The sequence below is a fragment of the Clostridium beijerinckii genome (genome assembly GCF_036699995.1).
In the GTDB taxonomy this organism is placed as follows: domain Bacteria; phylum Bacillota; class Clostridia; order Clostridiales; family Clostridiaceae; genus Clostridium; species Clostridium helianthi.
Genome location: NZ_CP144906.1, coordinates 5,087,741 through 5,145,411, shown reverse-complemented (window position 1 = coordinate 5,145,411; position 57,671 = coordinate 5,087,741). Strand labels below are relative to the sequence as shown.

Annotated in this window: 43 protein-coding genes (2 of these 43 running past the window's edge); 34 read left to right on the top strand and 9 right to left on the bottom strand. The window is 29.3% G+C overall.

The genetic code is table 11. The features are described from left to right. Window positions 1–17, top strand: the final stretch of a protein-coding gene (locus PZA12_RS23170; RefSeq protein WP_103698805.1) for a methyl-accepting chemotaxis protein. It extends 2,101 nt beyond the left edge of the window; 17 of the gene's 2,118 nt are visible here — the last part of the coding sequence; its start codon lies off the left edge, out of view; the stop codon is at window positions 15–17. 217 nt (window positions 18–234) lie between these two features. Further along, window positions 235–1,095, top strand: a complete 861-nt coding sequence (locus tag PZA12_RS23165) for a YitT family protein (protein WP_012060924.1) — start codon at window positions 235–237, stop codon at window positions 1,093–1,095. Window positions 1,096–1,277: 182 nt separating this feature from the next. Here PZA12_RS23165 and PZA12_RS23160 read toward each other — a convergent pair whose 3' ends face one another. The 4 genes from PZA12_RS23160 to PZA12_RS23145 form a co-directional block, all read right to left on the bottom strand. Further along, a complete protein-coding gene (locus PZA12_RS23160; protein WP_103698806.1) occupies window positions 1,278–1,544 on the bottom strand; it encodes a hypothetical protein in 267 nt (88 codons plus the stop codon). 44 nt (window positions 1,545–1,588) lie between these two features. Then, the gene (locus tag PZA12_RS23155) at window positions 1,589–1,840 is read right to left on the bottom strand and encodes a hypothetical protein (protein ID WP_039773673.1); all 252 of its coding nucleotides are present in this window, start codon (window positions 1,838–1,840) and stop codon (window positions 1,589–1,591) included. A 225-nt stretch (window positions 1,841–2,065) separates the two neighbouring features. Next, window positions 2,066–2,287 carry a hypothetical protein gene (locus tag PZA12_RS23150; protein ID WP_023974352.1) on the bottom strand — a complete coding sequence of 74 codons (222 nt, stop codon included), beginning with the start codon at window positions 2,285–2,287 and terminating at the stop codon, window positions 2,066–2,068. 20 nt (window positions 2,288–2,307) lie between these two features. After that, window positions 2,308–2,565 carry a hypothetical protein gene (locus tag PZA12_RS23145; protein ID WP_103699408.1) on the bottom strand — a complete coding sequence of 86 codons (258 nt, stop codon included), beginning with the start codon at window positions 2,563–2,565 and terminating at the stop codon, window positions 2,308–2,310. 233 nt (window positions 2,566–2,798) lie between these two features. On the opposite strand from PZA12_RS23145, the gene PZA12_RS23140 reads away from it, so the two are divergent. The 7 genes from PZA12_RS23140 to PZA12_RS23110 all read left to right on the top strand — a co-directional run bounded on the left by PZA12_RS23140 (window position 2,799) and on the right by PZA12_RS23110 (window position 15,067). Next, complete coding sequence (locus tag PZA12_RS23140; RefSeq protein ID WP_103699407.1) at window positions 2,799–4,526, top strand: N-acetylmuramoyl-L-alanine amidase family protein; 1,728 nt, start codon at window positions 2,799–2,801, stop codon at window positions 4,524–4,526. Window positions 4,527–5,247: 721 nt separating this feature from the next. Beyond that, the gene (locus PZA12_RS23135) at window positions 5,248–6,549 is read left to right on the top strand and encodes an N-acetylmuramoyl-L-alanine amidase family protein (RefSeq protein ID WP_103699334.1); all 1,302 of its coding nucleotides are present in this window, start codon (window positions 5,248–5,250) and stop codon (window positions 6,547–6,549) included. Between the two features lie 164 nt (window positions 6,550–6,713). Further along, entirely contained in the window at window positions 6,714–7,988 is a 1,275-nt protein-coding gene (locus PZA12_RS23130) for an N-acetylmuramoyl-L-alanine amidase family protein (protein ID WP_103699335.1), read from the top strand. Window positions 7,989–8,218: 230 nt separating this feature from the next. Continuing rightward, the gene (locus PZA12_RS23125) at window positions 8,219–9,766 is read left to right on the top strand and encodes an N-acetylmuramoyl-L-alanine amidase family protein (RefSeq protein ID WP_103699336.1); all 1,548 of its coding nucleotides are present in this window, start codon (window positions 8,219–8,221) and stop codon (window positions 9,764–9,766) included. A gap of 50 nt (window positions 9,767–9,816) precedes the next feature. Next, window positions 9,817–11,061: an N-acetylmuramoyl-L-alanine amidase family protein gene (locus PZA12_RS23120; protein ID WP_103699337.1), complete on the top strand. Its 1,245-nt coding sequence runs from the start codon at window positions 9,817–9,819 to the stop codon at window positions 11,059–11,061. A 144-nt stretch (window positions 11,062–11,205) separates the two neighbouring features. Beyond that, on the top strand, window positions 11,206–12,420 hold the full coding sequence (locus tag PZA12_RS23115) for an N-acetylmuramoyl-L-alanine amidase family protein (RefSeq protein WP_103699338.1): 1,215 nt from the start codon (window positions 11,206–11,208) through the stop codon (window positions 12,418–12,420). Window positions 12,421–13,264: 844 nt separating this feature from the next. Further along, on the top strand, window positions 13,265–15,067 hold the full coding sequence (locus PZA12_RS23110; RefSeq protein ID WP_206490863.1) for an N-acetylmuramoyl-L-alanine amidase family protein: 1,803 nt from the start codon (window positions 13,265–13,267) through the stop codon (window positions 15,065–15,067). A 1,135-nt stretch (window positions 15,068–16,202) separates the two neighbouring features. On the opposite strand, the gene PZA12_RS23105 is transcribed toward PZA12_RS23110, so the two are convergent. From PZA12_RS23105 to PZA12_RS23095, 3 genes are all read right to left on the bottom strand, one after another. Then, window positions 16,203–18,035: an O-antigen ligase family protein gene (locus tag PZA12_RS23105; protein WP_103699031.1), complete on the bottom strand. Its 1,833-nt coding sequence runs from the start codon at window positions 18,033–18,035 to the stop codon at window positions 16,203–16,205. Window positions 18,036–18,241: 206 nt separating this feature from the next. Then, window positions 18,242–19,111: a glycosyltransferase family 2 protein gene (locus PZA12_RS23100; RefSeq protein WP_103699032.1), complete on the bottom strand. Its 870-nt coding sequence runs from the start codon at window positions 19,109–19,111 to the stop codon at window positions 18,242–18,244. A gap of 75 nt (window positions 19,112–19,186) precedes the next feature. Continuing rightward, complete coding sequence (locus tag PZA12_RS23095; protein ID WP_103699033.1) at window positions 19,187–20,605, bottom strand: undecaprenyl-phosphate glucose phosphotransferase; 1,419 nt, start codon at window positions 20,603–20,605, stop codon at window positions 19,187–19,189. Window positions 20,606–21,033: 428 nt separating this feature from the next. Between PZA12_RS23095 and rfbA the strand changes: the two genes are divergently transcribed. The 11 genes from rfbA (at window position 21,034) to PZA12_RS23040 (ending at window position 35,251) form a co-directional block, all read left to right on the top strand. Next, on the top strand, window positions 21,034–21,915 hold the full coding sequence (gene rfbA / locus PZA12_RS23090; RefSeq protein ID WP_103699034.1) for a glucose-1-phosphate thymidylyltransferase RfbA: 882 nt from the start codon (window positions 21,034–21,036) through the stop codon (window positions 21,913–21,915). Between the two features lie 34 nt (window positions 21,916–21,949). Then, window positions 21,950–22,501, top strand: coding sequence for a dTDP-4-dehydrorhamnose 3,5-epimerase (rfbC, locus tag PZA12_RS23085; protein WP_012060908.1), 552 nt, complete (start codon window positions 21,950–21,952; stop codon window positions 22,499–22,501). A gap of 165 nt (window positions 22,502–22,666) precedes the next feature. After that, window positions 22,667–23,686 (top strand): dTDP-glucose 4,6-dehydratase, encoded by a 1,020-nt coding sequence (gene rfbB, locus PZA12_RS23080; protein ID WP_103699035.1) that lies wholly within the window; start codon window positions 22,667–22,669, stop codon window positions 23,684–23,686. Continuing rightward, window positions 23,661–24,641 (top strand): glycosyltransferase family 2 protein, encoded by a 981-nt coding sequence (locus tag PZA12_RS23075; RefSeq protein ID WP_242984875.1) that lies wholly within the window; start codon window positions 23,661–23,663, stop codon window positions 24,639–24,641. The genes rfbB and PZA12_RS23075 overlap by 26 nt, the downstream gene beginning before the upstream one ends. Window positions 24,642–24,655: 14 nt before the next feature. Next, complete coding sequence (rfbD, locus tag PZA12_RS23070; protein WP_103699036.1) at window positions 24,656–25,495, top strand: dTDP-4-dehydrorhamnose reductase; 840 nt, start codon at window positions 24,656–24,658, stop codon at window positions 25,493–25,495. Window positions 25,496–25,510: 15 nt separating this feature from the next. Next, window positions 25,511–26,887, top strand: coding sequence for an ABC transporter permease (locus tag PZA12_RS23065; RefSeq protein ID WP_103699037.1), 1,377 nt, complete (start codon window positions 25,511–25,513; stop codon window positions 26,885–26,887). Window positions 26,888–26,899: 12 nt separating this feature from the next. Next, window positions 26,900–28,162: an ABC transporter ATP-binding protein gene (locus tag PZA12_RS23060; RefSeq protein ID WP_012060903.1), complete on the top strand. Its 1,263-nt coding sequence runs from the start codon at window positions 26,900–26,902 to the stop codon at window positions 28,160–28,162. A gap of 18 nt (window positions 28,163–28,180) precedes the next feature. Beyond that, a complete protein-coding gene (locus PZA12_RS23055) occupies window positions 28,181–29,107 on the top strand; it encodes a class I SAM-dependent methyltransferase (protein ID WP_103699038.1) in 927 nt (308 codons plus the stop codon). 3 nt (window positions 29,108–29,110) lie between these two features. After that, window positions 29,111–30,538, top strand: a complete 1,428-nt coding sequence (locus tag PZA12_RS23050; RefSeq protein ID WP_103699039.1) for a hypothetical protein — start codon at window positions 29,111–29,113, stop codon at window positions 30,536–30,538. 65 nt (window positions 30,539–30,603) lie between these two features. Next, window positions 30,604–34,692 (top strand): glycosyltransferase, encoded by a 4,089-nt coding sequence (locus tag PZA12_RS23045; RefSeq protein ID WP_103699040.1) that lies wholly within the window; start codon window positions 30,604–30,606, stop codon window positions 34,690–34,692. Next, window positions 34,682–35,251: a class II D-tagatose-bisphosphate aldolase non-catalytic subunit gene (locus PZA12_RS23040; protein WP_103699041.1), complete on the top strand. Its 570-nt coding sequence runs from the start codon at window positions 34,682–34,684 to the stop codon at window positions 35,249–35,251. The genes PZA12_RS23045 and PZA12_RS23040 overlap by 11 nt, the downstream gene beginning before the upstream one ends. 76 nt (window positions 35,252–35,327) lie before the next feature. Here the strand turns inward: PZA12_RS23040 and PZA12_RS23035 are convergent, their stop codons facing one another. Together PZA12_RS23035 and PZA12_RS23030 are read right to left on the bottom strand one after the other, a co-directional pair. After that, window positions 35,328–36,461: a cadherin-like beta sandwich domain-containing protein gene (locus PZA12_RS23035; RefSeq protein WP_103699042.1), complete on the bottom strand. Its 1,134-nt coding sequence runs from the start codon at window positions 36,459–36,461 to the stop codon at window positions 35,328–35,330. A gap of 407 nt (window positions 36,462–36,868) precedes the next feature. Beyond that, the gene (locus tag PZA12_RS23030; protein ID WP_103699043.1) at window positions 36,869–37,873 is read right to left on the bottom strand and encodes an NlpC/P60 family protein; all 1,005 of its coding nucleotides are present in this window, start codon (window positions 37,871–37,873) and stop codon (window positions 36,869–36,871) included. Window positions 37,874–38,138: 265 nt separating this feature from the next. Here PZA12_RS23030 and PZA12_RS23025 point away from each other — a divergent pair, with 265 nt between their 5' ends. The 14 genes from PZA12_RS23025 to PZA12_RS22960 form a co-directional block, all read left to right on the top strand. Beyond that, window positions 38,139–39,230: an AI-2E family transporter gene (locus PZA12_RS23025; protein ID WP_103699044.1), complete on the top strand. Its 1,092-nt coding sequence runs from the start codon at window positions 38,139–38,141 to the stop codon at window positions 39,228–39,230. Between the two features lie 212 nt (window positions 39,231–39,442). Next, window positions 39,443–40,135 carry a YveK family protein gene (locus tag PZA12_RS23020; RefSeq protein ID WP_103699045.1) on the top strand — a complete coding sequence of 231 codons (693 nt, stop codon included), beginning with the start codon at window positions 39,443–39,445 and terminating at the stop codon, window positions 40,133–40,135. A 280-nt stretch (window positions 40,136–40,415) separates the two neighbouring features. Continuing rightward, on the top strand, window positions 40,416–41,138 hold the full coding sequence (locus PZA12_RS23015; RefSeq protein ID WP_103699049.1) for a CpsD/CapB family tyrosine-protein kinase: 723 nt from the start codon (window positions 40,416–40,418) through the stop codon (window positions 41,136–41,138). Continuing rightward, window positions 41,125–41,415, top strand: coding sequence for a CpsB/CapC family capsule biosynthesis tyrosine phosphatase (locus PZA12_RS23010; protein WP_181006033.1), 291 nt, complete (start codon window positions 41,125–41,127; stop codon window positions 41,413–41,415). Before PZA12_RS23015 ends, PZA12_RS23010 begins: the two co-directional genes overlap by 14 nt. 253 nt (window positions 41,416–41,668) lie before the next feature. Then, window positions 41,669–43,195: a response regulator transcription factor gene (locus tag PZA12_RS23005; RefSeq protein ID WP_103699046.1), complete on the top strand. Its 1,527-nt coding sequence runs from the start codon at window positions 41,669–41,671 to the stop codon at window positions 43,193–43,195. Continuing rightward, window positions 43,188–44,918: a sensor histidine kinase gene (locus PZA12_RS23000; RefSeq protein WP_103699047.1), complete on the top strand. Its 1,731-nt coding sequence runs from the start codon at window positions 43,188–43,190 to the stop codon at window positions 44,916–44,918. Before PZA12_RS23005 ends, PZA12_RS23000 begins: the two co-directional genes overlap by 8 nt. A gap of 218 nt (window positions 44,919–45,136) precedes the next feature. Continuing rightward, on the top strand, window positions 45,137–46,813 hold the full coding sequence (locus tag PZA12_RS22995; RefSeq protein ID WP_077867932.1) for an extracellular solute-binding protein: 1,677 nt from the start codon (window positions 45,137–45,139) through the stop codon (window positions 46,811–46,813). 98 nt (window positions 46,814–46,911) lie between these two features. Then, window positions 46,912–47,802 (top strand): ABC transporter permease, encoded by an 891-nt coding sequence (locus PZA12_RS22990; RefSeq protein ID WP_077867931.1) that lies wholly within the window; start codon window positions 46,912–46,914, stop codon window positions 47,800–47,802. A gap of 12 nt (window positions 47,803–47,814) precedes the next feature. Continuing rightward, window positions 47,815–48,696, top strand: a complete 882-nt coding sequence (locus PZA12_RS22985) for a carbohydrate ABC transporter permease (RefSeq protein ID WP_077829293.1) — start codon at window positions 47,815–47,817, stop codon at window positions 48,694–48,696. A 367-nt stretch (window positions 48,697–49,063) separates the two neighbouring features. After that, window positions 49,064–50,707 carry a glycoside hydrolase family 13 protein gene (locus PZA12_RS22980; protein ID WP_206490865.1) on the top strand — a complete coding sequence of 548 codons (1,644 nt, stop codon included), beginning with the start codon at window positions 49,064–49,066 and terminating at the stop codon, window positions 50,705–50,707. Window positions 50,708–50,782: 75 nt separating this feature from the next. Further along, window positions 50,783–51,724, top strand: a complete 942-nt coding sequence (locus PZA12_RS22975) for an ROK family glucokinase (RefSeq protein ID WP_103698831.1) — start codon at window positions 50,783–50,785, stop codon at window positions 51,722–51,724. 95 nt (window positions 51,725–51,819) lie between these two features. After that, window positions 51,820–53,922, top strand: coding sequence for a methyl-accepting chemotaxis protein (locus tag PZA12_RS22970; RefSeq protein ID WP_103698830.1), 2,103 nt, complete (start codon window positions 51,820–51,822; stop codon window positions 53,920–53,922). A 100-nt stretch (window positions 53,923–54,022) separates the two neighbouring features. After that, window positions 54,023–56,971, top strand: coding sequence for an N-acetylmuramoyl-L-alanine amidase family protein (locus tag PZA12_RS22965; RefSeq protein WP_103698829.1), 2,949 nt, complete (start codon window positions 54,023–54,025; stop codon window positions 56,969–56,971). A 15-nt stretch (window positions 56,972–56,986) separates the two neighbouring features. Beyond that, a protein-coding gene (locus tag PZA12_RS22960; RefSeq protein ID WP_103698828.1) for a glycoside hydrolase family 66 protein crosses the window boundary here: on the top strand, window positions 56,987–57,671 show its 5' end (the start). The gene runs 2,162 nt beyond the window's last position; only the first 685 of its 2,847 coding nucleotides appear in the window; its start codon is at window positions 56,987–56,989; the stop codon falls past the right edge of the window.

Sequence of the window (57,671 nt, the reverse complement as noted above, 5' to 3'; positions counted from 1 at the left end):
ATAAGTTCAAAATTTAATAAATTCTCAATGTAAATAGATATCATGTTACTATTCTGGTAGTAATATTGATATTTATTTGCTATATCACATGAATTATTAATAATTACTTGATAAATAGTAAAAACTTTTTGTAGAAACTGTAAAAAATCTGTTGAAAATACTAAAGATTGAATATAGAATAATATCTGAAAAATGAAATGAAACCCAAATAACCATTTTGCAAGGAGTATACAAATGAGTTTATATTATAAGTTGAAGCATAATATAGTTGATGTGTTTTTCATATTTTTAGGCTGCATGATTGCATCGTTAGGGGTAAATCTATTTTTAGTACATGCAAAACTTTTAAGTGGTGGTGCCACTGGTATTGCACTGATTTTAGAGTACACTCTTAAAGTTCCATCTGGAGTAGTAATCTTAATAATTAATTTACCACTACTTGTATTGAGTTATAAAAAACTCGATAGATCATTTACGATTTATACAACAATAGGGATGCTTAGTCTTTCAGCTTCTCTGCTTATAACAAAACCACTTTCACGCCTAATTGATATGAATGGTGATTTACTTATCTTTTGTATATATGGTGGGGTTTTATGTGGTATTGGCTATGGAATGGTATTTTTAAGACATGGTTCCACAGGAGGAACAGATATTATAACCATGCTTATTAGAAAAAAATATTCGAATTTTAATATAGGAAGTTTGGGATTTTCTCTAAACTTGATAATAGTTATTATAGGAGCATTAATATTTGGTATTCCACAAGCATTGTATACTCTTATTTCTTTGTTTATTCAAAGTACAGTTCTTGACAGAGTATTAAAAGGATTTAGCAGTAAAAAACTTCTTCTGATTCTAACAAGAAAAGAAAAAGAAATTATTGATTATGTAATAAAAGATCTTAACCGTGGAGTTACATCTTTGTTCGCGGAAGGTGAGTATACTCATGATAAAAAGAAAATGCTTTACTGTATTGTAAGCTCACACCAAATGGTTGAACTAAAAAGTATTGTGCATCAGATAGATCCAGGAGCTTTTATAACAATTATTGATATATCTGAGGTTAGAGGTAAGGGCTTTTTGACAATTTAAAATAGGTTAAAAATATAAAAGTCCACCATAAAAATTTAATTTATGGTGGACTTTTTGGAAATAAGCACTAAATTAAAATGATAAACTTTAGTGCCTGAGTATTATGGGGTACGAATATTATTCTTACCAACAGCGGGAAAATTATTCAAAAATATATTGAATTTTTTGCAGTCCTTATATAACTAATCATCTCCATCTATTTCATAATTATCGGGAGAAAGCATATCTTGTGTGTAATCAAATTCTTGACTAGCTATATTATTTACAACAATAGGGTCAACTGCTGGATTAGGCATATTTACAGGAAAATCCACGCCAGTTGCACTTTCAACATCATCTCTGCTTGGATGATAATTAGTTCTCATTTTTGGCAAGTAGGAATTAGTAAAGTCTTTTTTACTACCATCTCTCACCTCGGAAGTATGAGATACTTTCTTTTCTTTACTCATATAAAATCACTCCTAATTTTATTAAATTATTTTTATTAAGCTCTTCATATTAAATCACTATATTTAGATTCATCAGAGTCGCCGTCAGCATTTAGATCAATAAGCTCTGTATCTAGATTAGTTCTAGATATATTTGCATTATTTAAACTTTTAGCATTTCTTTCACCTGAATCAGCAGTCTTTCGTACATTTTTAGAATCAGAAGCCCTTGATTTTGATGAATTTTCCTTACTATACTCTTCCATTGGATAATCATCGCCAGGGTTTATACTAAATGGAATTTTTGATTGACTCATAAAAATCACTCCTATCTTTTGCTCAATATTATTTACAATATAAATATAGATTTAGAACAGATTTTGACTTGTTATAGATAAGCCAATTATAAGCTGGATTTATACTATGAAATATATCCCAACTAGAAACTGGAACAAAAGTATATTATTCATTTCGGCGAGTTATATGCATAAGTTCAGGTCTTAGTTGGGTTATCTATATAGATAAAGTTATATTCATGCTATTTATATTAGTGATTTTGGTTTGACTGGCTCAGGATGCTCCAATCCATTAGCATCTTCAATGCTTTTTTCACTTGGAGCATGGTCAGCTTTCGAATCTGGAAGATACATACTTTTTATTTTTTTTAGTTCAGAATCATTTGGGTCTGATGGATGTGAATCAGTTAATTCTTCTCCAGAATAATATTTTTCATTTTCATTAGATGACATTTTTTCTTTACTCATTAATAATCACTCCTAACTTCTCAAATATTATGATTTTTATATTCAAAAGCATCTTCATGATTCATAGCAACAGGTCCTGTTACTGGATGGGGTTTAGAAGATGTTGAACTCGTTATATTTTTATTAGGGCCGTCAGTCGAAAGGGGATTTAAACTTCTAGTTGGTGCAATGTTATCTCGTCCTTCTTGCCTATTAGAAGATTCGGGTCTTGTACCAGATAACTTCTCAACATCATAATCTCCTGGAGTAGGATTATATGGTGTTCTTTCTTTGCTCATTGTAATCACTCCTCACATATTAATTTTTGAAATTTATTTATAGTACATAATATCTAAAATTTTGCGATAACTAAAGTAAATAAAACTTAGTTATATCTTATTATCTGAAAAAAGAGTCGTATTAATGCTAGAAATATTTAGATTTTATATAAAAAACATGGTAAAATTATGTTAAGTGATTTTTTTTTGTTATTTTTAAAAAATTCACTTTATAATGGATGGGGAGGAATTTTATGAATAAAAATATAAAAAGAATAATTGCGATCACAGTTGCTGTCAATACAATTTCAACAATTTCACCTACGACATTAAATACATATTTTGTAGGAGCAAAACCTGTTTATGCATCTTCATATTCTCCAGATGATGAACAATTAAAAACTCTAAAGATAAAATCTTTAGATGGAGAAACTCTTGATTTGCGTGATGGATATAATGGAGATACAGTAAAATTAAGTGATGAAACAGAATACTATACAAAGCTTACTGATGATAGTGATGGAATTAAGATAACGGCTGACGCTGAAGGTGATGACTATGTAGTTAAGATTTTTACATCTGATGCAGAAAATGCTACAGCTTATGATCCAGGGGACGAAATCTTACTTGGAAAAGGTGATACAACTTTATATATAAGAACTTATAAGTCTAAATCAGAATTTAATAAAGTAAAGAATAATGTATCAAATTGTAAAGAAGAATATACGCTAAATGTAAGAAAGACTAAAGAAAGTTCTTATGAGGATGATTCTCAAGATTCGATATATTTAGATAATATTGACTTAAGCAAAGGAGATATAGATTTCATAAAAGGAAAAACAAGCTATGATATAAAGGTTGATGAAAATGTTGAGAGCATGTGGATTAAAGCAATTCCTGAGAGTAATAGCGACAGAGTCAGAGTAGATGGATCTTTAGTAGATTCTAGCGATAATTATAAAAAAACTGTATCTTTAGATAAAGGTAAAAATGAGATTAAAATAAAAGTTACAGATAGTAAGGATAATCAAAGAACATATACATTAAATGTTACTAGAGGAGACGATTCTGATAACGAAGATGATATATATTTAGATCATATAACTTTAAGTGAAGGCGATATTGACTTTTCTAAAGATGATAATTCATACAATGTTGATTTAGATGAGTCTGTAAGTAAAATAACTATAGGTGCAGAGCCAGAAGATAGCGATTATTCAGTTACAATTGATGGAGATGAAGTAAGATCAAGTGATGACTATGAAAAAAAAGTATCATTAGATAAAGGAAAAAATGTCATAAAGGTAAATGTTGAAGATGAGTTAAATGATAAAAAGAGAACTTATACTTTGACTATAAATAGAGGTAAGGAAGCAGATGATAGCAAGGACAATAATACTGAGGATACATCAGATAAGAAATCTCAATGGGTTCAAACTAATGATGGTTGGAAGTATTATGATGAAAATGGAAAAGTATTAAAAAGTTCATGGCTTTATGATAAAGATCAAAAAGTATACTGTTACTTAGATAAAGATGGTTTAAGAGTTACAGGCTGGCATAAAGATAATGAAAAATGGTACTTGTTAGATAGTAAAGGTGCAATGCTTACAGGTTGGCAAAAAGATAATGAAAAGTGGTATTTATTGGGGTCGGATGGAGCAATGGTTACAGGCTGGCATAAAGAAACAGTAGATGATCAAAATAAGAACACTGATGCATCAACTAATTCAGGAGATAATGATACTAAAAAAGTTGACAATTGGTATTATTTAAATCAAGATGGCTCAATGAGGACAGGCTGGTTATCAGATGGTGGAAAGTGGTACTTCTTTAATGCAGATGGAACAATGCAAAAAGGATGGTTAATTGACTATAATTCAAAATACTATTTAACTGAAGATGGTAGCATGGCAACTGGAACAAGAACTATTAATGGAAAAGAGTATAAATTCAATAATAGTGGAGCTTTAATACTTTAGGAAAATATTATGAACATTAATTTAATTGTACATTTAATTTAGTTTTTAGATTAAGTTACTAATAATGAAACAAGAACTCGCTTTATTCTTATAAGTGAGTTCTTGTTTTAATCAATCAAATGATTACTAATCAGGAGATAAAATTAAGTTTTCAATCACTAACACATATATTGCAAAAATAATTCTTCATCATAATTCTAAAAATATTGCAATGATTATAGCTGGAATTGTGCATTATGAATTTCAACAATATTGTAGATTATTAATTATAGATTGTTCATGCGAAATAACTACATATATTATGATATAAAAATTATTTTATATCTTTTGATGATATGATATATACATTAAAAAACAATTCTTCATTATAATTCTAAAAATATTGCAATAATTTTAGTTAGAATTGTGAAATGTGCATTGTGAATTGGAACATATATATTATGGATTATTCATGTGAAATGTCTACATATTATACTATGAGATAAAAATTGCTTTGTATATTTTGATGATATGATAAATTAATTATTTATAAAAAATTAATATTTATATAATAGAATTTTTAGAACTATGTAGTACACTTGGAATAGTATAGGATTATAGTTCTATATTTATAATTAAATTAAGTTATGTTATTATAACTATATAATGTTTATTTATATAATAAGTAAGTTATGTAAAAGTAAATAGATTAATTTTATAAATAAAAGTAAGGAGGAAGTTTATGCATAAAAAAATTAAATATATAATTGCAGCAACTCTTGTGGTTGCAGCTGTTTCTGGATTTGCACCAAGCAACAATTTTCTATTAGGAAGCGTTGAAGCTTATGCATCAACATATAATGATGCTAGTAATGGAGAATTAAAATCGCTAGATTTGACTTGGGGTAGCGGAAGCAAAATTAAATTGCTTGATAGTTATTCTGGAGATGAAGTAGATTTATCAAGCGATACTGACTATTATGTACAGCTTAAAGGTGTAAGTGACTTTAATATAGCTGCAGAAGTAAAAGGAAGCGGATATGTAGTTAAGATGTTTACTTCATCAAGCAGATCTGAAAAAGGTGAAGATGTTGGACAAGATGTTAACATTGGCTCAGGCTATAAAGATATCTATCTAAGAACATATAAGAGCGAAGAAGCATATAAGGAAGCTTATAATAATGGAGATGTAAGTGATTGTGAAAAGACTTATATTATTCATGCAAGAAAAGAAAGTAGTACATCAGAAGCAGAAGAAGATAGAGAATATGCTTATTTAGATGGAATTAATTTAAGTGATGGAAGTGTTGATTTTTCAAAAAATAAAACTTCTTATGATGTTAATGTTGGTGAAGATGTTGAAAAATTAACTGTTAGAGCTAATCCTGACGATGATGATGATTATATAGAAATCAATGGAAACTCAGTATATAAAGATGATAATTTCGAAAAGACAGTTAATTTAGATAAAGGAAATAATACTATAACAATATATGTTGAGCATGAGGATGAAGATACAACTTATACTTTGAATGTATATAGGGGTAAATCAGCAAATAAAACTGATTCTTCAAACGGCCAAAACTTTGCAATTCAAACTCAAGAAGGCAGCCTTAATGCATGGCAAAGAGTAGATGGAAAATGGAGATATGTAGATGGTACAGGCTCAGTTTTAAAAAATAAGTGGTGGTTTGATAAGGATACTGGAAAGAATTATTATTTAGGACAAGATGGCTTTAGGACTACAGGATGGTTTAGTGATAATAACAACTGGTATTATTTCAACGAAAATGGTGAAATGCAGACAGGATGGGTAAATACAAATAAAAATTGGTATTATCTAAATAAAAGTGGAGCCATGCAAATGGGATGGTTAGAAGATTCAACTGGAAACTGGTACTACCTTGATGGTAGTGGAGCTATGGAGACAGGCTGGATTGAAGATTCAAGCGGGAAATGGTATTACTTAGATTCTACAGGTAAAATGATAAAAGATTCTGCAATAGGTGCATATAAATTAGGCACGGATGGAGAATTAGAATAATAATACTTCTGTAAATAAATTGTAAACTTAAATGTGTTAAGCGCACAATAATGAATTAAGTGGTAAAATAATTATAATATGTAATTAAAGCACAATCGAAAAATAATAGACCAGTATGCATACCTATTATTTATTTCGCATGCTTAAAGTGGAGGGAGAACATTATGAATAAAAATTTGAAAAAAATAGTTGCAATTGCATTAGCAATAGGAACTATCTCAGCAGTAGCGCCTGCAACAAATATAAATTTCTTAACTACAAAAGCTTATGCATCATCTGATGACGATTCAAATGATGAAACTGAACTTGAAAGCTTACAATTGCTTACTGAAAGTGGTAGTAAAATAAAGCTTTACGAAAGCAGTAGCTATGATAGTGATGATAAAGTTGATGCAGATCAGGTAGAGGCTGGCGAGAAATATTTTGCTAAGACTTCATCAGATACTATAAATATAGATATAGATGGACCAAGTTCAAAATATGTTAGAGTTTTTAAGGGAACTTCAGATTCTACTAAAGGTAAAAAAATAAGTAGTGATATAAGCTTAGACAAAGATTCAACTACTACTCTTACTGTAAGAGTATATGATGAAGAACCAGATGATGATGTAAGATTAGAAGATGACGATTATTCAAGTGAATATACAATAAAGGTTAAATGTACAGCTGATTCTTCGGATTCAGATGATGAAGATTCTGATGATAGTTCAGATGATTACGATGATATCTACCTAGATAGACTTAGTGTAGATGGTCAAACTATTAGTTTATCAAAATCAAAAGTTGAATATACTTATAATGTAAGTAGTGATACAGATGAAGTAACAATTAAAGCAACTCCAGATGAAGATGATTATGATGTTACAATCGATGGTGACAGTGTAGATGAAGATGATAAGTACAAATCAGATGTAGATTTGGATAAAGGTGAAAATAAAATCAAAATTGAACTTGAAGATGGTGATGATGAAAGAGTATATACATTAATTATAAACAGAGGCGGCACATCATCGACTACAGGAAGTACAACAAATACAGCTTCTGGTTCACCAAGCAGTGCAACTGATGTTGTAGCAACTGTTACAAATAAATGGGTACAAGTTGGCGGAAACTGGCAATATAAAGATGCAACAGGAAATACAGTGAAAAATACATGGGTTCAAAATTACTTTGTACAAGCTGATGGAAATATGGCTACTGGGTGGTTGAATTATAGTGGAAAGTGGTACTATCTAGGTTCTGATGGAGCAAGAAAAACAGGATGGCAACAAGCAGGTGGAAAATGGTACTACCTAGACTCAGAAGGTGCAATGCAAACTGGATGGGTTAGAGATTTAGGTAGTGGAAAGTATTACTATTTAAATAGCGATGGATCTATGGCTTATAATACAATGATTGGTAAATACAAGCTTGGATCAGATGGAGCTTGGATTAACTAAGAATATAAATAGTATAATAACTAAAAAAGCAAAAGAACGTTTATTTAATAGACGTTTCTTTTGCTTTAAATAAATATATTTAGAAGTTGCAAGTTTATTTACAATATTTTATATTGTTGGTAATATTACTAAAAAACTCAAAAAGTCTACTTTAATTGTTAATCCTGATATATAATTAATTAAGGATGTATTTACTAATTAAATATATAAGTAGAAACGGGGGAAATAAAATGAAGAAAAATATGATTAAAATAGTTTCAATAGCGTTAGCTCTTGGAATCGTTTCAGCAGCAGCGCCTGCTACAAATATAAATGTATTGACTATAAAAGCTTATGCAGCAAATGATAACGATGATGATTATTTGGATCGTCTAGAATTAAATGATGAAGATGGAAACAACATAAAACTATATAGTGATAGTGATTATGACAGCAAAGTAAATGCCAGTGATGTAGAAGAGGGAGAAACTTATTACGCAAAAACTTCATCAGATACTGTAAGTATTGATATTGATGGGCCTGATGAAAAATATGTTAGAGTATTTAATGGAACATCATCTTCTTCAAAAGGAAAAGAGGTAGGGGAGGACGTTGATTTATCAGATGATTCTTCAACTACTACTCTTACAATAAAGGTATATGGCAAAGAACCAGATGATGATATGAGATACAAAGATAATGATGATTATAATGTCTTAAGTACATATAGGATTAAAGTAGAGAACCCAGATTATAATCAAAATAAGGATAATGATAATATTTATTTAGAAAGGCTCAGTGTAAATAATAATAAGGTTCAGTTGTCAAAATCTGAATTAACGTATACTTATAATGTTGCCAGTGATGTAAAGAGAGTAACAATTAAAGCAACACCAGAAGATGACGATTATGATGTTACTATTGATAATAAAAATGTTCAAAGTGCAGATAACTATAAAAAAGAAGTAGATTTAGATGAAGGCACAAATGAGTTTGAAATAGAACTTGAAGATGGTGATAAAGATAGAGTATATACTTTGATAATAAATAGAGGAAATCCTTCATCAAATGGTACAAGCTCGCAAGATACAGCAGAACCAGAGCATCAAGATAGCATTTATCTAGATAAACTAAGCATTGATGGCAGACTTTTCTCATTATCACAATCACAAGTGAATTATAGTTCTAATGTCCCTAGCGATGTAAATAAAGTTACAATTAAAGCGGAACCAGAAAAAGATTTTTATACAGTTAAGGTTAACGGTGATGAAGTATTTGAAGATGATGATTATAAAACAACAGTTAATCTAAAAGATGGCGAGAATAAAATTAAAGTAGACGTTAAAAATGAAAATAGTGGTGAAGAAAGAGTTTACACTTTGACAGTGATCAGAGGAAGTGTCACTTCAACACAAAATAATACCACTGGAGGAGAAACTAATTATAATAAATGGGTACAAGTAAATGGATCATGGAAGTATAATGATGCATCAGGAAATTTTGTTAAGAATACTTGGGTAGGAAATTATTACTTACTTGACAGCGGAGATATGGCCACTGGATGGTTAAATTATAACGGAGGCTGGTACTATTTAGGCAGTGATGGAGCTAGAAAAACAGGATGGCAATCAGTAGATGGAGCTTGGTATTATCTAGATTCACAAGGTAAGATACAAACAGGATGGATTAAAGATTCAAATGGAAAGTATTATTACTTAAATAGCAATGGTGCCATGGCATATAATACAACAGTAGGCGGATATAAATTAGGGTATGATGGTGCTTGGATACAAAAATAGAAATCACCAGATTAGAATGAGAATGCATAATAAAAGTGGAGGGATAGACTATGAATAAAAATATAAAGAGAGTGATTGCAATTGTACTAGCTATAGGAACAATTTCAGCGGCAACACCAGTTTCGAAGATAAATCTATTAACTACAAGGGCTTATGCTTCGACTACTAATGATGAGAGTACATTGGATAGCTTATCATTAGATGATAGTGATGGTAATAATGTAAAACTTTATGATGATAATGATTATAAGAATAGAATTAAAGAAGAAGACGTTCATGAAGATGAAATATATTATGCTAAAACTTCCTCAAGAACTGTGAGTGTAGATATAAGCGGGCCAGATGATAGATTTGTCAGAGTATTTAGAGATAGTTCAGATTCTACTAAAGGTAAAGAAGTAGGAGATGATATTCAGTTAACAGATAAATCAGTCGTTACTGATCTTATTATAAAGGTATATGGGAAAGATCTAGATGGTGAGACTGTAAGAAATAATGAACATGATGACGATGAGTATGATCTGCTAAATACATATGAAGTAAAAGTAAGACATATAGACGAAGATGATTCAGATAAAACAGATTTTGATGACATTTATTTGGAGAGACTTAGCATAGCTGGAAGTACTATAAATTTATCAAACTCAATAACTAAGTATACTTATAATGTAGATAGTAATGTAAATACAGTGGTAATTAAAGCAACACCAGAAAATGATAATTACGATGTTACTATTGATGGTGAAGATGCTGATTATGATGATAATTATAAGAGAAATGTTAACTTGGAAAAAGGTCAAAATATCATAAAAGTAGAAATTGAACATAATAATAAAGATAGAGTATATACTTTAATTATAAATAGAGGAAATGTTTCTTCAAGTAATACAAACAATGGTTCAACTAATACTGATACAAATACAGGAAGTAAAGATGTTAAAGCTAATCAATGGGTACAAACAAATGGAATATGGCAGTATAATGATGCAGAAGGAAAAGTAGTAAAGAATAGTTGGATACAAAATTATTATTTAAACTCTGATGGAAATATGGTTACAGGATGGTTAAATCTTAATGGAAGCTGGTATTACTTTGGAACAGATGGAGCTAAGAAAGTTGGATGGCAACAATCAAGTGGGAAATGGTATTATCTAGATTCAGAAGGAAGAATGCAGACTGGATGGGTAAAAGATAGGAACGGAAAATATTATTATTTAAATAGTGATGGGTCTATGGCTTATAACACTAAAATTGGTGTATATAGATTAGGCGCTGATGGGGCTTGGATTAAATAAATTTAATTTTAATCAGGTTAAAAATAAAGAACGCTTATGAAATAGGCGTTCTTTGTATTATTTTATATAAGGCATAATAAAAAAATAACCATGGTATTTTGAACTTGTTATTTTATTTCATATGCCTAAAAGGAGAGAGAATATATGAACAAAAATTTGAAAAAAATAATAGCCATAATATTAGCTGTAAATACTGTTAGTACAATTGCACCAGTGGCTAATTTGGGTCTACTAACTACTAAAGCTTATGCAGCTAATAAAATAACTAATTTAACAGTAGAAGATTCAAACGGAGATAATATGTCTCTTTATAGTGAGAGTGATTGTACAGATAAGCATAGGGTAGACAGTGATGATGTACAACCTGGAAAGACTTACTATACTAGAAAGACTTCGGCAGATGAAATAAATATAGATGCAGATGGGGTGGATTCAGATAATATAAGGGTATTTGGAAAAACATCATCAGATACTGAAGGAAAAGATATTGGAGAGGATGTTGACTTATCATCTGGAACAAATGTTATTACTGTAAGAGTATATAACGGAGATCCGGGAACAGTAAAATATAGTGATAATTCTTATGTAAATGAATATAAGATTAGAGTAAAATATTCTGGATCAAATGATGATGACGATGAAGATTCAGATAATGTATACTTAAGCAGTATTACGTTAATGGGAGGGAATATAGACTTCTCAAAAAAAGTTTATAATTATGATGTGCAAGTTCCAGAAGATTTAAGTAAAATTACAATACGTGCAAGGCCTGATTGCGATAGCGGTAAATATGATGATTATAAGGTAAAAATAAATGGAGTGAAAGTTGATAAAGATGATAAATTTAAGGATGATGTATCATTAAATAAAGGGAAGAATGTAATAGATATAAAAGTTGAAGATGATGATGATAATGAAAGAGTATACACTTTAAATATTACTAGAGGTAAAGATAATTCAAATAATAATTCTAAAAGCAATGAACAAGCAGAAGTTAAAACAAGTCAATGGGTTCAAGTTAATGGGAAATGGCAATATAAAGATTCTACAGGTAACTCAGTAAAGAATACTTGGGTGCAAAACTATTTTGTACAAGCCGATGGGAATATGGCGACAGGTTGGCTGAATAATAATGGAAGTTGGTACTATCTAGGTGATGATGGAGCTAGAAAAACAGGGTGGCAGTTAGTAAATGGAAATTGGTACTACTTAGATTCACAAGGAACAATGCAGGTTGGATGGATTAAAGACATAAATAATGGAAAATATTATTATTTAAATAATGATGGATCTATGGCTTATAACACAACAGTTGGTGAATATAAATTAGGATCAGATGGAGCTTGGTATAATAGATAATCAGGAAGAAAATTTTAAATTAGTAGATAGTGTTGCGTAGTGAGAATTCTAGCCGAAATTGGATACATATTTGTTCCATAGGACTATGAAAATTTCGCTGAAAGGTTCTAAATGGCAGGTTGTGCCCATTACTGCATGTTCCCACTTTCAGTGTGACAAGCATTGAATGGAACAATCTCCCATTAAGAACCTAAGCAGCTTATTTTCAAATGCCTATTTTACAAATATGTATCCAATTTCTCTGTTGTGATATTTCAAATTCTCAATATTGAACATTATATGGATAAACGGTATGTAATTAATAATGAAAAAATTAAATTTATAAGAAAAAAGGTACCAAAATGAATTTAAATAGTTGTATTGTATAATGAAAGTTTATTTGGATAGTTATAGAAGGTATTCATTTAAAATGAATTATATCCAAGTAGATCAAAATTATAAAAATAGAACTATATAAAGCTCAATAATACAATTTTACTTGTATATATTAGTTAACTTAGAATTTAATAAATTTATTTTCTAATATTAACTAAAAAAATATATTTATATATTTTTTAAAAAAAGTACCCAAAGTGAATTTTGGCATTGTATTATTTAGTGATATTACAGTAAATACTAGGAAGAACAGTAAATTATGAAAGTTAATAGCATTTTATGTACAAGCATTATGTAATGTGGTATCATGTTATAGTTAATGTAAATGTGTAATAAATTACATGTGATTTATTTAATTACTAAGAAATTTATACAGGAATATACATTAGTAGTTATTATATAACTTTACATAGTTGTACAATAATGCTATAATTTATCTGAATTTTAAAATTTAGGAGGAAAAGAAATTATGTTTAAAAGAGCAAACAAAATTACATCTTTATTAGTAGCTGCTGCTTCAGTTATGGCTTTAGTGCCTGCTTATGCTGCAGACGTAAAGAAAATTGATTCAGAAGACGGTACTGTATACGATGCAGTAGCATACAAAGACGGTAAATTCTATGTTGATGGTGAAATCAACGATGATGAAGAAGCTTACTATGTAGCTGACGGAAAGTTCAACAAATTAGAAGATGTTGATTCAGGAGATGACGCAGATCTATTTGGAGAAAAATACTTAGATGTATCAGATGGAGACTACACTGTTGATTTAGATAAAGGTAGTGTAACTGATGATGACGTTAAGGGTGATACTGCAGATGACGCTGCATCAGCTTTAAGAAAGAAAATTAAAGATGATACAGATGACAGATATGTAGAAAATGGTACTACTGGTTATTCTACAGATGACATTAAAGATGAAAATGACGGTGATACTCCAGATTTATCTAAATTAAATATAGTTCCAGGAGCAAAATATGCTGAACCTTGGTATTATACAGCATATGCAAGTTCAGATGCAGATGCTAATAAAGGATCAGGTTCTAAATTAAATGTATTTACAGATACAAAAGGTAACTACATTGATGCTGATTATAATTTAGGAAAAGTTAAAGTTGAAACAACAGCTGTTGCTGCAGATGGTAAGAAAATAACTAAAGAAGATACTATAGAAAATACAAATGATAAATATGATGCTGCTGGAGCAGATGATGGACTTAAAGCAAGTGTTGATCAAGTAAAAGTGTTGACACAAGATAAAGATTATATTTATAGACTTGTAAATGTAACTGTAAAAGTTACAAAGGGAGATGCTATAATTAGTGAAATTAATGGTTTAGCTGCAGGTACTGGTGTACTTGAATATGGTGCAACTAAGCAATCAGTGACATTCCCAGCTATTCAAAAAATATCAAAAGCACAAAACTCTGATGAAGTAGATGGAGCTAAATATGCTAAATCTGTAACTACTTATGCACTTTCAAATGATTCGGCAGAAACATTAGATGATGCAGGATTATTTACAGATGATATTGATGCACATTATACTGTAGTAGGTACTAAATTAGTAGCTTATACTACAGATAAATCTTATACTGGAGCAAGTTCAGAAGGAGCTAAAGTTCTTGCAAGAGCATATACATTAAAATCAAAGTCTTCTTACTACTATGCTGATTCAGAAGACCAAACTAAAGAAGATTGTGAAGTAAGTGCTCAAGATGATAAAACATCAGCTGTTCAAACAGACGTTGATGGAAACCTTTGGAGATTAGATGGCGGATACATCTATAAATTCGATGGTACTGATGACTGGGATAAAGTTTTCAAAGTAGACGGATCTTTCGATGAATTATCAGTTTATGACAAAGATAACATGGTTGCTTGGAGCGAAGATGATGATGTATATTCATTAATCGGAGGAAAATCAGCTGACGAGAACAATGGTGGAGAAACAACAACTCCTGTAACTACAGCAGGTTGGACTCAAACTGCAGCAGGTTGGACTTACACTAAAGCTGATGGAACTAAAGCTACTGGATGGTTACAAGACGGTGGTGCTTGGTACTACTTAAAAGCTGATGGTACAATGGCTACAGGTTGGGTTCAAGATGGAGCAACTTGGTACTACTTAAACGGATCAGGTGCTATGCAAACTGGTTGGTTAAATGACAACGGAACTTGGTACTACTTAAATGGATCAGGCGCTATGTTAGCTAACACAACAACTCCTGATGGATACTATGTAGGAGCTAATGGAGCTTGGGTTAAATAGTTTTTAATCTGAACTTATTAGACGAATAGAAAAGGACAAGGCTTAGCCTTGTTCTTTTTTTATCAATAACATATATTATATAATGAATTCACATTTGAAACTCTAATGGGTTAAGTCTCAATTAAGGTTAGAAAGTAGAAAATTAATTGAGACATATTAGATAGAATAAAAGGATTTTATGACAATAAACACAAAGTAAGATATGATAACAAATAGGGGGAATTCCTGTTTAGAGAATAGATAATTTAATTCACTTATATTGTGTGTGCATGAATCACCATCTAGATATATTAAAATAGCTTCTTTAGAGTTTTAGAATTAGGATATATATTTTGTCTATATTTATATTAGTATCAGCCTTGTTTGCAACGTTGTAAATCCAGAGTCGCTATTATCGGGTAATTTATTTAAGAAATCCAACTATATTATAGTTAACTTGAATAAATTAATAGGCCTTAGTAGTGAATTATACGAGAACCATTTTTAGCTTTACTTTCAAGTTATAAAACCATTCTTAGATTTCCTATCAATAATATTTATTATTTCGTAATAATAAAATTTTATTGCAATCATTTGTGTTAGTTTATTTTATATAAATGTTCTTATTAAGTTTTTTATCCTTTCTTTATTGTTAGTATTTTTGTATTTTTATGTAATTCTATTGGCAAGCGAGTATTTTAATATCTAATAAGCTATGGTGAGTATGATTGCATAAGGTTATAATACAAACGCCGTAGTATGATGGAACCTATCAGCTTTAAGTTAATAACTAATGCTGTAAATTAGAGAATGGGTGAAGTTGTGTGTTATTTTCATTAAATTCAATTGATAAATTTCTTATGCCTTAGGAGCTAAGGGTTTTAATTTATGAAAAAAGACTGTATTAATGATTTTGTAAATAGTGATCGAGTATTGGTAAGATACATTTTAATATATTCTCTTTAAAGTATTATTTGCTGGGAGAATTACATCTACTATATATAATTTGCATTCAATAATTTATCTCTAAAGCGAATAATGATAGAAATATGTTTCTTTTATTTAAGTACTATTCTCAAATAAGATGAAAAAATAACCAAGAGGGAATACAGATTACTTCTTGGTTATTTAATATTAATTTATTAAGATACAATTATTATTTATTACTTTTCTTACGAAGATTTTCCCTATTCATAAAGTTAATTGCAATACCAACCCCGAAAATTATCCAAAATATTGGAGCTACACCTACAACTGAATCGTTAAATATCCCAGCAAATAAATATCCTATAATACCTAGGCAAGTAATAGCGCCTAAAGCTTGATTTCTATCTTCAAAGTTGTTTTTAAGAGCATAAAGCTTTATGCTATCAATAATGTAAATAAGAAGCATTGCTATAAATCCAACTAATGCAATTACACCATAATTTATTGCTATTTGCAAATAAAGATTATGAGCCTTATCTACAACTATATTTGGAGTATCATAAGCATAATATTTACCTATTAAATCACCTTGTGGAAAGTCAAACACAAAAGTGTCAGGACCAGTTCCAAGTATCATAGTATTTTTTATGAGAGGAAGAGATCTAGACCAAATGTAACCTCTAGAAGATCCTAATTTTTCTTTACCTTTAAATCCAAAGGTTTCGGGAGTTTGTAAATCAATATAATTCTTTGTGCTCATATCTATTAAGTGAAATATTTTGTTGTCATTTAACTTAAATAGGAAAGTTGGTTGATTGTTTATATTTAAGAGAAGTGAGTCACTGATAACTGACTTCTTATCAAGCTTTCCAAAAGCAAATGTGATATTTTTAAAAGTTTCAATATTTGTTGATAATACTTTGCCATTTAAAGCATATGGAACAACTTCACCATTTGAATTTTTAAATACAGGATTACCACTTTCGTAAGTTATTTTTAAAGTATCATTAGGTAGTACAACTTCTGTCGTTGAGTCTATATACTTAATATCTTTCACAGGAGTATAATTTGTATAATCTAAATCACTAGTATCTTTAAAAATACTGAAAGCATCCGATGCTAAGCTAGGGATTCTTTTGAAAAGACTTCCTTTAGATGCGAAGTTTGCGCCAACAAACAATATAATTAAGGTAATAACACCAATCAAGATACCTTTCCAACGTTTAATAAGAGGTTTATAGAATATTATAATACCAAATATTAAAGCACCTAATACACCAATAATCCCTGAACGTGCAGTACTTCCAAATAAGAGCCAAAATGAAAGAAGAGTACCAATAAATGATAGAATTTTGTACATAACTTCATCTTCGAAAATTGTATAGCAAAATAAAATAGGTAGAGCAATTGATACAAAACTTCCCATGTAATTATAACTAGCCAAAGTACCATAAATAGTTCCTTTTTCATTAAGTAAATCTATACCTGAATTGGAACTAGCACCTGCAATAGAAGCACCTAAAGAAGTTTTAATTAGATCTTGTCCAATATATTGGAAAAGGCCTAAAAAGGCATTAATAAATACTAAAATTAAAAGTGGAGTAATAATATACTTATAATTATTAGTAGTTTTAAAAGTATAGAGTGAGTATAAAAAAAGTACTATGTAACACGCAATTATTATAAATCCTTCAGCTCTATCAAACATTCCCCAAAAGGATACTTGTTTATATTTTGAAAATATTGCAGATAAAAACGTGAAAAGTGTAAATACACCACATGCGATTAAAATATAATTAACCAACTTATCTTTTCTACTAAATATTTTCTTGAAGAAAATAACGCAAGTGATAATTAATATAACGGAAAATATTATTAAAAGAAGAGCTTTTCTTTGTGAAAATAAATCTGTTTTAACTGTTGTTCCCCATATCTTAATTAGATTTTCATCAAGTTTAACCGCTGCCATTCTTACAATTAAAGGTACAATACTTAATATAAATGCAATAGGCAAAAAAAAGTTAAAAGACTTTTCATTAGAATTGTTTCTGGAATTTGTCATTTTCTACACATCCTAATATTTTTATTTTTGTAATTTACAAATGTTAATATGTAATATTATAGCATTGAGAATAAGCTATTGCAATGTATGCATATATCTATAAATTCGCGTAAGAATTGAATGACAGAGTAAAAACGATTTTGTTCTAAAAAATAAAGTACCATATCTAAAGTACTTTATTTTTAGAATTTATAATAATGCTGACTTTATTTAAAAGAATTCTTTATGATTTGAACTAAGTATTTCAACCAAATTCCTATAAATACAAGAAATGTTACAGCAAAATTGTACTTTTTATAATAATGTTTTTTGTAAAAAATCCACATTGCTTGATGAAAATCATATATGACTTTAGATCTTTTCTTTTTAGAACTGCCACCTTTATAATGGATGATTTGTGCTTCGGGGTAGTAGAGTATCTTATATCCCAATTCTTTAATTTTATAGCACAAATCTATATCTTCACCATACATAAAAAAATCTTCATCAAGGCCACCTACTTTGTAAAAAATAAGTTTTGGCATAAGCATAAATGCTCCAGTAAGGCAATCAACTTCTCCAATATCATCTTCCCTTAGATGAAGTGCATTATATTGTCCATACTTTGATGGATTTTTTTCATGTAGTTTCAAAAAATAATATAAAGAGGCTTTAGGAGTTGGAAAACCACGTTTGCAAGCATGATCTAGCTCACCATTGGCTAAAACTACTTTACAACCTAATGCACCAATGTTTTTATCTTTTTCCATTTTGGCTATACATTTTTCTAAACAATTTTCTTTAAGCACAGTGTCAGAATTTAATAATAGTATATATTTTCCTCTAGCAAATTTAATTCCTATATTATTTGCTTTTGCAAAGCCTAAATTATCTTTATTTATGATTATATGGAGTTTTTTTGTTGTTAAGATATTTCTGAATTTATCTTGCAATTTATTGATGCTACCATCGCTAGATGCATTATCTACAAGTATGACTTCATAATTAAAGTTATGATGTTCTTTAATTACGGACTCTATTGTTTGTTTAGTGAGATCATAGGTATTGTAGTTTACAATGATAATAGATAATTTCACGTTTTTTTCTCCCTTGATAGTTTTTGTTAAGTACATAAAAATTCCTGATAAGAATAAATAGAAATTGAAGTTTCGTTATAAATTAACTTCATTATTTGTCGACTTAGTGCTATTTATCCTGATTTTTTCATTATTTTTAAACCCTTTGAAGGCAGTTTTAAACAATATACTGATATCCATTAAGATATTCCAGTTTTCTATATAGTGAATATCAAATTCAATTCTTTTTTTTATAGAAGTATCACCTCTATAGCCATTTACCTGGGCTAATCCAGTTATTCCAGGTTTTACTTGATGTTTTACCATGTAAAGAGGAATTTCATTTTTAAAGTTTTCAACAAAATGTGGGAGCTCAGGTCTAGGACCTACTAAGCTCATATCACCTTTTAATACATTAAAGAATTGAGGTAATTCATCTATGGAAAATTTACGAATAAAGGAACCAAATTTAGTTTTTCTAGGATCATTATCGGTACTCCAGCCTGTTTCCTCTTGTGAATTAATTTTCATGGACCTAAATTTATACATAACAAATAAATTTTTGTTTAATCCAACACGTTTTTGCTTAAATATTATAGGACCATTTGAAGTGAATTTAATAATCACAGCAGTGATAATCATTATAGGACTTGTACATAATATTAAAAAAAGTGAACCTAGTATGTCTAAGGATCTTTTTATAAAGGCATTTCCTAAGTTATCTAATGGAATTCTTCTTATATTAATTAGAGGAATGCTTCCGAGTTGGTCAATATATGGTTGGCTTGGAATATATTTATAGCAAAATGGTATTATGGAAATTTTTGTACCACTTTTTTCGCAATCTGAAACTATATTTTCTAAATATTTTGCATCTGATAGATCAAGAGCACAAACAACTTCATCAGGTTTATATTCATTTAAAACATTATATAAATCAGAATAGTTTCCAAGCTTTCTGCCCTGGAAATTAGAAACATCTGATACATATCCAGAATAATTATATCCAAAGCTTTTATTATTTTTAAGAACGTCTAAGTATTCATTTGCAACCTCTCCGGCACCAACAATTACTACATGTTTTAAATTTAACCCTTTAGTTCTCATTCTTGATAATATTTTTCTTAAAATCAGTCTTTTGGCCATTATTAACATAATATTCACAAAATAAAAAATGATAATAACTAACCTTGAAATGTGTACCAATTTTAGAACAAATAACAATGATAGAAGAACAGCAGTAAGAATTGTGTTGGACTTAATTATTGCGCTACATTCTTTTACAAACGATCTTGTTCTAAAAGAGTGATAGAGGTTAAAAAAATTAAACAAAATTAGATTTATTGGAATTATTATAACAGAAAATTCAATGTATGTAGTTAAAGTTATGTAATAAGTGTCAGGTGAAAAAATATAAAAACGAATTAAGTATGCTAGTGTAATTGAAATAAATAAAATTATAATATCTGAAATAGCATTAAATTTATTCAATAGGTTTTGATTTTCCTTTATCATCTATATCATCCTTTATAGTTCAAATTTAAACTGCTTCATTATCGTGTCATTGTGTTTTAAATGTCTAAATATTTACTAAATAACAAAAAAACATATACATATTTTAGGTGTATAATATCATTTTACATAAAAGTTTGCAATAAATAAAGGGTTTCAATAAATTGGACTAACTACCAATGTATAATTATAGGAGTAGTCATTTATTTATTCTTTATAATATGATAAAATTTAGTATAGAAGTTGAATAAAGTGCATATATTTCAAATTTAAAGTCTTTTCTATTAATAAGAGGCTTGAAAATTTTTAAGTGTTTAGTTAAGCACATTTATCTAGAATGATTGAACAATATTTTAGATAATCAAAATTCTATAGAATTGCGATATATTGAAATTTTAGTAAGTAAAAGTATATAGGAAGAAGTGATTATTTTGACAAAAGGTATAATACTTGCGGGTGGAAGTGGGACAAGGCTTTATCCACTGACTATGGTAACTTCAAAACAACTATTGCCAGTATATGATAAGCCTATGATTTATTATCCATTATCAACCTTAATGTTAGCAGGAATCAAGGATATATTAATAATTTCAACACCTAATGATCTACCTAATTTTGAAAAGTTACTAGGTGATGGATCTAGATATGGAATAAATTTATCTTATAAAGTGCAGCCCTCTCCAGATGGACTAGCTCAAGCATTTATTTTGGGAGAAGAATTTATAGGAAATGATAATTGTGCAATGATTCTTGGAGATAATATATTTCACGGAAATGGACTTAAAAATCATTTGAAAAAAGCAGTAGAAAATAAAGGCCGTGCAACAGTTTTTGGATACTATGTAGATGATCCAGAACGTTTTGGAGTAGTAGAATTTGATGTTAATGGAAAAGCTGTATCGTTGGAAGAGAAACCAGAGAATCCAAAATCTAATTATGCTGTAACAGGGCTTTATTTTTATGATAATAAAGTATGTGAATACGCTAAGAGGCTAAAGCCATCCCAAAGAGGAGAATTAGAGATTACAGATTTAAATAAAATTTACCTTGAACAAGGAAACTTAGATGTAATAACACTTGGAAGAGGATATGGATGGCTTGACACTGGAACAGTAGATAGTTTAACAGAAGCTTCAGAATATGTAAAAGTAATTGAAACTAGGCATGGTCTTAAGATAGCTTGTTTGGAAGAGATTTCTTATAAGAATGGCTGGATAGATAAGAAAACATTACTTGAAAGCGCAGAGCAATATGGAAAGAGTCCTTATGGACAACATTTAAAAAATGTTGCTGAAGGGAAAGTTATTTATTAATTTCTAAATAATGAATCAAAGAGAGGTATCTATAATGAATTTGATAAAAACTAAATTAGAAGGTGTTTACATAGTAGAACCACAAGTTTTTGGAGATGAAAGAGGATGGTTTATGGAAACTTACTCTAGAATAAAAACACCAGAAATTGCTTGTGACTTTTGCCAAGATAATCAATCATATTCTAAGGGAAAAGGAATACTTAGAGGAATTCATTTTCAAAATGGTGAAAATGCTCAAGCTAAGTTAGTGAGATGTGTAAAAGGAGCTGTCTTAGATGTAGCTGTAGATTTAAGAAAAGGATCACCTACATATAAGGAATGGGTAGCTGTGGAACTTTCAGCAGAAAATAAAAAACAATTATTTATACCTAGAGGCTTTGGACATGGATTTTTAACATTAACTGATGATGTTGAGTTTGTTTATAAAACTGATAATTATTATAATTACGAAAGTGATAGAAGTATAAAATTTGATGATCCTGAAATTGGTGTTGAATGGGGAATAGAAAATCCTATCCTTTCTGAAAAAGATAAAAAAGCACCATTACTTAAAGATAGCGATTGTACATTTATATATAATAAATAATAATAATGGACTTAAAGAATTGACAGTTGACAATGTACAATTGGCAATGAAGGATGAAAAGTTTGTAGTCTTTCTGAAGAATTAAATTTAAGAAGTTCAATGGGATTTAATCCTAAATTGTCGATTGTCAATTTTTAATTGTACATTGAAAACGGAGTGTGAAAAATGAAAATAGTTGTAACAGGTGGAGCAGGGTTTATAGGTGGTAACTTTGTTCACTATATGCTTAATAAATATAAAGATTATAAAATTATCTGCGTAGATGCGTTAACTTATGCTGGAAATATGGAAACACTCGTATCAGTTAAGGATAATTCTAATTTTAGCCTTTATAAAATAGATATAGCTGATAGAGATGCAGTATATGACATGTTTGAAAAAGAACATCCTGACATGGTAGTTAATTTTGCAGCTGAAAGTCACGTGGATCGTTCAATTGAAAATCCAGAAATATTTTTAAAAACAAATATTATTGGTACGGCTGTTCTTATGGATGCTTGTAGAAAATATGGAATAAAGAGATACCATCAAGTATCAACAGATGAAGTTTATGGAGATTTACCTATTGATAGACCAGATCTTTTCTTTACAGAGGAAACTCCTATACACACTTCAAGTCCGTATTCATCAAGTAAAGCGTCTGCGGATCTTTTAGTGGGTGCATATCATAGAACTTATGAACTACCAGTTACAATTTCAAGATGCTCAAATAACTATGGGCCATATCATTTTCCAGAAAAGTTAATTCCGCTTATGATAGCAAATGCGTTAAATGATAAGGAATTGCCTGTATATGGAACTGGAGAAAATGTACGTGATTGGCTCTATGTTGAAGATCATTGCAGAGCAATTGATCTAATTATTCATGAAGGAAAAGTTGGAGAAGTATATAATATTGGTGGACATAATGAACGTACAAATTTACAAGTAGTAAAAACTGTACTTCATGAACTTGGAAAACCAGAAACATTAATAAAATATGTAACAGATCGTAAAGGGCATGATATGCGTTATGCAATAGATCCTGCAAAGATTCATAATGAGCTTGGATGGCTTCCAACAACAACTTTTGATGAAGGCATCAAAAAGACTATCGAATGGTATTTAGATAATAAAGCTTGGTGGGAAAATATTATTAGTGGAGAATATCAGAATTACTATGACAAGATGTATGGAAGTAGATAAGCCATTAGTATCTATATTACTAGCTGTCTATAAACCAAATGAAAACTGGTTTATAGAACAGTTGATTTCATTAAACGAGCAAACTTATAATAATCTAGAGCTATTTGTTTATGATGATTGTCCTGATTTTCCAACAAGTGAAGATTTTTTAAAGAAGTGCATAACAAATTTTAATTACACAGTTATAAGAGGAAAGACAAATGAAGGCTCTAATAAAGCTTTTGAGGAACTTACGAAAATTGGGAATGGAGAGTTTTTTGCATATTGTGACCAAGATGATATTTGGGAAAAAGATAAGATATCTATAATTATGGATGAATTTAAGGAAGATGATGTAACTTTAGTATGCAGCGATCTTTCGATAATTGATGAAAATGGAACGAAAACAGCAAATAGTATAACTGAAATTAGAAAAAGAATAATATATAAATCAGGATATGATTTGACCGAGGGTTTGTTAGAAAGAAATTTTGTTACAGGTTGTGCAATGATTGTAAGAAGCAATATTGCTAAGAAAGCAATACCATTTGTTGATTCATTGGTCCATGATAATTGGATTGCAATTATAGCATCAATAAATGGAAAAATAGAGTTTGTTAATAAACCATTAGTTAGATATAGACAACATAATTCAAATCAAACTGGTATTTTAAAAGGAATATACGATAAAAATACTTACTGTAAATTTAAAATCGAAGATGTTTTGGAAAGGTATATTTCATTAAAAAACAGATTGGGATATATTGGAGAGTTGCAAGGGCATCTAAATTATTGCATAACATCTCTCAGGGCTAGAAGAAGCTATTTCTTGAAGCCTTCATTAAAAGAATTGAAGATTATTATAAAATATAGTAAATATTACAAAGCATCAATTGTGTTAGAAATATTTCTACCTATTATGCCTGAATTTGTTTTTAAGTATATAATTAGACTAACTAAAAAGGGGATATTATAAAGGAGCGTATATATATGATTTTAGTTACAGGAGTAAACGGTCAATTAGGTTATGATGTAGTTAAAGAATTAAATAGAAGAAATATTGAATGCCTAGGAATTGATAGAGCAGAATTAGATATTACAGATAAGAATGCAGTTAAGGATTGCATTGGAAAATTAAAACCTGATTGTGTTATACATTGCGCAGCTTATACAGCTGTTGATAGAGCGGAGGATGAGGAAGAAGTCTGCGCTAAAGTAAATGTATATGGTACAGAGAATATAGCAAAGGCTTGTAAGGAAATAGGCGCTAAGATGATTTACATATCTACTGATTATGTATTTGATGGGAAAGGAAATACTCCGTTTGAAGTTGAGGATAAAATTGAACCGCATTCAGTTTACGGAAAGACTAAATATGAAGGTGAATTAAAGGTTAAGGAAGTTTTAGATAAGTACTTTATTGTTAGAATTTCGTGGGTGTTTGGAGTTAATGGAAATAACTTCATTAAAACAATGCTTAGATTAGGAAGTGAAAAAGAAAGTTTAAATGTTGTTTGTGATCAAATAGGAAGCCCAACATATACAGCAGATTTAGCACCACTTTTATGTGATATGGCAGTTTCAGAGAAGTATGGCGTGTACCATGCTACTAATGAAGGATTTTGCTCTTGGGCTGAATTTGCTGGGGAAATTATGAAAGAAGCTGGACTAAGTTGTAAAGTAAATCCTATTCCTACAAGTGAATATCCAGCAAAAGCACAAAGACCTTTTAATTCAAGGCTTTCAAAGAAAAGTCTTGTGGATAATGGTTTCGGGTTATTACCTAATTGGGAAAACGCATTGGATAGATACTTAATAGAATTGAAATAAGAGGAAATATATAATATGAATAAGAGAAAGTTTATTAAATTAACAATATTAGTATCATTAATTTTTATAACAAATATATTAATATTTAAATTTTGTAACATAGATGATAAAAATATAACATTAAGTTATAAAATAGTATCGAATGAACAAGATAGCTATCAAGTATTTTATGGAACTGACATGCTATGGAGTGAAGAACAGTCGCAAAGAAATAGTTATACAAATATAAATAGACAAGAAACACTCAAATTTTCAATTCCAAAAGATATAACAAATTTAAGATTTGATTTTGGTGAACACCCAGCAAATATAAATGTATCAGAGATTAAGTTGTCATGCTGGGGAAAAAGTATAAATATAGATTTGAATGAAATATTAAATGAGAATAACGAAAATCAAATTGGAGAAGTGCAAGAAATAAACAATTCTTTAAATATAGAGACTATAGGTAATGATCCATATGTAGTATATAAAATGGATTCAACTTTAATATCCGGTCTTATTGAATATGAGGATTCCATAAATAATGCAATTAAATTAGGAAGTTGTATTTTAATAGATATATTAGCAGCGATTGTCTTAAGAAAATCAAGAAGTGTTTTGATATTAATCCAAGAATTAAAAAATAACAAGACATTAATATGGAGTTTATCAAAAAATGATTTTAAAACTAAGTATGCGGGATCATACTTAGGAATAATTTGGGCATTTATTCAGCCAATAGTAACTATATTGGTTTATTGGTTCGTTTTCGAATATGGATTGAAATCAGGTTCTCCTATTAAAGGAGTACCATTTATAGTATGGTTTATGTCAGGTCTCGTACCATGGTTCTTCTTTCAGGAAGCGCTTTTAAATGCTACAAATTGTATGTTAGAGTATACTTATTTGGTTAAGAAGGTTGTTTTTAAGATTAGTATACTGCCAATAGTAAAAATATTATCAGCACTATTTGTACATTTAGTGTTTATAGTATTCTTGTTTTTTGTTGCAGCGATATATAGATTTTATCCATCTCTATATACAACGCAATTGATATATTACTCATTCTGTACATTTTGTATTGTACTTGGAATATCATATGCTACATCAGCAATAGTAATATTCTTTAAAGATCTTGGACAAATAATAAATATATTCTTACAAGTAGGAATGTGGTTAACACCAATAATGTGGAGTTATACAATGGTACCTCAACAATATCAGTGGATATTAAAATTAAGTCCTATGTATTACATAGTTGAAGGATATAGAGATACATTTATAAATCATGTTTGGTTTTATGAAAGGTATTTTCAAACAATATATTTTTGGGTAGTAACATTAGGAGTATTTGCAATTGGAGCAGTTGTGTTTAAAAAATTAAAGCCTCATTTTGCAGATGTATTATAGGAGAGATTTTAAATGAATGATATAGCCATAAACGTGGAACACTTAAGTAAAATATATAAGTTGTATGATAAGCCAATAGATAGATTAAAAGAGTCTCTTTTTTTTACAAGGAAGGTTTTATATCATGAACATTATGCATTAAATGATATAAATTTCGAAATAAAAAAAGGAGAAACTCTGGGTATTATTGGTACTAATGGCTCAGGAAAGTCTACGATATTAAAAATTATTACAGGGGTATTAAATCCAACACTTGGGAGGGTTGAAGTAAATGGAAGAATATCGGCTTTACTAGAATTGGGAGCGGGTTTTAATCAAGAATATACTGGAATTCAAAATATTTATCTTAATGGAACTATGATGGGGTTCACAAAGGAAGAAATCGATAGAAAAGTGAATAATATTATTGAATTTGCAGATATAGGTGGATTTATTAATCAACCTGTAAAAACTTACTCTAGTGGTATGTTTGTTAGATTAGCTTTTGCAGTAGCTATTAATATTGAGCCTGAGATCTTAATCGTTGATGAAGCACTTTCAGTAGGGGATGTTTTCTTTCAAAATAAATGTTATAGGAAATTTGAGGAATTTAAATCAGAAGGAAAAACAATTTTATTTGTAAGCCATGATTTGGGAAGCATTAGTAAGTATTGTGATAGGGTAATTTTGCTAAATAGAGGAAGAAAAATTTGTGAAGGAAATCCCAAGGAATCTATTGATATGTATAAAAAAGTGTTGGTGAATCAGCAGGATGATAGTTATGATATAAATCATATTTCGCAAAATAAATATATCGAAAAAGGTCAATGGAAAAGGTCATTGACAGTTAATCCCGATACACTAGAGTATGGGAATAAATTTGCGGAGATAATAGACTTTGGTATCGTTGATAATACAGGTATTATAACAAATAATATAACCAAAGGAACTATATTTATGATCAAAATGAAAGTCTTATTTAATAAAAAAATTCAAAATCCTATTTTTGCATTCACGATTAAAGATTTAAAGGGTACAGAAATTACAGGAACTAATACAATGATAGAGAAAGAAGATATTTCAGTTATAGAGCAGGGAGACATAAAAGAGATAAGTTTTACGCAAAATATGAATATACAGGGTGGACAATATCTTTTATCCTTAGGATGCACTGGCTATAGAGATGGGGATTTTACCGTATATCATAGACTTTATGATGTATGCAATATCACTGTAGTTTCACATAAAAATTCGATTGGCTACTATGATATGAATTCAGAAGTAAAAATAAAGTAGAATTAAGGAAGGCATACTATGAATGAGAAAATTGGAAACTTAACTTTGAATTATAAGCATTACTCAGGTGTTGATTTATACAGTGATGGTGAAGTTGAAGATGAACTTTTGGGAATTGTTAAAAATCACGAGGAAAAGGAATATAATAAGATAATTGCTCAAAGTAATAAGTGGGCGATAATGTATCATTTATCTCATTTGAGAGCTAATATAGTAGAATGGTTACCTATTACAAAGCAAGATACTATATTAGAAATAGGTTCTGGATGTGGAGCGATTACTGGAACTTTAGCAAGTAAAGCTAAAAAAGTTACATGCATTGAACTATCTGAAAAAAGAAGCCTTATTAACGCCTATAGGAATAAGGAAAAAGATAATATAGAAATTTGGTTAGGCAATTTTGAGGAGAGTGAAAAAGATATTGTAGAAAAATACGACTATATAACACTTATAGGTGTATTTGAATATGGAGAAAAGTATATTTCTACTGAAAAACCTTATGAAAACTTTTTAACTATAATAGGTAAACACTTAAATGAAAACGGAAAAATTATAATTGCTATAGAAAATAAATTAGGTCTAAAATATTGGGCTGGTTGTCAAGAGGACCATGTAGGGAAGTACTTTGAAAGTATAGAAGATTACCCAATTACAAACGGAGTAAAAACATTTTCTAAAAAAGAATTAGAGGAAATTATAAAGAATAGTGGATTCTTTAATTATAAGTTTTATTATCCATATCCAGATTATAAATTACCAACAACTATCTACTCAGATAAGTATTTGCCTAAAAAAGGTGAACTTAATAATAACATGAGGAATTTTGATAGAGAACGTATTATTACATTTGATGAAACTAGAGTGTACGATATGATTATAAAAGAAAATCTATTTCCTATATATTCGAATTCATACTTAGTAGTTTTGGAAAAAGGGAGGAATTAATACGTGAAGAATGTTATATACTCTAAGTATTCTAATGATAGGGCTGACAAATTTAAAATTAGAACTGATATTGTAGAGGACTTAGAAAATAGATTTGTTCGTAAGAAAGCACTTACGCAAGAAGCTGATACTCATATTGATGGTATTTATGAAAATTATAAATTATTATCAGAAGCGTATAAAGGATCAAAGATATGTATAAATAAGTGCCACAGAATAGATGATGGAGTAGAATTTGAATATATAGAGGGTAGTACGCTAGAAGAAGAATTAGATGAACTATTGAAGAAGAAAAGATATAATGAATTAGTAAATAAAATACAGGAATATGTATCTACTATAGAGACTGGAATTGGAACAGGAAAATTTAAAAAAACAAAGGATTTCATAAAGATATTTGGAGATGTTAATTTACCATCATCATTAAGAGCTGGTGATATCAATGATATTGATTTAGTTTTTAGTAATATTATAGTAGGGGAAAAGTGGAATATTATAGATTATGAGTGGTCTTTTAATTTTTCTATACCTTTTAATTTTATTATTTATAGGGCTCTACATTACTATATGTACGGTTCAGCTAAACGCCACGAAGTAATAAATCTAGGGTTGTATAAATTAATGGGGATTACGGATGACGAAATAGTACAATATGACATTATGGAAAGGAACTTTCAATCTTACGTTTTGGGAACCTTAATTCCAACAAGAGATTTATATACTACAATCGCAGAAATGAATATCAATGTTCAAAATGTTATTGAACGAGAGCGAAAAAATTCCTATAAAAAAACTATGCAAGTATTTTATGATTATGGCAATGGATTTACTGAATCTCAATCATATAAGTTTATTCCAGAGATAGATTCTAATAATAAAGTGAAAATTGAAATTCCATTAGCATCTAATACAAAGCAAATTAGAATTGATCCTTCTAATTATGTGTGTATAGTAAATATTGATAGTATATTAGGATACAATGAAAATTATTATTCTTTAGATGCAATTACAAATGGATTAAGTTTAAGAGAAAAATTCATATTGTTTTCAACTGATGACCCGCAGATAGTATTATCTGATATAAAATTAAACACAAGTAGGATAGAGGTTCAACTAGAAGTACAAATGATATCTAAAGAAATTGTAGTGAGATTATATAGCCTTTTGCAAGAAAAAGAAGATCAATTAAAACATGAGTATTATAAAATTGAAGGGCTAACAAAAGAAGTAGAAGAAATACATGAATTAAAAGAGCAAATAAGCATTATGGAAGAACAATTAAGGAATAAAGAAGAACAACTAAGGAATAAAGAAGAACAACTAAAGAATAAAGAAGAACAATTAAAAAATAAGGAACAATATATTAATGAAATTCATGCTAGTAAAGGATGGAAAGCTTTGTGTATGACCAAAAAGTTATTAGGTAGATAGAATGTTACATAAGTATAAAGTAAAATCTTTGAATTGTAATTATATGAAAATGGAAGGGTAGAAACATGAATATAGAGCTGATAAAAGAAAGTATAGCTGCGGCAGACGTGGTATCATTTGATATATTCGATACATTAATTTTTAGAATAGTCAATGAACCGGAAGATATATTTACATTAATAGGCTATATTTTAAATATAAAGGATTTTAAAGAAATTCGGCAAAAAGGTCAGCAAATGGCGAGTATGAAAGTTGAAAGAGAATATGGATTTCCGCATGCTGATATAGATGAAATATATGAATACATTAAGCAGACATCTGATATGAAGGTTGATTGGGAATATGTTAAAAATTATGAGCTAGAAATGGAGTTAGATTCACTAGTTTGCAACAAAGAAATACTTGAGGTTTACAAGTTTGCTAAGAATTCTAATAAAAGAGTAATTGCTACAAGTGATATGTATATAAAATCAAAGGATGTTAAGCGTTTTTTGGATAAGTGTGGATTCAGTGACTTTGATGAGATATATGTTTCGGCAGATTTAAGGAAAACTAAGTATGTTGGAGATATATTTGATGAAATATTGAATATTGAAAAAATTAAGCCAAATCAAATGTTGCATATTGGTGATAACTTTAACTCTGATTTTACTAATTCCAGTAGCAAAGGAATTAAGGCAATACACTACAAGTGTAATCAATTTGATGAGGTTAAAATGTCTTCAGATAGTCTAAATTTATTTAATCTTATAAATCATGGTGTTTTGAATGTCGTTAAAAATAACAATAATAATAAGAGCTTTTGGTATTATCTTGGTGCAAGAGTTGGTGGGCCTTTATACATTGGCTTATTAAACTGGATGGAAAAGTGTTTAGAAAAAGAAGAATATGATAATATATACTTTTTATCAAGAGACGGTTACATTTTACATAATATTTTTAAAGAACTTAATTTCGATAATATTCACTATATGTATGCATCAAGAAGGGCATTATTATTAGCAGGGATTGATAAATTAGATGAGGAATCACTAAACAATCTTCCACCATATACTTATGGGCAGCAAGTTAAGGATATTTTGGAATATTTGAATATAGAAGATATAGAACAAAATACTTTACGAGATGCCGGATTCAATAGTGTTAATGATATTATAAGTACTAGAGCTGACTTTGATAAGATGAAGAGGTTATTTTCTTTAAATGAGAAAAGTATATTGAAAAATTGTAAAGAAGAAAGAGAAAATGCAATTAAATATTTTGAAAATTTAAATTTTCTTTCAAGTAATTCAGTAATATTTGATTGTGGATGGAATGGAAGTTCTCAATATTTATTAGATAAGCTTTTGGACAAATGTGAGTACCATAAAAAAAACAAATTTATTTATGCTGGGATAATGAATAATGATAAAAGTAAACGCCAATTGAGAAATAAGAGTTTTGAGAGTTATTTGTTTGGTCATGAATTTAACTACAATTTAGAACAGAGAGTAGTGACTTCAATTGTATTATTAGAGCTTTTCTTTGGCGCACCACATAGCTCTGTTTGGAGATATGGAGAAAATGGTCCTGAACTAGAGGAAATTGAACCAAGCCATGATCATAAACAAGATATATTCGAGGGGATACTATCGTATGTAAAAGAAATCTATGGATTTGCTAAAAAATATAATATAGAAATAAAACCAGAAGATGCATTAAGAGGAATTTTTAAATTAATAGAAGAACCAACAGAAGAAGAAGCAGTTAAGATTGGAAATCTACCAAATGTGGATGGCTTTGTAGCACAAAAGAATGAAATGAAGTACATAGCGAAATTAAAGTTGGGTACTTTATTTAAAAATATTAGAACTGAGATATATTGGCCTCAAGCACTTATTGCTAGAAAAGATATTAACCCTATAGTTAAGTATTTTGTGAAAAAAAAATTCCACTTAAAGAAAATAAAATCTGAAAGAAAGGTTAGGAGTATGAGATTATATAACAAAATGCCACATATTAAAAAAGGCCTAAGCATTTTGAAAGATGAAGGTATAATAACTTTTCTTTATAAGTTATATAGGAAGTTGAAAAACAGAAAGAATACTGATAACAATGAATATTATAAATGGATTAAGGATAATGAATCGGATATATTCGAAAAGAGAGAATTAAGTTTTAATCCATTGATATCTATAGTTGTTCCTGTATATAATGTTTTAGACGAGCAACTAGTGGAATGTATAGAGTCTGTTATAAATCAAACATACGATAATTGGCAATTATGTTTAGTTGATGATGCATCAACATGGAATAGTGTTGTAAAGGTACTTAATAAGTATGAAAAGAATACTAAAATTAATATTGTTTATAGAAAAGAGAATGGACATATTTCACGTGCAACTAATGATGGGATAAGCATTGCTAATGGAGAGTTTATTGCATTTTTAGATTGTGATGATGTACTAGCTCCTAATGCGGTATACGAAGTAGCTAAAAAATTAAACGAAGATTCTGAGTATGATTTTATTTATAGTGATGAAGATAAGCTGACTGCTGACGGTAAACATAGGCATTCTCCTTTCTTTAAGCCAGATTGGTCTCCAGATACTTTTATGTCATTAATGTATACATGTCATTTTTCTGTTTATAGAAAGAGCATCATAGATGAAATAGATGGATTACGTACAGAGTTTAATGGGGCTCAGGATTATGACTTTACACTAAGATTTACTGAGAAGGCGAAAAAAATCGGACATATTGATAAAATATTATATCACTGGAGAGAAAGAGAAGAATCTATTGCATCAAATCCAGAAGCAAAGCCATATGCGTTGCAAGCAGTTAAAAGATGCAAAGAAGAGGCACTGGAAAGACGTGGACTTAAAGGTACTGTTGAATATGTAAATGATATGTTTCAGTATAGAGTTAAGTATACAAATGATGAGAAACCACTTGTAAGTATAATTATACCTTCAAAAGATAATTTCAAAATATTGAATAATTGTATTGAATCAGTTAAGAAATATACTTCATACTACAATTATGAAATTGTGGTGGTTGATAATGGAAGTAATAACGAAAATAAAAACAAATATGAAGATATTTGTAAGAAATATAATTGTAGATACCATTATGAAAAAATGAACTTTAATTTTTCAAAGATGTGCAATATAGGTAGTAGAATAGCAAAAGGGAAATTCTATTTATTTTTAAATGATGATATTGAAATTTTTCAAGAAGAATGGTTGGAAATTATGTTGGGACAAGCTAGTCTTAAGCATGTTGGAGCAGTCGGTGCAAAGTTATTATATCCTAATAGCAATATTATACAACATATTGGGATCACTAATTTGAAAATTGGACCATCACATAGTCAGATAGGATTTGATGATAGAATAGTTTATTATTATGGAAGAAATAGGATGGAGTATAATTTTATTGCCGTAACAGGCGCTTGCCTAATGATTGAAAGGCATAAGTTTGAAGAAATAAGTGGATTTGATGAAAACTTAAGTGTGGCTTATAATGATGTGGATCTTTGTTTTAAATTAGTAGAGCATAAATACTATAATGTTGTTAGGAATGATGTTTCGTTATATCATCATGAATCAATAAGTAGAGGAATAGATGATATTAATAAAGAAAAAATGACAAGGTTATTGAAAGAACGTAAAATTTTGTTCGATAAGCACAAGCAATTTAAAGGATGGGACCCGTTCTATAATACAAATTTGACTGAATGTAAAGTTGATTATGATATTAAGTACAAACCTGAGTTTAACAAAATGTTGGAGATTAATATAGAAATAAAGAATAAGTGGGTTAGTAATGCTTGTAAAGCATGTATAGATTCAATAAATGTAGGTAGCAACATACGAATTGAAGGATGGGCGTTTATTGAAGGAATTAGAGTTAATAATCTTAATTCTAAGAAAATTGTATTAATTGATGAAGAAAGTAATAATAGTATATTTTCTACAGATGTTGTAATTAGAAAAGATGTTACAAGTGTTATGAAAAAACAAGGAAATTTAAATTTAAGTGGATTTTCTTGTACAATAGATTCATCATTATTGACAAAAAAAACGTATAAGGTGGGATTGCTTTTAGAAAATAAATTGTTGCATAAGAAAAAATTTATCATAACAGATAAAAAAATAAATCTTCAGTAAAGCATCTTATAATAATATTGTATTTAAAGGATATTCTACAGATTATCAGACAGCTGATAGTTTGAAGAGAATGGTTGAAGATGGAATCGCAATACTAGAAGTTGGACCAGCTTTAACGTTTGCACTTAGAGAGGGACTTTTCGCTTTGAGTTATATGGAAAATGAATTATTTAAATATGCTGCAGATGTAGAAATTTCAAATTTTATTGAAGTACTTGATAAAGCAATGATCAAAAATCCAAGCAATTGGAGGAAACATTATCATGGAGCAGGAAGTAAAATTAAATATGCTAGAAAATATAGCTACTCTGATAGATCAAGATACTATTTTCCAACAGAAGAAGTAATATACGCACAAAACATTTTAATAAAAAATATGAAGTCTGTGGAGATACCGTTGACTTTAATAAATCAATTTATGCCAATTCAATATAATAAGATAAGAAATGGATTGTTAAGGAATGATCCAGAGGAACTTATTAAAGATTGGGTAGTTAATTGCATTGATGAATATATCTATGCATCAACTCCATCAGAAGTGAGTAAACAAGTTATTTAAAAAAATAAGGCAGCTAATTCTTGTATTGTACACAAGATTAGCTGCTAGTTTTTTATTTTAAAAGGATCATTTGGAATTATTTAGTATAGGTTCCGTCAGAACCTAGTTTATATCCATCAATTGTAGTATTTTTAGCCATAATTCCTGATTCTCTTAGGTAATACCATTTTCCAGAAGAGTCCTTTATCCAACCCGTTTTCATTGCGCCACTTGCATCAAAGTAATACCAGTCATTTCCGATTAATGTCCATCCAACAGCTATAGTTCCATCAGCTTTTCTATATTGCCAGCAGGCTTCTGCTTGTACAGCTTGAGAGTTCTGATTAGTTGCAGTAGTGTTATTATTTGAAGCTACTTGCGAGCTACTTCCTCTTGTAACAACTAAATAATATTCTCTAGTTTTACGATTAGAATTTATAATTCTAATTTTTATAATATTTTTTCCTTCATCTAAAGATACGAGTCTAGTATCTTTATCATCACTAGGATCTAAATCTTTGTCATTAATTGATAATTTATAGCTTTGTTGTTCTGGAACAGCTTTAACGTTAATATAGGATATGTTTTCATCAACATTTATATTCTGTACGGGCTCTGTCTTATCAAAAGAGAAATCGATTTTATTACTGTTAGGATCAAATAAAACTAGTCGATTTAAGTAAATATCATCATAGTTTTTTAGAGTTATTGTATTATCATCTATAGTTTCTTGGGTATCGCCATCAATAACACTATCTTCATCAGTCATTTCTCTTTCTACAACAAGTTCATATTCTAGGGAATAATTGCTATCAGAGGCGTTTTTAGAATCATAAAGTCTTATATAAATAGTCTTGCTTTGACCTTCCGCGATATTTATTTTACCATAGATATCACTTAGCTTTATATTTTCATTTCCAACAAAGACTCTTATATCAGCGGCCTTAGTTTCAATGGTGCTCAAGTTAAAGCTAGTTTTATTAGAAGGAATTTTTGAATATATAACTACTGGAATTTTGTCGCCTTTTTTTACTCTATAATCTCCTTTGCGAGTTATACTATTGTATATTGACAAAATAGAACCTTCTGACGTTAGATCTAAAGATGTTATTTCATCTCCAGAGTATGCATAAGCGCATTTTTCTCCTATGCTCATAGTTGATGGCATCCATGTATAAAAAGCTGTACTTATAACGGTAAATATAATAATTTTTTTTACATTTTTGTTCATGATAAATCGCCTCCACAATAATTATGTATTCGATTAAATTATACCATTTTATATATATTCTATAAATACTAAAATATTACAATATATTATCTTATGAAAATTTATAAGGGACATGAAAGAAAATAACGAGTTAAAAATGCAATGATTATTTTTCATCAGACAATAAAGCAGATTGATCTCATAGCGGGTCTATTAGAACAATCTGCTGAAGCAGTATGATGAAAAATAGGCTTGGCAGATTGACTTGTTATTTTTTGAATGTCTCTAAATTAAAGCAGCTAGTTTCTTTAATTAAACTAGCTGCTTTGCTTATAGTATATAATTTTATTTTTTGATATATGTTGAAATTAATCTTATACATCCAAGTATTAATTTAGCACTTGGATTACTAGAGTTTTAAGTTAATATTAGTTTAAAACTCTACCAACATATTTCATATTTGAGGTACTTAACTTACTTATTTTAACAACGTCTCCAGTATGGGGAGCTTGAATATACATATCATATCCTATGTACATACCTACATGAGTTGAATCTGAAACTTTATTGAAGACTAAATCCCCAGGTTTAATTTCTGCCATGCTAATAGGCTTGGCAAAACTTTGCTGTTCTTGTGATGTTCTTGGTATAGTGATTCCTTTAGAATTAAAGACATACTGCATAAGTCCGGAGCAATCAAACCCTTCAGGAGATTCCCCTCCCCACAAATATGGAACTTTCAAATATTTCTCTGCTTCTTCTATAACTCCTTTAGCCTGATCTGTAATGTCAGAAGGTAATGTTACAGGAATAGTGATTCCTATATCCCCTGTTAATAGTGCGTTATTATCTTGTACATATTTTAAGAGAGTATCTTTTTTATCTTCCAAGTCCTTAATTTGTTTTTCAACATCATCTTTATCAGTTTGTAATTCTTGATTTTCTTTTTCTATAGTGGTTTTAATGTTTAAAAGATTGTCTTCTGATTTTTTTGTTTCTAAAATTAAATCTTTATCGCTTGTACAAATTTGAGAAATCAATGACACTCTTTTTAATGCATCTAAAATATCACCTGAAGAAAATAAGGCGTCTAAATATTGTAATGGTGTAGCTTCAAAGCCTCCATTGAATTGAATGCCCTTTAATCGTTCAGATAACTGGTTTTCTCTTTCAGTAAATTGTGTTTGGGTTAAATCAAGCTTAACTTGGTTATCTTTTATATCATTTTCTTTTTCAAGAATTTGCTCTTTTAGTTGATTTAACTTATCCATGTTATATTCAATTTCATTATCGTATTCCTGTATGTTTTGTATAGCTTGTTCAAGTGTTAAGTTGCTATCATTAGGGTCCGCAAATGCTGGTACTGAGTTGCATATTGACGTAATAAGTAGCGCTGAAGCCACTATCGCCCCAATTCTATTATTTTTTTTCATCTTATCCTCCTTTATGCCTACTCTATAGATATGGTTTTTGTAAAGTAGAATAGATTATTTAATATTATCCGATAACTTATATTATACTACAAACAACTTACAAAATAATTGCAATTTATTAAGATTTTATTAAAATGTTAAGGTAAATGGTTCCAGAGCATAATTATTTTATTTAAATTTATTAATATGGAAAGGTTTATTGGAATTTCTTGTTTTAAGCATATGATTTATAGGATATAATAATTACTAGAAGGGGGAATAAGATGTGAATTTCTTAAGAGAACTATTTAAAAAAGATATAGTCAGAAGAATTTGCGTTCTTCTTATTATTGTATTTTTTATGTATATATTAAGATCAATGCTTAATCTATTTTTACTTACATTTTTCTTTACATATATTGCATACAGTCTACAAGTAGGAATTACGAAACGGTTAGATAAGTTTATAAAGGTGAAACCGATAATAGTAACATTATTTTTATACATATTCATGACATCTATTATTATCTTTGCAAGTTATAGGTATATACCAATAATTATTAGACAGCTTACAGAGATTGGGATGAAAATATCTAGATTTGATTTTAGAGATATTGGTGGGGAAGTTTTATCTACGTACATTGTACCATACTTTGGAAAGGTTGATTTCATGTCATTTTTTAAGAATTCTGAAATAAATGATTTATTGAAATTTGATCAATTTTTGAAATATGCTTCAAATATAGGTACTTGGAGTTTTAATATATTTGTGTCTTTAATATTAAGCCTCTTTTTTATGGTTGAAAGAGAGAAAATCAAAGAATTTTTCTCAGAGTTTCAAGATAGTAAGATTGCCATATTATATAGGTATACAAAAGATTTTGGAATAAATTTTTTGAATTCATTTGGAAAAGTAATTCAAGCTCAAATAATTATTGCATTTGTTAATAGTATTTTATCTGTTATATCTCTTTTTGCATTGGGATTTCCGCAGGTTTTAGGCCTTGGAGTTATGATTTTCTTATTTAGCTTAGTCCCAGTTGCAGGAACAATTGCATCGTTAATACCTTTAAGTATAATAGCATACACAGTTGGCGGTTTTAAAATGATTTTATATATTCTTATAATTATCGCAGTTTTACATGCACTTGAGAGTTATGTATTGAACCCTAGGTTTATGGCAGATAAGACTGAATTACCAGTCTTTGTCGTATTTATTACACTTTTAGTATCAGAGCATTTTATGGGAGTTTGGGGGTTATTACTTGGAGTGCCTCTTTTAATGTTTGTATTAGATTTGTTGAATATCAAACCAAGATCTAAAAATAGAAAGCATAGAAAACTTGTGACACTTAAGAAAAAACGCATTGATGAGTAAAATTACTCCCTAAAAATTTAGAAGGAAATATCTTAGCTAGGTTAAAACTATTGGTTTCAGCCTAGTTTTTATTTTTAAAAGTAATTCTAGTGGAAATTTTCCATTAGGATTTTTTTATTTTAAAAATATGAATGAAAGAGAAGGAAATTACTAAAAATATAATTATTGTATTTAGGACTATTGAAAAATTTATTGTATATGGAGAAGTTTAAATGATGAGTAACGATATTATAAGAATTGATGAAATAGCAAATCCAATAATAAAAAGATGGAAAATGATACTCTTAGTAACATTAGTAACGACATTGTTAGCTTTAATTATAAGCTATTTTATAATTCCACCTAAATATGAAGCAAATACTAAAGTCTTTATAGGAAAAGAAAATACTACTGGTCAGGATCAAAACTATAGCACTAATGATGTGCAGATGTATCAAAAACTAATAAAGACTTATGCAGAAATAATAAAGACCAATGATTTAGTACAAAGGGCCATAGACTCAAGTGATATAAACTTAAATTCAGAAAATGTTCTTGATAATTTATCAGTTACGCCAAGAACGGATACACAAATATTGGAGATTAGTTACGTGAGTGCGAACCAAGCATTAGCTGGGGATGTAGTGAATTCAGTTACAAATGAGTTTATAAAATCATCCAGAGAGTTTATACCAAATGGTAACGTAAAGGTTGTAGAAAGTGTTAAGGTACCTCAAAAACCAGTCAGTCCAAATAAAAAGATGTATATAGGAGTCGGCCTTTTGCTTGGTCTGATAGGCAGTGCTGGAGCAAGTTTCTTATTAGAGTTCTTAAATAATACATTTAAAACTAGGGAGCAAATAGAGGAAATCTTAGGTTTGCCAGTTTTAGGTGTTATTCCTGACTTATTTAAAGAAGGTAAGTGATGTGAATTGACAGGAAAAGCGGAGATAGAAATTCTATTTTTTATCAATTAATGCGCTAGATAATTAAAATAAATCATCTACTCTTAAAAAATGAAGTTTATGCTAATAAATTATTTGTAAACAAATGCAAGTTGTACTTTTTGATTATTAATGTAGCAAATTTATTTTGATGTTAGGAAGGTGTGAAATCATGTCGTTACTAGAGAAAATAAAAGGCTATACACTAGAAATAATGAAAAGATATAAATTAGAAGAAGCGAGGAGTTATAAAGCAGATAGAATGAAAAGATATAAATTAGAGAAAACAGTAGTTGATAATAGAATTCATGCCGGCTTCATAGTAGAAGATAAACCTAAATCTATAGTTGCAGAAGCTTATAGAACATTGAGAACTAATATACAATATTCTTCCTTTGATAAGGAAATAAGAACAATAGCTGTTACTAGTGCAGAAATGGCAGAGGGAAAATCAACAGTTGCAGGAAATATTGCTGCATCTTTTGCTCAAAATGAAAAGAAAGTGATACTAGTGGATTGCGATTTACGAAAACCCTCAGTTCATAAAAATTTTAAAGTCTCAAATTTGATTGGACTTTCTGAAGTTCTTCTTGGAAAGGCCGCCATTGAAGAAGCAGTACAAAAAAGGAATGATAATTTTTATTTTTTAACATCAGGGAAGATTCCACCAAATCCATCAGAAATGTTATCATCTTCTGCTATGAGCAATTTAATAGAAAGATTAAAAGTAGAATTCAATATAGTGGTTTTAGATACAGCACCGCTTAAAGCAGTTACAGATGCACAAATACTATCAACAAAGGTAGATGGGACTATTTTAGTTATAAGGGCGGGAGAAACGAAAAGAGATATAGTAATGGATGCAAAAAATCTTTTGGATAAAGTGGGAGCTAATATTATAGGAACAGTATTACATGCGGTGGAGAATACAAGAGGAAAATATTCTTATTATTATGGAAATGATGAAGACAATGATAATTTATAGTGAACAAATGTTAGTTTATAGAAAAACTACGCATATATTTTTAGAGAATAATATATATAATTTTATTGGTTCTGATGCTCATGACATAGATAACAGAACTACTGGACTTAGAAAAGCTATAAATATATTAAATGATAATAATAATGAAATAATAAATAAAAATATCTTTGAAGAGAGCTCTAAAAAGCTGATTAATAATGAGGTTATAAATTTCGTTGGAAAAAAAGTTAAGATAAAGAAATCGATATTTTCGTTTTTTAAAAATAAGTCAAAGTAATCAGGATTTCAAATCATAACAACACAAATAGCTTAAGAATATAGTGGAGGAGAATCCTATTTAAAATGCCGCTGCTTTGAATAGTGATATGGACAAAAAAATGTATATATGTTACATTAACAATGTGGTTAAACGATTACGTAAAGTTTTGTTATATTATATTAATGCAATGCTAAGTATCATTTCGCATCTATTTAGTATGTATAGAAATAATCGTTTATTAAAATTTAAAAGGAGATATGGGGGAAAGTTTATGTTTAAAATCTTAATTGTTGATGATGAATTTATTGAGAGAGATGGTATTATATTTTTAATCAAGAAATTTTCTTTTGACTTTGATATAAAAGAATGTAGTGATGGAGAAGAAGCATTAGAATATTTGAAAAAAAATTTAGTTGATATTTTATTAACTGATGTAAGGATGCCATTTATGGATGGAATTGAATTATCACAAAACGCTAAATTAATATATCCAGATCTAAAGATAATAATTTTTAGTGGCTTTGGTGAATTCGAGTATGCAAAAAGAGCAATAAGCCTTGGTGTAAATGATTATATATTAAAACCAATAAACCAGGCAGAATTTAAAAAAACAATCGAAAGTGTTATTGAAAAAATAGAACATGAAAATAAAGAAAAGCGAGACAAAGAAAGGAGAAATTTCACTGAAAAAGAACATGTTTTATTAAAAATAATAAGTGGAATTCCTGTAGAGAATATTAGGGAGAGATTTTCTTTAGATAATTATACAGATTTTATAAATAAGTATAAGAGAATGATTTTAATGGAATTCGATAAAGATTTCTTTAATAATCATCAAGAATTTATAAAAAAAATTCTTGATGATTTTCAGGATAAAGCAGATTATTTGAATTTAAATCCATATCAGGGAATATTTTTTTTGTGTGAGTTTATAGATGAAACTGTATTAGAAAATACTTGTACGAAAATACATAATGTGATATCAGAAAAATATGGAGTCGATTGTTATTTTTCTATTAGTAATTTAATTACATCACCTTCTATAATATCAGAAGAATATTCTAATATGGAACATATTATGGAACAACGTTTTTTTGTACCAGATAAGTATATTTTTTCTAAAAAAGTAGAGATGACATTGGAATCAACAGATGAAAAGTTCGATAGTACTATACTTAAAAATATAGAACATCATATAAAAGTTAGAGATTTTTGTAGTTTGAAATCTAGTGTTGATCTTTTAATAAAAAAATTTTCAGCGCAAAGTGATTTTTCCCAAATATATGTAAAGTTTATTCTTACAAATATTTATAGAAATATTTGTAATGAAATGAAAGAAGCAAATGAAATAGATTTAGATGGAGAAATAGATAAGATTTATTCTAGCAGGACAATTCAAGAAATAAGAGATATATTAAATAATGTTATAGATAATATGGAAAAACAATTTTCCAAGGAATCTTTTAATCATAGGCATGAGATAGAGCTAGTTAAGTCATATATTTATAAAAATTATGGAAAAGATTTATCTCTTGCTATATTGGCAGAATATGTGTATATGGCACCAAGCTATTTAAGCAGTATCTTTAAGAAAGAGACAAGCATGGGCATTAATGTATTTATAAAAAATTATCGGATGGAAAAGGCAAAAGATATGTTAGAAAATACAAATATAAGAATTAAAGATATTGGTAATATCGTGGGATATAGTAATACATCATATTTTTGTCAAAGTTTTAAAGAATTCTATGGATTAACACCTGAAAAATATAGACAAAAGGATGAAAATAATGAATAGGTTAAAAAGATTTTTTCTAAATTTAAAATTTCGATATAAAATAATTTTGACTTACTTCTTAGTTAGTATTATTCCGATTATAATTCTAGGTTTATTTTGTTATCAGCAAACGAAAAATTTACTTTTGGATCAAGAAAGAGAGAATTTAAGAAAGTCTTTTTCAGAAGCAGTTATAGGAATCGAAAACTCAGCTAATGTGTATAGCAATATACTGGATTATACTACATTTAACCCAATGGTTTTAGAGGTAATTAATCATGAATATAAAAGTTATTATGAAATGTATTATAAGTTTCATAATATGCTGGATCCATATATTGACATGCTAAGAGCTTTACATAATGATATACAACAAATAACTGTATATACTAGTAATAATATAGTAAAGCATTCCGATTATATAATGCCCATGGAGATTATTGAGAATAACATTTGGTATAAAGATGTATTAGGAAAATATAAACCTCAGTGGTTCATTGATAGTGAAAAAAATGTTTTTTTAGCGGTTCAGTTTATTAATAAAGGATATAATGATATACAAAATATTCTATATGTAAAAATAAACTCTAAAAATTTTTTTCAGCCGTTATATAATATATCAAGCACTAATTGTGGAATTTATATTGTAGATAAAAATGATGAAGTTGTATTTGAGAATAGAAGCTATGATGATGGTAACGAGTATTTATTGCCAAGTACTGAATTAAAGAAAATAGAAGGAGATACTATAACTTATGATAATATAAATTATATTTTAATAAAAATGGATATGAAGGATCTTGGATGGACTGCGTATCTTTACAAACCCGTGCATTTAATTGTGGAATCATCTAAAAATATTATTTATACTGTATTCTTTATGATGGGGATTTGCGTTCTAATAATTTTAGTTGTAGGGTATTGGCTTTCATATATAATAGTAAACCGTATTGAAAAATTAACTAAAAATATGAAGGAAATGAATATGGATCATTTGGAAGTTACAATAGAAAGTAATTCGGAAGATGAAATTGGTGTTTTAATTAATAGTTTTGATAAGCTTATAGTAAGAATAAAAACTTTAATACAAGAAGTATATAAGAGCGAAATATCTAAAAGAAAATATGAAATGAAAGCATTACAAGCTCAAATAAACCCACATTTTCTATATAATAGCTTGTCTTTGATCAATTGGAAGGCAATTAGGTCAGGAGAAGATGAAATTAGTGAAATGGCTCAGCTATTATCAACATTTTATCGTACATCTTTAAATAAAGGAAGTAGTATCATAACAGTAGAAAATGAATTAAATAATACAGAAGCATATGTTAAGATTCAATCCATGATGCATAATTATAATTTTGATGTGGATTTTGATATTGATAATAAAATTAAGGGATACTATATGATTAATTTATTACTACAGCCATTAGTTGAGAATGCAATATGTCATGGTATTGATCAAAAAAGAAATAATAGAGGCAAGTTAAGAATATCTGCACAGCAAAAAGGAACAGATATTGTGTTTGAAATTGAAGATAATGGAGTGGGGATGAAGAGTGAAATTTGCGAAAGAATTTTAACAACTAGAACAAAAGGTTATGGAGTAAAAAATGTTTATGATAGAATTAAACTTACTTATGGTGAAAATTGTGATTTGAGATTTATAAGTATACCAAATGAAAAAACTGTTGCGATAATGAGTATCCCGGTAGAAATAGACAAGAATAAATTTAATGATTAACTAGATAAATAGCTGTTTTAAAATGGAGGTATGAATTTCATTTTGAAACAGCTTGCTTTTTGTAGTTGTTTACATATTCATAAAAAATTGATATAAATCAAAAATCTTTAGTATATTCGGATAATTACTTGAATGCTATAATTTCAGTATAAATTACTTAACCAAAGCTAGTTACAGTTAAAGTATTATTTTTTTAATGAATTAGGAGGCTTATGGGGATGCTAAAAAGAAATTTAACGCAAACAATGAAAAGGATAACAACTTTTGGAATGGCAGTTATTACAATTGCTATGTTCTTTACGGGGTGCGGAAATAAAGATGGTGCAACTACGACTGAAACGAAAGATAAGTCAGGGGCAGTAACTACACCTTATGGAAAATACGATGAATTGGTAACTTATACTATAGGTAAAAATACACCTGGAAGTCCGCGTCTTCCAGAAGGAGATACCTATGAAAATAATGCATATACAAGATATTTAAAAGATGTATTAAATGTTCAGAATAAAGATGAATTTGAAGCAGCTAATGGAGATCCATATGATCAAAAGGTATCAATGGCAGTCGCTACAGGTGATATACCAGATATTATGAAAGTTGATTCAACAACATTAAAGCAATTAGTAGATAGCGATATGATAGCAGATTTAACTGATGCTTACAAAAACTGTGCCACAGATAAAATTAAACAAATGTATGATTCGTATAATGGAAGAGCATTAGAAAGTGCTACATTTGATGGAAAACTTATGGCATTGCCATCTACTCAATGTGCTAATGCGCCAACAATGCTTTGGGTTAGACAAGATTGGATGGATAAATTGGGATTGCAAGCACCTAAATCAATGGATGATGTGGAAAATATTTTACAGCAGTTTGTAACAAAAGATCCAGGAAATAATGGAGCTGGAAAAACAATTGGTCTTGTGGCTTCTTCTAATATAGGAGGAGTTTATGGGGGATTATTTCAAATGGATAACGTTCTAGGAATGTATAATGCTTTTCCAGGACAATGGATTGAAGAGGATGGAAAAGTTGTATTTGGATCTACAACTAATAATATGAAAAAGGGATTAGGAAGAGTTGCTGAAATGTTTAAAAAAGGTTTAATTGATCCACAAATGGCAGTAAGACAAGGTGATGATGTTACTTCACTTATTGTTAATGGTCAAGCTGGCGCTTTCTTTGGACCATGGTGGGCACCTGATTATCCATTAAATGATGCTAAGAAGCTAAATCCAAATGCACAATGGGTTCCTTATATAATACCAACAAATTCAGATGGGTCTTATACAACTTATACACAAAATCCGGCAAGCGAATTTTATGTTGTTAAAAAAGGATTTGAGCATCCAGAATTATTAGTAAAGATAGCTAGTGTTATTAATGACAAGATGGTATATGAAGACTATGGAAAACAAGAACTTATGGATTATATAAAGCAGGGTGTTGATTCAGGTGTAAGACCGGTAGGTATTCTTATTAATGATTATAATGCAACAATTGATATGTATAAAAATATTGATTTAGCACTTAAAGGAGAAAAAGATCCGGAATCTTTAGGAGCTGATAAGGGAAACTATGAAAAGTGTAAGGATTATTTAGCTAATTCAAATTCTCCAAGTGCTGATGCATGGAGTGGCTATACGTCAAGAATGGTTGCCCCAAAACTAATGAGTGAGACCAAGATAAATGAAGTTAATCCAGTATTTTTTGGACAAACAAAGAGTATGAAATTAAAATGGGCCAATTTACAAAAATTACAAGATGAAACCTTCTTAAAAATTGTAACAGGTGAAGCACCAATAGATTCTTTTGATGTCTTTGTTTCAACTTGGAAGAGTACAGGTGGAGATGAAATTACAAAAGAGGTTGAAGATGCTATAAAAAAATAAATACTAATTTGACAGTTTGGATGCAAGTAGTATTTGCATCCAACTTACAATCGAAGAATTAATATTCTACATTACAAATAAGGAAGGCAGGGAGATTCATGAAAAAAGGGAAAAAACAATTAAGTTATCATCTTATGATGGCACCTGGTATGATATTTTTATTCATATTTAGTTTTATTCCTATGTTTGGTATAATAATGGCTTTTCAAGAGTATTTACCGGCAAAAGGAATACTAGGTTCTAAGTGGGTTGGACTTGATAATTTTAGATATATGCTTCAAATACCAGATAGCATGAATATTTTAAGAAATACACTAGTTATTGCTATAGGAAAAATTATCTTAAGCACAATAATACCAATTATATTTGCATTACTTTTAAATGAAATAAGAAAAAAATGGGCTAAGAAAACCATTCAAACTATTGTATATTTACCACATTTTCTATCATGGGCAGTCTTAGCTGTAGTAGTAGCCAATATTTTCTCCTTTGATGGCCCGGTTAATGCATTTTTGAAATTGTTTGGATATGAACCAACATTATTTCTTGCAAGCAATACCTGGTTTAGGCCTATATTAATAGGAACAGATGTATGGAAAGAATTCGGTTATGGATCAATTGTATATTTAGCGGCATTAACCGGAATTGATTCTGGATTATATGAAGCAGCGGCTATAGATGGAGCAAATAGATTCAAGCAGCTAATACATGTGACTCTGCCAGGTATAATGCCTATAATTATGCTTATGACAGCAATGAATTTAGGAAATATTTTAAATGCTGGCTTTGATCAAGTATTTAATTTATATAATCCGATTGTTTATCAAACAGCAGATATCATTGATACATATGTTTATCGTGTAGGGTTAGTAGGAATGCAGTATAGTTTTGCAACAGCAGTAGGACTATTAAAATCAGTAGTTGGATGTATATTATTATTGTCTGCTAACAAATTATCTCAAAGAGTTGCTAATATGCAAATATTTTAAAGGAGGAGTATTATGTTAAAGTCAAAAAAGTTTGGAAGCAGGCTAGCTGATGCAATTATATGGGGTGTTGTAATAATACTTACAGCTGCCTGCCTGTTTCCCCTCATAAATATGGTAGCTATTTCTTTTAGTAATAAGTCAGCAGCAGCGGGAAATTTAGTGGGATTACTTCCAATAGATTTTACTTTATCATCCTATAAAACATTATTGCAAGAGGGTCAATTTTGGCGTTCTTTTGGTATTTCCGTGTTAAGAGTTGTTCTTGGAACAGCGTTAAATTTAATATTGGTAGTTTTAATGGCATATCCATTATCAAAGAGTAAACGAGAATTTCGTTTTAGAAATATTTATATGAATTTTATGATATTTGCAATGTTGTTTTCAGGTGGAATGATACCAATATTTATTACTGTAAAAAATCTACATTTATTAGATACTATCTGGTCTCTAATTTTACCAGGTGCTGTGCCTATATTTAATGTAATTTTATTAATGAACTTTTTCAAGAGTGTACCAAAATCATTGGAAGAAGCGGCAGAATTAGAGGGATGTAATAAATGGCAAATTTTATTTAAGATATATATTCCTATCTCGCTTCCTGCATTAGCAACAATTTCATTGTTTAGCATTGTTGGACACTGGAATGATTTCTTTGGTGGATTATTGTACATAAATAAGGCAGCAAATTATCCACTGCAAACTTATATACAACAATTAACAGTGGATATTACAAAGGTGACAAATCCAGCACAGTTGCAAAGTCTTGCTGATATTTCTAATAAAACATTAAATGCTGCTAAAATTGTTGTATCAACTATTCCATTACTAGTTATTTATCCGTTCTTACAAAAGTATTTTGTTACAGGGATGGTTATGGGATCAGTTAAGGAATAGAGAAAGAATGTGTGACATAATGAAGCACAAATAAGATTTGATATAAAAGATAAAATTTATAATATAATAAATTCACATGAAAATAAAACCAAGATCATATGGGAATTACAAACATTAGATTTAGATAAATATTTATTTGGTGCAGGTTGTGAAATTATTCTAGCATATTATATAAATTGAACATATAGGATGATTAAAAAAGATGTAGTAAACACCTCAATACTTAGTAATCTTTTAATAAATTGAATAATAATTATCATAATTTAAATTAATAAATAGGAAGATTGATAGTTGAATATTTTAGTGGCCTTTGGTAAGGCGACTTACTAACATAAATTATTTGAAAATATATTAATTGGAGGCAGTTATGAATAAGGAATGGTGGAAAGAGAGTGTAGTATATCAGGTATACCCAAGGAGTTTCAAAGATTCTAATGGGGATGGAATCGGGGATTTAAGAGGAATAATAGAAAAGTTAGATTATTTAAAGGAGTTAGGTATAGATGTGATATGGCTATCTCCGGTATACAAATCACCAAATGACGATAATGGATATGATATAAGCGATTATGAAGATATAATGGATGATTTTGGAACGATGGAAGATATGGACAAACTTATTGAAGAAGGAAATAAGAGGGACATAAAAATCCTTATGGATTTAGTTGTTAACCATACTTCCGATGAACACAAATGGTTTATTGAATCTAAAAAATCAAAGGATAATCCATATAGAGATTATTATATATGGAGAGATTCAGTAAATGGAGAAGAACCAAACGATTTAAGATCAACATTTAGTGGAAGTGCATGGCAATATGATGAAAATTCAGGACAATATTATTTACATTTATTTAGCAAAAAGCAACCGGATTTGAATTGGGAAAATGAAGAAATGCGTAATAAAGTTTATGATATGATGAACTTTTGGATTGATAAAGGTATTGGCGGATTCAGAATGGACGTTATTGAGCTTATAGGTAAAATTCCAGATGAAAAGATAAAAGAAAACGGGCCGAAGCTTCATGAATACATTGAAGAAATGAATAAGAAAACTTTTGGAGGTAAGAACTTATTAACTGTTGGAGAAGCTTGGTGTTCTAATCCAGAAATAGCAAAGCAGTATTCAAATCCAGATGGCAGTGAGCTTAGTATGATATTTCAATTTGAACATATTTTATTAGATCAACAGCCAGGTAAGGAAAAATGGGATTTAAAGCTATTGGAACTGCTAGATTTAAAAAAAGCATTATCAAGATGGCAAGTTGAATTAGAAGGAATGGGTTGGAACAGTTTATTCTGGAATAATCATGATGTACCAAGAATAGTTTCAAGATGGGGAAATGACAAAGAATATAGAATAGAAAGTGCAAAAATGCTTGCCACATTGCTGCACGGAATGAAGGGAACCCCTTATATATATCAAGGCGAAGAACTTGGTATGACAAATATAAGATTTGAGGATTTAAATGATTATAAGGATATAGAAACTCTTAATATGTACAAAGAAAGAATAGAGCAAGGTTATAAGCATGAAGATATAATGAATTCTATATATGCAAAAGGTAGAGATAATGCACGTACTCCAATTCAATGGGATGATAGTGAAAATGCAGGTTTTACAACTGGAGAGCCTTGGATAAAAGTAAATCCTAATTATAAAGAAATAAATGCTAAATTACAATTAAATGATGAAAATTCTATATTCAATTATTATAAAAAGCTAATTAAAATTAGAAAAACAAATCCAGTAGTTGTATATGGAAAATATGAATTGATTTTAGAAGAAAATAAAGAAATATTTGCATATACAAGAACTTTAGAAAATGAAAAGTTATTAGTTATTTGTAATTTTACGGGTAATAAGACGAAGTTTGCATTGAAAGATGAAATCGAGTTTAACTCTAAGGAACTTTTAATTTCGAATTATGATATAGATACAAATGATTCTATAAATAATATAGATCTTAGACCTTATGAATCAAGAATTTATAAACTTACATTAAAGTAAAAAATAGAACCTCAATTGGCTCATTATAAGCAGTTGAAATTAAGCAAGGTTATTATCATAGAAGGAGTAGTCCAAATGAAAGAGTATATATTCGGTGTAGATATTGGAGGAACAACCATTAAGCTTGGTTTGTTTAAAGCTGAAGGAAAGTTATTAGAAAAGTGGGAGATTGAAACAAGAAAAGAGAATGAAGGGAAATATATTCTAAAAGATATTGTGGAAACATTAGAAAATAAGCTTAATGAAAAGAATATTTCCAAGGAGAATGTATTAGGGATAGGAATAGGGGTACCAGGACCAGTTAAAGATGATGGAACAGTACTTAAATGTGTAAATCTTGGATGGAAAGTTTTTAACATAGTAGATCAGGTTAATAAATTAGTAAAGTTACCTATTAAAGCTGCAAATGATGCAAATGTTGCTGCACTTGGAGAGATGTGGAGGGGCGGAGGAAAAGGCTATAAAAATGCTGTAATGGTAACACTTGGAACTGGTGTTGGCGGTGGAATAATTGTTGACGGAAAAATAATATCAGGATCAAATGGTGCGGGTGGTGAAATTGGTCATATAAAGGTTTCTGATAACGAGACAGAATGCTGTGGATGTGGAAATAAAGGATGTTTAGAACAATATGCATCTGCAACAGGGATCGTTAGTTTAGCTAATAAGGCTTTAAAAAACACGAAAACAAAATCCGATTTAAAGAATTTTGGGAATTTATCAGCAAAAGATATTTTTGATTCTGCAAAGGCAGGTGATGAATTAGCATTAGAATTGGTAGATGATTTTGGTAATAGATTGGGGAAAGCTTTAGCTAATATCTCATGTGTTATTGATCCAGAGATATTTGTGATTGGTGGAGGTGTATCTAAAAATGGGAGTTTTCTGATCGAAAGCATTACTAAGCATTTTAAAGGAAATGCATTTCATAGTTCAAGAAATACAAAATTTGAGTTGGCCAAATTAGGTAATGATGCTGGAATATATGGTGCTGCAAGATTGATTTCTGGAAACTAGGTAGGTTATATGATAAGAGGTGGTTTAGCTTGAAAAAATATTGTGCATATTCTATTTATAAGTTTTGCAAGGATTAATGAGGGAGTGATCACCCGATGATTAAATTAAAAAAAAGAAATAATAAAAGAGAAATAGATTTTGTCAATAAAAGAAAGAATATATTTTTTTACTGTGAAAACATTATAAGAGGTTCTAAAATAAAAGTTAGATTGACAACTTCTTATGGATTATTAGTTTTAATTCCATTATTAATAGTGGGTGTTTCAATAATAGTGCAATCTAAAAGTTCAATCGATAATAAAATTTCAAATTTCTCATCTCAGATAATGGCGCAAATTGGAGTAAATATATCAAGCGAAATGGATAAGAATTCCAACTTCGCTATGTCAATATTTACTGAACCTGATTTTCAGGATTATTTCGAAAATGGACAAACTGTTGATTATCATAAAATTAATGATTTAAATAAATTAATAAAAAATAAAGTGGGAACCAAGAATGATATGACCGGACTCGGAATTATCAGTGCAGACAAAGGGAAAATAGGAAGTTTTTCAAATCAACTATCTGACGATTTAATGTTGAAATTAGCAGATTTATCTAGCAAGTCAAAGGGAAAATTCACATGGTCATTAAACAAAAGTTCATCAGGATATAAAATCTACGCTTCAGTTCAAATGAATACTTTGGCTACAGGTAAGAACTTTGGAATAGTTATAGAAGAATTGGATCCTAAATTATTTATTAATTTGTTTAAAGACATTAGTTTAGGAGATAGTTCTGATATATTTGTTTTAGATTCACAAGGAGCTGTTATTCTAAGTGATGAATCAAGTCTAATTGGAACAGAATATAAAGATAAAAGTATTATAGAGAAAATTCAAGAGAAAGAATCAGCTAAAAGCAAGGATAAAAGTGCTAAGATAGAAAATTCTTTTTCAACAAGTGATGGTAATAATCTAGTATCTTATGCACCTTTAAGTGGTTCAGACTGGTATGTAGTGGGAGTTATACCGTACACTTATATAAACTCTGAATCTAATAGTCTAACAAATAATACTATAATAATTGGTTTGATTTCGTTTATGATAGCCATGTTGGTAGCATTAATAGTATCAAGAAGCATATCAAAACCTTTGGAAAAATTAGTTTCACTTATGAAAAAGGCTAGGGATGGAAATTTAGCTTTGCATATAGAAGATAGTAGTAAAGATGAAATCGGAGAAGTAATAAGTGCATTTAATGAGATGGTGAGTAAAATAAGTGATTTAATTGGAGATGTTAAAGATATTACTAACAATGTATCTAATAATACCAAAATAGTTGCACAGGTTTCAGAACATTCTTGCTCATCTTCAGAAGAAATCGCAGCTACAATGAGTGAAATTGCTAAAGGGGCTTCGGATCAAGCTGTTAGTGTTAATGAAGGAATTGATTTCATGAGCGTATTATCCGATGGAATAAATATAGTGAGTAAGAAAACAGAAAACGTATGGTCAGTATTAGAGGAAACACAAAAAATGAAAAAAGAAGCAGTTATATCAGTTAATACATTGAAAGATAAAGCCAGCGAAACCAATAATGTTTCCGCTAAAATTGTTAGCGATATAAACTCTTTAGACACAAATATAAACGATATAAAAGAAATTATAGAGTTAATTGGTAGTATTGCAGAGCAAACTAACCTTTTAGCATTAAATGCAGCAATCGAAGCAGCAAGAGCTGGAGATTCAGGTAAAGGTTTTGCTGTTGTTGCTGATGAAGTTAGAAAACTAGCTGATAGATCAAAAGAGTCATCTGATCAAATTAATAAAATAATTAATAATATTGAAAATAAAACAAGAATTGTAGTGAAAGAAGCAATCAATTCTAGAATTATAATAAAAGAACAGATGGATGCAGTCGATGGTGCAGATGAGGCTTTTAAAGTTATATTTGAAGGAATGAACCAAATATCATACCAATTAAAAGATATAGTTGTGTCAATTAATGAAATAGTTGATTGTAAAGATAAAACTAAAATAGCAATGGAAAACATTTCAGCTATTTCGGAAGAAACAGCCGCAACTACAGAACAAGTTTCCTTCGGAGCTAATGGACAAATTAGTGAAATTCAAAAAATATTTGAATTTGTAGAAGAACTAAATTCAGTGGTTGAAAAATTAAATCTAACAATAAATAAATTTATAGTTAATTAGTTTTAAATGCAAATTTATTAAATAGAATCAAGATATTAGAAAGAAAATTAATTATATATAAATAGTAATTTAACTATAACATAGTAGGGGAGATAATATCATGATTAAAAGAGTTAACAAAATAATAACACTAGTAACAATTACAACAATTGTTACTACTCTTAGTTCATCACCAATTGTATTTGCTTCTGATGCATTGAAAGAAAAGGATGGGGATTTTAATGCTGCCGTTGCTTACTCAAATAAGTATTTATACGATGGGTATAGAGGAACTGATGGGGAAGAACAAACAATATACTACAATAATGGAAAGTATAATGAACTAGAGAATTCAGATGCATATGATGATTCTATAAAGTACGATAATAGGTATATTGAACTAGATAATAATGGTAAGGAAGATCTATTTAATTTGCAAACAGGAAAGTTTGAAGGGGAAGATATAGAAGATCAAAAATTTGATATTAGAAGAGATTTAGTAAAAAAATTAAAAGAAACCAATAGATATGGCAGTAATATAACAGATTATCTTCAATTAGGTGATAGAATTTCAAGTAATAAAGGTTCCTTTGGTGATGTATGGTATAAATATACTGCAGATTATAATTATGGACAAGCTATTAAATATGTAACAATAATCAATTTAGCTGCAAATTCCAATGATGAATGGGATAATATTACATTGAAAAAAGGTGATGAAATAACATCAGACTTTGGAGACAGCTATCAATTTTGGTTTTCAGTAACAACTAATGATCCTACTAATAAAGAAACTGATGGTATAGAAAAAACCTATAATGGCGATATAACTGCAGCATCAAAGTATATAGCTAAAAGATTAAAAGATTATTGTGGATATGATGCAGAGGTGACTACAGAGAATGGAAGTCCTGTTATCCAAATAATATCTGATGAAAAATTAGAAGGAACTGTAATAACGGGGCATAATAGTGATATTTCAATAGAATCTAAAATGGCACTTGCTAAAAATATTCAATATGTATCGGATGATACGAAAAATTCTAACGATGCTGTAAGAGATATGATTGCTGATAATTATACTTCTAAAACCGTAGAATCAGTATATGGAACTACAACAACAGATTCTGCTGTAAAATATACAACAACTATTGATATAAATGCAGAGTCAGATCATGAATGGAAAAATATAACCTTAAAAAAGGGTGATGATGTAACATCAAGCTTTGGAGACACTTATCAATTTTGGTTTTCAATAACAGCTGATGAATCTGGTAATTTAGAGTCTGACGGAGAAGCAAAAACTTATAATGGAGATGTGGAAGCAGCAGCAGAATACATAGCTGGAAGAATAAGAGATTACTGTGGATATGATGCACAAGTTATTGAGCAAGATGGAAAATCATTAATTCAAATAACATCAGATATAAAGCTAGATAAAAACGTAATAATGGCATATGATGATAATATTTCAGTTAAAACAGAGGAAAATGATTCTTCATCAGATGAAGATGGTGATAACAATTCAGGGACAAATAGTGGAGAAAACACAACTGGTTCTGACACAAATACTGGAGAAGAAACTTCAAGCGGGACACACGCTATAATAAATTATGACAAGGAGGCAATATATTATGGCTTTGTAAATAATTCTGGCAAATATATAGATGTCTCTAAGTTTGCAAATATCAAATTTATATATACAATTGACGGAAAAACTAAGACAGAAAGTATAAAAGAGTTTGGAGAAAAATACGGAGATGAAAATATTGTAGCCAATTTAACTGACATAGGATCAGATTTGTTAACACAAGATTCAACTTACATTTATGTCAGTGCAAATGTAGAATTTACTTCAGATAGTGATATAAGCATTGCATATCCAGATGGGACAAACAGCAAAAAATACATCTTAAAGATTTCTAAGGCTGTAGGAGATAAAGTTGATGGAGCATATACACCTAAAGAAGTTACAGCATATGAAATGAATGGAGAATCTGATTTTCTATCTTGGATTCAGCCTAAACTTAGTGATGACTGGTATAATTTGGATGTATGCGCTAAGGATGGAAATATATATGTTATAAGATTCAATAAAGACGGAGGCAATAATAAAATACAAGTAAATCAAGTTGGATTCGAAACTGTACGTGATGATGATTTGAAGGTTAGTAGGAATAAGATATATAAGGTTAATGACCCATCTATTGAAACTAGAATTAAAGGACAAAAATTAACAGTTACGGATGCAGGTGAAATAAGAAATTTAATAAAACCATATTATTCTATAGATGCTGAAGGAAACTTGTGGGTATTAGGCTTGAAAAAGATATATGAATTTAACGGAAATGGCTTTGATGAAAAGTATACAGTTCCTGCAAAGATAACTAATTTAGATGTTTACAATGGTAATAATTTAATTGCTTGGGGAGATAATGGTACAGAATACAGTTATGTAACTAATATTAATGAATTTTCAAGTACTAGTGATGAAAAGGATTCGGGAAATGAAAATAATGGTAATGGAGGTGCTGGTGACGGAGAAAGTACTAGTGATAACGACAATGCTTCAAGTGATGAATCAGTAATTAAAAGTGGATGGATTAAAACAAAGTTAGGCTGGCAATTTTTTGATGAATCAGGAAAACAAGTTAAAAATTCTTGGATTAAAGTAAATGAAAAATGGTATGTAATTGATGAAAACGGTATTATGGAGACTGGTTGGATTAACATGAGTAGAAAGTGGTACTACCTGAGTTCTGATGGAAGTATGGCAACAGGATGGATGCAAGAGGGTAATAGTTGGTATTATCTACAATCAGATGGAGAAATGTCAACAGGCTGGGTAAATGATGATGGAAATTGGTATTACTTAAAGGAATCTGGTGAAATGTCAATTGGATGGATTTCTAATAACGGAAACTGGTATCATCTAGGAACTGATGGGGTCATGAGTACAGGCTGGTTAAAATATGGAAAGCACTGGTATTACTTGGATAAAAATGGAAAAATGTTATCGGATACAACTATAAATGGATATAAACTTGGAAATGATGGTGCTTTAATTTAGAAAGATGGTGAAAATATGAGAAAGTCAAGAAAAAAATTAAAAATTTTATGTAGTTTAGCACTTATGTCAACTACAATTCTATCAACTGTATCAATTATATCAAATACCGCATATGCAAATTCTGATTTTATAGAAATGCCTATAGTAAATACTTCTGAGAAAGGGGCCTTTAATCAAAAGCTTTTACTATATGATGTCTCAACAGATAAATCTATGTATAATCCAGGATCAAATGTAAGTGTAAAAATTAATTTGGTCAATTATACAGGAAATGAAATATCCAATGGAACTATAGAGCTATCGGCAAAGCATCTTGATACACAAGTTGGGAGTACAGTAACTCAAAATTTTTCAATTGAAAAAGATGAAAATAAAGATTTATTCATAAACTGGACAGTTCCTAATGAGGATTTTAAAGGCTATTTACTTGAAATAACGTGTAAAGATTCTGAAGGAAAAGTCATAGAGTCATCATCAACAGCTGTAGATGTCTCCTCAAATTGGCTTAAATTTCCTAGATACGGTTATCTAACTAATTATGAGAAAAGTGTTAATACAAAAGATATAATAGATCAGTTGAAAAAATTCCATATAAATGGTCTGCAATATTATGATTGGCAAGACAAACATCATGATCCTATAGCAGGTGAAGGTTCAAATGTTGAAGATATATGGCAGGATTTATCAAAACATGATGTAT

Coding starts and splice junctions, on each gene's coding strand:
- PZA12_RS23165 (WP_012060924.1), top strand. CDS start 235: ATGAGTTTATATTATAAGTTGAAGCATAATATAGTTGATGTGTTTTTC.
- PZA12_RS23160 (WP_103698806.1), bottom strand. CDS start 1,544: ATGAGTAAAGAAAAGAAAGTATCTCATACTTCCGAGGTGAGAGATGGT.
- PZA12_RS23155 (WP_039773673.1), bottom strand. CDS start 1,840: ATGAGTCAATCAAAAATTCCATTTAGTATAAACCCTGGCGATGATTAT.
- PZA12_RS23150 (WP_023974352.1), bottom strand. CDS start 2,287: ATGAGTAAAGAAAAAATGTCATCTAATGAAAATGAAAAATATTATTCT.
- PZA12_RS23145 (WP_103699408.1), bottom strand. CDS start 2,565: ATGAGCAAAGAAAGAACACCATATAATCCTACTCCAGGAGATTATGAT.
- PZA12_RS23140 (WP_103699407.1), top strand. CDS start 2,799: ATGAATAAAAATATAAAAAGAATAATTGCGATCACAGTTGCTGTCAAT.
- PZA12_RS23135 (WP_103699334.1), top strand. CDS start 5,248: ATGCATAAAAAAATTAAATATATAATTGCAGCAACTCTTGTGGTTGCA.
- PZA12_RS23130 (WP_103699335.1), top strand. CDS start 6,714: ATGAATAAAAATTTGAAAAAAATAGTTGCAATTGCATTAGCAATAGGA.
- PZA12_RS23125 (WP_103699336.1), top strand. CDS start 8,219: ATGAAGAAAAATATGATTAAAATAGTTTCAATAGCGTTAGCTCTTGGA.
- PZA12_RS23120 (WP_103699337.1), top strand. CDS start 9,817: ATGAATAAAAATATAAAGAGAGTGATTGCAATTGTACTAGCTATAGGA.
- PZA12_RS23115 (WP_103699338.1), top strand. CDS start 11,206: ATGAACAAAAATTTGAAAAAAATAATAGCCATAATATTAGCTGTAAAT.
- PZA12_RS23110 (WP_206490863.1), top strand. CDS start 13,265: ATGTTTAAAAGAGCAAACAAAATTACATCTTTATTAGTAGCTGCTGCT.
- PZA12_RS23105 (WP_103699031.1), bottom strand. CDS start 18,035: ATGACAAATTCCAGAAACAATTCTAATGAAAAGTCTTTTAACTTTTTT.
- PZA12_RS23095 (WP_103699033.1), bottom strand. CDS start 20,605: ATGATAAAGGAAAATCAAAACCTATTGAATAAATTTAATGCTATTTCA.
- rfbC (WP_012060908.1), top strand. CDS start 21,950: ATGAATTTGATAAAAACTAAATTAGAAGGTGTTTACATAGTAGAACCA.
- rfbB (WP_103699035.1), top strand. CDS start 22,667: ATGAAAATAGTTGTAACAGGTGGAGCAGGGTTTATAGGTGGTAACTTT.
- PZA12_RS23075 (WP_242984875.1), top strand. CDS start 23,661: ATGACAAGATGTATGGAAGTAGATAAGCCATTAGTATCTATATTACTA.
- rfbD (WP_103699036.1), top strand. CDS start 24,656: ATGATTTTAGTTACAGGAGTAAACGGTCAATTAGGTTATGATGTAGTT.
- PZA12_RS23065 (WP_103699037.1), top strand. CDS start 25,511: ATGAATAAGAGAAAGTTTATTAAATTAACAATATTAGTATCATTAATT.
- PZA12_RS23060 (WP_012060903.1), top strand. CDS start 26,900: ATGAATGATATAGCCATAAACGTGGAACACTTAAGTAAAATATATAAG.
- PZA12_RS23055 (WP_103699038.1), top strand. CDS start 28,181: ATGAATGAGAAAATTGGAAACTTAACTTTGAATTATAAGCATTACTCA.
- PZA12_RS23045 (WP_103699040.1), top strand. CDS start 30,604: ATGAATATAGAGCTGATAAAAGAAAGTATAGCTGCGGCAGACGTGGTA.
- PZA12_RS23035 (WP_103699042.1), bottom strand. CDS start 36,461: ATGAACAAAAATGTAAAAAAAATTATTATATTTACCGTTATAAGTACA.
- PZA12_RS23030 (WP_103699043.1), bottom strand. CDS start 37,873: ATGAAAAAAAATAATAGAATTGGGGCGATAGTGGCTTCAGCGCTACTT.
- PZA12_RS23020 (WP_103699045.1), top strand. CDS start 39,443: ATGATGAGTAACGATATTATAAGAATTGATGAAATAGCAAATCCAATA.
- PZA12_RS23015 (WP_103699049.1), top strand. CDS start 40,416: ATGAAAAGATATAAATTAGAGAAAACAGTAGTTGATAATAGAATTCAT.
- PZA12_RS23010 (WP_181006033.1), top strand. CDS start 41,125: ATGATAATTTATAGTGAACAAATGTTAGTTTATAGAAAAACTACGCAT.
- PZA12_RS23005 (WP_103699046.1), top strand. CDS start 41,669: ATGTTTAAAATCTTAATTGTTGATGATGAATTTATTGAGAGAGATGGT.
- PZA12_RS23000 (WP_103699047.1), top strand. CDS start 43,188: ATGAATAGGTTAAAAAGATTTTTTCTAAATTTAAAATTTCGATATAAA.
- PZA12_RS22995 (WP_077867932.1), top strand. CDS start 45,137: ATGCTAAAAAGAAATTTAACGCAAACAATGAAAAGGATAACAACTTTT.
- PZA12_RS22990 (WP_077867931.1), top strand. CDS start 46,912: ATGAAAAAAGGGAAAAAACAATTAAGTTATCATCTTATGATGGCACCT.
- PZA12_RS22985 (WP_077829293.1), top strand. CDS start 47,815: ATGTTAAAGTCAAAAAAGTTTGGAAGCAGGCTAGCTGATGCAATTATA.
- PZA12_RS22980 (WP_206490865.1), top strand. CDS start 49,064: ATGAATAAGGAATGGTGGAAAGAGAGTGTAGTATATCAGGTATACCCA.
- PZA12_RS22975 (WP_103698831.1), top strand. CDS start 50,783: ATGAAAGAGTATATATTCGGTGTAGATATTGGAGGAACAACCATTAAG.
- PZA12_RS22970 (WP_103698830.1), top strand. CDS start 51,820: ATGATTAAATTAAAAAAAAGAAATAATAAAAGAGAAATAGATTTTGTC.
- PZA12_RS22965 (WP_103698829.1), top strand. CDS start 54,023: ATGATTAAAAGAGTTAACAAAATAATAACACTAGTAACAATTACAACA.